Origin of the sequence: Nonomuraea sp. NPDC052116, assembly GCF_040680035.1 — a bacterium.
Lineage (GTDB): Bacteria > Actinomycetota > Actinomycetes > Streptosporangiales > Streptosporangiaceae > Nonomuraea > Nonomuraea angiospora_A.
The window spans coordinates 105,856-161,031 of record NZ_JBFAWA010000010.1 but is presented as its reverse complement, the minus strand read 5'-3'; the positions used below and the strand labels follow the sequence as shown (position 1 = coordinate 161,031).

51 protein-coding genes and 1 tRNA gene (1 of these 52 only partly in view) are annotated in these 55,176 nt (G+C 71.4%); 27 read left to right on the top strand and 25 right to left on the bottom strand.

Going from position 1 to position 55,176, the window contains the following annotated elements:
- Window positions 1-43 precede the first annotated feature (43 nt).
- The gene (locus tag AB0L65_RS21335; protein WP_364247985.1) at window positions 44-544 is read left to right on the top strand and encodes a hypothetical protein; all 501 of its coding nucleotides are present in this window, start codon (window positions 44-46) and stop codon (window positions 542-544) included.
- Here AB0L65_RS21335 and AB0L65_RS21330 read toward each other — a convergent pair.
- The 3 genes from AB0L65_RS21330 to AB0L65_RS21320 form a co-directional block, all read right to left on the bottom strand.
- Window positions 513-3,908: a BTAD domain-containing putative transcriptional regulator gene (locus tag AB0L65_RS21330; RefSeq protein ID WP_364247983.1), complete on the bottom strand. Its 3,396-nt coding sequence runs from the start codon at window positions 3,906-3,908 to the stop codon at window positions 513-515. The two genes, AB0L65_RS21335 and AB0L65_RS21330, sit on opposite strands and share 32 nt — an antisense overlap.
- A gap of 66 nt (window positions 3,909-3,974) precedes the next feature.
- Window positions 3,975-5,033, bottom strand: coding sequence for a lysylphosphatidylglycerol synthase domain-containing protein (locus AB0L65_RS21325; RefSeq protein ID WP_364247981.1), 1,059 nt, complete (start codon window positions 5,031-5,033; stop codon window positions 3,975-3,977).
- Between the two features lie 49 nt (window positions 5,034-5,082).
- Window positions 5,083-5,901 carry a PIG-L family deacetylase gene (locus tag AB0L65_RS21320; protein WP_364247979.1) on the bottom strand — a complete coding sequence of 273 codons (819 nt, stop codon included), beginning with the start codon at window positions 5,899-5,901 and terminating at the stop codon, window positions 5,083-5,085.
- 23 nt (window positions 5,902-5,924) lie between these two features.
- Here AB0L65_RS21320 and AB0L65_RS21315 point away from each other — a divergent pair, with 23 nt between their 5' ends.
- Window positions 5,925-7,037, top strand: a complete 1,113-nt coding sequence (locus tag AB0L65_RS21315; RefSeq protein ID WP_364247977.1) for a glycosyltransferase — start codon at window positions 5,925-5,927, stop codon at window positions 7,035-7,037.
- Here the strand turns inward: AB0L65_RS21315 and AB0L65_RS21310 are convergent.
- The 3 genes from AB0L65_RS21310 to AB0L65_RS21300 all read right to left on the bottom strand — a co-directional run bounded on the left by AB0L65_RS21310 (window position 7,013) and on the right by AB0L65_RS21300 (window position 9,614).
- Window positions 7,013-8,482: a DUF2079 domain-containing protein gene (locus tag AB0L65_RS21310; protein ID WP_364247975.1), complete on the bottom strand. Its 1,470-nt coding sequence runs from the start codon at window positions 8,480-8,482 to the stop codon at window positions 7,013-7,015. The two genes, AB0L65_RS21315 and AB0L65_RS21310, sit on opposite strands and share 25 nt — an antisense overlap.
- 93 nt (window positions 8,483-8,575) lie before the next feature.
- Window positions 8,576-8,992 carry a hypothetical protein gene (locus AB0L65_RS21305; RefSeq protein ID WP_364247973.1) on the bottom strand — a complete coding sequence of 139 codons (417 nt, stop codon included), beginning with the start codon at window positions 8,990-8,992 and terminating at the stop codon, window positions 8,576-8,578.
- A 67-nt stretch (window positions 8,993-9,059) separates the two neighbouring features.
- Entirely contained in the window at window positions 9,060-9,614 is a 555-nt protein-coding gene (locus tag AB0L65_RS21300; RefSeq protein WP_364247971.1) for a DUF1707 domain-containing protein, read from the bottom strand.
- A gap of 182 nt (window positions 9,615-9,796) precedes the next feature.
- On the opposite strand from AB0L65_RS21300, the gene AB0L65_RS21295 reads away from it, so the two are divergent.
- Entirely contained in the window at window positions 9,797-10,729 is a 933-nt protein-coding gene (locus AB0L65_RS21295; protein WP_364247969.1) for an anti-sigma factor RsbA family regulatory protein, read from the top strand.
- 16 nt (window positions 10,730-10,745) lie between these two features.
- Here AB0L65_RS21295 and AB0L65_RS21290 read toward each other — a convergent pair whose 3' ends face one another.
- Window positions 10,746-11,720 carry an aldo/keto reductase gene (locus tag AB0L65_RS21290; RefSeq protein WP_364247967.1) on the bottom strand — a complete coding sequence of 325 codons (975 nt, stop codon included), beginning with the start codon at window positions 11,718-11,720 and terminating at the stop codon, window positions 10,746-10,748.
- Between the two features lie 214 nt (window positions 11,721-11,934).
- Here AB0L65_RS21290 and AB0L65_RS21285 point away from each other — a divergent pair, with 214 nt between their 5' ends.
- Window positions 11,935-12,564 (top strand): DUF998 domain-containing protein, encoded by a 630-nt coding sequence (locus AB0L65_RS21285; RefSeq protein WP_364247965.1) that lies wholly within the window; start codon window positions 11,935-11,937, stop codon window positions 12,562-12,564.
- On the opposite strand, the gene AB0L65_RS21280 is transcribed toward AB0L65_RS21285, so the two are convergent.
- The gene (locus AB0L65_RS21280) at window positions 12,525-12,890 is read right to left on the bottom strand and encodes a hypothetical protein (RefSeq protein WP_364247963.1); all 366 of its coding nucleotides are present in this window, start codon (window positions 12,888-12,890) and stop codon (window positions 12,525-12,527) included. The two genes, AB0L65_RS21285 and AB0L65_RS21280, sit on opposite strands and share 40 nt — an antisense overlap.
- Window positions 12,891-12,974: 84 nt before the next feature.
- Here AB0L65_RS21280 and AB0L65_RS21275 point away from each other — a divergent pair, with 84 nt between their 5' ends.
- The 5 genes from AB0L65_RS21275 (at window position 12,975) to AB0L65_RS21255 (ending at window position 16,738) form a co-directional block, all read left to right on the top strand.
- Window positions 12,975-13,454 (top strand): universal stress protein, encoded by a 480-nt coding sequence (locus AB0L65_RS21275; RefSeq protein WP_364247961.1) that lies wholly within the window; start codon window positions 12,975-12,977, stop codon window positions 13,452-13,454.
- Between the two features lie 170 nt (window positions 13,455-13,624).
- A complete protein-coding gene (locus tag AB0L65_RS21270) occupies window positions 13,625-15,037 on the top strand; it encodes a methionine--tRNA ligase (RefSeq protein WP_364247959.1) in 1,413 nt (470 codons plus the stop codon).
- A 58-nt stretch (window positions 15,038-15,095) separates the two neighbouring features.
- Window positions 15,096-16,073, top strand: a complete 978-nt coding sequence (locus AB0L65_RS21265) for a phosphotriesterase-related protein (RefSeq protein ID WP_364247957.1) — start codon at window positions 15,096-15,098, stop codon at window positions 16,071-16,073.
- 41 nt (window positions 16,074-16,114) lie between these two features.
- Window positions 16,115-16,492, top strand: a complete 378-nt coding sequence (locus AB0L65_RS21260; RefSeq protein ID WP_363981944.1) for an STAS domain-containing protein — start codon at window positions 16,115-16,117, stop codon at window positions 16,490-16,492.
- Window positions 16,493-16,567: 75 nt separating this feature from the next.
- The gene (locus AB0L65_RS21255) at window positions 16,568-16,738 is read left to right on the top strand and encodes a hypothetical protein (protein WP_364247955.1); all 171 of its coding nucleotides are present in this window, start codon (window positions 16,568-16,570) and stop codon (window positions 16,736-16,738) included.
- Between the two features lie 205 nt (window positions 16,739-16,943).
- Here the strand turns inward: AB0L65_RS21255 and ilvD are convergent, their stop codons facing one another.
- On the bottom strand, window positions 16,944-18,593 hold the full coding sequence (gene ilvD, locus AB0L65_RS21250; protein WP_364247953.1) for a dihydroxy-acid dehydratase: 1,650 nt from the start codon (window positions 18,591-18,593) through the stop codon (window positions 16,944-16,946).
- Window positions 18,594-18,641: 48 nt separating this feature from the next.
- Window positions 18,642-19,862, bottom strand: coding sequence for a saccharopine dehydrogenase C-terminal domain-containing protein (locus tag AB0L65_RS21245; protein WP_364247951.1), 1,221 nt, complete (start codon window positions 19,860-19,862; stop codon window positions 18,642-18,644).
- A 102-nt stretch (window positions 19,863-19,964) separates the two neighbouring features.
- Between AB0L65_RS21245 and AB0L65_RS21240 the strand changes: the two genes are divergently transcribed.
- On the top strand, window positions 19,965-20,660 hold the full coding sequence (locus tag AB0L65_RS21240; RefSeq protein ID WP_364247949.1) for a TetR/AcrR family transcriptional regulator: 696 nt from the start codon (window positions 19,965-19,967) through the stop codon (window positions 20,658-20,660).
- Here AB0L65_RS21240 and AB0L65_RS21235 read toward each other — a convergent pair.
- Window positions 20,653-21,525, bottom strand: coding sequence for an NmrA/HSCARG family protein (locus AB0L65_RS21235; RefSeq protein WP_364247947.1), 873 nt, complete (start codon window positions 21,523-21,525; stop codon window positions 20,653-20,655). The genes AB0L65_RS21240 and AB0L65_RS21235 overlap by 8 nt on opposite strands.
- 79 nt (window positions 21,526-21,604) lie before the next feature.
- Between AB0L65_RS21235 and AB0L65_RS21230 the strand changes: the two genes are divergently transcribed.
- Window positions 21,605-22,189: a TetR/AcrR family transcriptional regulator gene (locus tag AB0L65_RS21230; RefSeq protein ID WP_364247945.1), complete on the top strand. Its 585-nt coding sequence runs from the start codon at window positions 21,605-21,607 to the stop codon at window positions 22,187-22,189.
- A gap of 83 nt (window positions 22,190-22,272) precedes the next feature.
- On the opposite strand, the gene AB0L65_RS21225 is transcribed toward AB0L65_RS21230, so the two are convergent.
- From AB0L65_RS21225 to AB0L65_RS21205, 5 genes are all read right to left on the bottom strand, one after another.
- Entirely contained in the window at window positions 22,273-23,478 is a 1,206-nt protein-coding gene (locus AB0L65_RS21225; RefSeq protein WP_364247942.1) for a hypothetical protein, read from the bottom strand.
- Between the two features lie 458 nt (window positions 23,479-23,936).
- Window positions 23,937-26,444 carry a Tex family protein gene (locus AB0L65_RS21220; RefSeq protein ID WP_364247939.1) on the bottom strand — a complete coding sequence of 836 codons (2,508 nt, stop codon included), beginning with the start codon at window positions 26,442-26,444 and terminating at the stop codon, window positions 23,937-23,939.
- Window positions 26,445-26,471: 27 nt separating this feature from the next.
- Window positions 26,472-27,635 carry an amidohydrolase gene (locus AB0L65_RS21215; protein ID WP_364247936.1) on the bottom strand — a complete coding sequence of 388 codons (1,164 nt, stop codon included), beginning with the start codon at window positions 27,633-27,635 and terminating at the stop codon, window positions 26,472-26,474.
- A 190-nt stretch (window positions 27,636-27,825) separates the two neighbouring features.
- Complete coding sequence (locus AB0L65_RS21210) at window positions 27,826-28,050, bottom strand: hypothetical protein (RefSeq protein WP_350728090.1); 225 nt, start codon at window positions 28,048-28,050, stop codon at window positions 27,826-27,828.
- Between the two features lie 15 nt (window positions 28,051-28,065).
- Window positions 28,066-28,500 (bottom strand): RpiB/LacA/LacB family sugar-phosphate isomerase, encoded by a 435-nt coding sequence (locus tag AB0L65_RS21205; RefSeq protein ID WP_355199435.1) that lies wholly within the window; start codon window positions 28,498-28,500, stop codon window positions 28,066-28,068.
- A 79-nt stretch (window positions 28,501-28,579) separates the two neighbouring features.
- Between AB0L65_RS21205 and AB0L65_RS21200 the strand changes: the two genes are divergently transcribed.
- The 7 genes from AB0L65_RS21200 to AB0L65_RS21170 are packed head-to-tail and all read left to right on the top strand — an operon-like array spanning window position 28,580 to window position 36,504.
- Entirely contained in the window at window positions 28,580-29,677 is a 1,098-nt protein-coding gene (locus tag AB0L65_RS21200; protein ID WP_364247933.1) for a DUF917 domain-containing protein, read from the top strand.
- Window positions 29,670-31,250, top strand: a complete 1,581-nt coding sequence (locus AB0L65_RS21195; RefSeq protein WP_364247930.1) for a hydantoinase/oxoprolinase family protein — start codon at window positions 29,670-29,672, stop codon at window positions 31,248-31,250. The genes AB0L65_RS21200 and AB0L65_RS21195 overlap by 8 nt, the downstream gene beginning before the upstream one ends.
- 23 nt (window positions 31,251-31,273) lie before the next feature.
- Window positions 31,274-32,899 (top strand): ABC transporter substrate-binding protein, encoded by a 1,626-nt coding sequence (locus tag AB0L65_RS21190; protein ID WP_364247927.1) that lies wholly within the window; start codon window positions 31,274-31,276, stop codon window positions 32,897-32,899.
- A gap of 2 nt (window positions 32,900-32,901) precedes the next feature.
- Window positions 32,902-33,918: an ABC transporter permease gene (locus AB0L65_RS21185; RefSeq protein WP_364247925.1), complete on the top strand. Its 1,017-nt coding sequence runs from the start codon at window positions 32,902-32,904 to the stop codon at window positions 33,916-33,918.
- Window positions 33,915-34,835 carry an ABC transporter permease gene (locus AB0L65_RS21180; RefSeq protein ID WP_364247922.1) on the top strand — a complete coding sequence of 307 codons (921 nt, stop codon included), beginning with the start codon at window positions 33,915-33,917 and terminating at the stop codon, window positions 34,833-34,835. The genes AB0L65_RS21185 and AB0L65_RS21180 overlap by 4 nt, the downstream gene beginning before the upstream one ends.
- Window positions 34,832-35,635 carry an ABC transporter ATP-binding protein gene (locus AB0L65_RS21175; RefSeq protein ID WP_364247920.1) on the top strand — a complete coding sequence of 268 codons (804 nt, stop codon included), beginning with the start codon at window positions 34,832-34,834 and terminating at the stop codon, window positions 35,633-35,635. The genes AB0L65_RS21180 and AB0L65_RS21175 overlap by 4 nt, the downstream gene beginning before the upstream one ends.
- Before the next feature lie 2 nt (window positions 35,636-35,637).
- Window positions 35,638-36,504, top strand: a complete 867-nt coding sequence (locus AB0L65_RS21170) for an ABC transporter ATP-binding protein (RefSeq protein WP_364248272.1) — start codon at window positions 35,638-35,640, stop codon at window positions 36,502-36,504.
- Here the strand turns inward: AB0L65_RS21170 and AB0L65_RS21165 are convergent.
- On the bottom strand, window positions 36,497-36,958 hold the full coding sequence (locus AB0L65_RS21165) for a MarR family transcriptional regulator (protein ID WP_364247917.1): 462 nt from the start codon (window positions 36,956-36,958) through the stop codon (window positions 36,497-36,499). The genes AB0L65_RS21170 and AB0L65_RS21165 overlap by 8 nt on opposite strands.
- A gap of 75 nt (window positions 36,959-37,033) precedes the next feature.
- Between AB0L65_RS21165 and AB0L65_RS21160 the strand changes: the two genes are divergently transcribed.
- Window positions 37,034-38,443 carry an MFS transporter gene (locus tag AB0L65_RS21160; RefSeq protein ID WP_364247914.1) on the top strand — a complete coding sequence of 470 codons (1,410 nt, stop codon included), beginning with the start codon at window positions 37,034-37,036 and terminating at the stop codon, window positions 38,441-38,443.
- Here AB0L65_RS21160 and AB0L65_RS21155 read toward each other — a convergent pair.
- Window positions 38,421-38,777, bottom strand: coding sequence for a DUF742 domain-containing protein (locus tag AB0L65_RS21155; RefSeq protein WP_185067699.1), 357 nt, complete (start codon window positions 38,775-38,777; stop codon window positions 38,421-38,423). The genes AB0L65_RS21160 and AB0L65_RS21155 overlap by 23 nt on opposite strands.
- Window positions 38,770-40,656, bottom strand: coding sequence for a nitrate- and nitrite sensing domain-containing protein (locus AB0L65_RS21150; RefSeq protein ID WP_350728080.1), 1,887 nt, complete (start codon window positions 40,654-40,656; stop codon window positions 38,770-38,772). Before AB0L65_RS21150 ends, AB0L65_RS21155 begins: the two co-directional genes overlap by 8 nt.
- A 172-nt stretch (window positions 40,657-40,828) precedes the next feature.
- On the opposite strand from AB0L65_RS21150, the gene AB0L65_RS21145 reads away from it, so the two are divergent.
- A complete protein-coding gene (locus AB0L65_RS21145; protein WP_364247911.1) occupies window positions 40,829-42,388 on the top strand; it encodes an ABC transporter substrate-binding protein in 1,560 nt (519 codons plus the stop codon).
- A gap of 17 nt (window positions 42,389-42,405) precedes the next feature.
- On the opposite strand, the gene AB0L65_RS21140 is transcribed toward AB0L65_RS21145, so the two are convergent.
- Window positions 42,406-42,573: a hypothetical protein gene (locus AB0L65_RS21140; RefSeq protein ID WP_364247909.1), complete on the bottom strand. Its 168-nt coding sequence runs from the start codon at window positions 42,571-42,573 to the stop codon at window positions 42,406-42,408.
- Between the two features lie 20 nt (window positions 42,574-42,593).
- Here AB0L65_RS21140 and AB0L65_RS21135 point away from each other — a divergent pair, with 20 nt between their 5' ends.
- Window positions 42,594-43,211, top strand: a complete 618-nt coding sequence (locus AB0L65_RS21135) for a hypothetical protein (RefSeq protein WP_364248270.1) — start codon at window positions 42,594-42,596, stop codon at window positions 43,209-43,211.
- A 66-nt stretch (window positions 43,212-43,277) separates the two neighbouring features.
- Here the strand turns inward: AB0L65_RS21135 and AB0L65_RS21130 are convergent, their stop codons facing one another.
- Together AB0L65_RS21130 and AB0L65_RS21125 are read right to left on the bottom strand one after the other, a co-directional pair.
- On the bottom strand, window positions 43,278-43,598 hold the full coding sequence (locus AB0L65_RS21130; RefSeq protein WP_350728077.1) for a hypothetical protein: 321 nt from the start codon (window positions 43,596-43,598) through the stop codon (window positions 43,278-43,280).
- Between the two features lie 8 nt (window positions 43,599-43,606).
- Window positions 43,607-44,710, bottom strand: a complete 1,104-nt coding sequence (locus AB0L65_RS21125) for a zinc metalloprotease (protein WP_364247907.1) — start codon at window positions 44,708-44,710, stop codon at window positions 43,607-43,609.
- 212 nt (window positions 44,711-44,922) lie between these two features.
- On the opposite strand from AB0L65_RS21125, the gene AB0L65_RS21120 reads away from it, so the two are divergent.
- Window positions 44,923-47,925 carry a BTAD domain-containing putative transcriptional regulator gene (locus AB0L65_RS21120; RefSeq protein WP_364247904.1) on the top strand — a complete coding sequence of 1,001 codons (3,003 nt, stop codon included), beginning with the start codon at window positions 44,923-44,925 and terminating at the stop codon, window positions 47,923-47,925.
- 51 nt (window positions 47,926-47,976) lie between these two features.
- On the opposite strand, the gene AB0L65_RS21115 is transcribed toward AB0L65_RS21120, so the two are convergent.
- A complete protein-coding gene (locus tag AB0L65_RS21115; protein ID WP_364247901.1) occupies window positions 47,977-48,705 on the bottom strand; it encodes an AfsR/SARP family transcriptional regulator in 729 nt (242 codons plus the stop codon).
- 135 nt (window positions 48,706-48,840) lie between these two features.
- Between AB0L65_RS21115 and AB0L65_RS21110 the strand changes: the two genes are divergently transcribed.
- The 3 genes from AB0L65_RS21110 to AB0L65_RS21100 all read left to right on the top strand — a co-directional run bounded on the left by AB0L65_RS21110 (window position 48,841) and on the right by AB0L65_RS21100 (window position 51,040).
- Entirely contained in the window at window positions 48,841-49,623 is a 783-nt protein-coding gene (locus AB0L65_RS21110; protein ID WP_364247899.1) for a hypothetical protein, read from the top strand.
- Window positions 49,624-49,934: 311 nt separating this feature from the next.
- Window positions 49,935-50,714, top strand: coding sequence for an exodeoxyribonuclease III (locus AB0L65_RS21105; protein ID WP_364247896.1), 780 nt, complete (start codon window positions 49,935-49,937; stop codon window positions 50,712-50,714).
- Between the two features lie 92 nt (window positions 50,715-50,806).
- Window positions 50,807-51,040: a hypothetical protein gene (locus AB0L65_RS21100; protein WP_364247894.1), complete on the top strand. Its 234-nt coding sequence runs from the start codon at window positions 50,807-50,809 to the stop codon at window positions 51,038-51,040.
- 60 nt (window positions 51,041-51,100) lie between these two features.
- On the opposite strand, the gene AB0L65_RS21095 is transcribed toward AB0L65_RS21100, so the two are convergent.
- Together AB0L65_RS21095 and AB0L65_RS21090 are read right to left on the bottom strand one after the other, a co-directional pair.
- Window positions 51,101-52,027, bottom strand: coding sequence for a cobalamin biosynthesis protein (locus AB0L65_RS21095; protein WP_364247891.1), 927 nt, complete (start codon window positions 52,025-52,027; stop codon window positions 51,101-51,103).
- Window positions 52,011-52,793: a phosphotransferase gene (locus AB0L65_RS21090; protein ID WP_364247889.1), complete on the bottom strand. Its 783-nt coding sequence runs from the start codon at window positions 52,791-52,793 to the stop codon at window positions 52,011-52,013. The genes AB0L65_RS21095 and AB0L65_RS21090 overlap by 17 nt, the downstream gene beginning before the upstream one ends.
- Window positions 52,794-53,898: 1,105 nt before the next feature.
- Between AB0L65_RS21090 and AB0L65_RS21085 the strand changes: the two genes are divergently transcribed.
- Together AB0L65_RS21085 and AB0L65_RS21080 are read left to right on the top strand one after the other, a co-directional pair.
- A tRNA-Arg gene (locus tag AB0L65_RS21085) sits at window positions 53,899-53,972 on the top strand.
- 187 nt (window positions 53,973-54,159) lie between these two features.
- On the top strand, window positions 54,160-55,176 hold the 5' portion of the coding sequence (locus AB0L65_RS21080; RefSeq protein WP_364247886.1) for a helix-turn-helix domain-containing protein. 129 nt of this gene lie beyond the right edge of the window; 1,017 of the gene's 1,146 nt are visible here — the first part of the coding sequence; its start codon is at window positions 54,160-54,162; the stop codon falls past the right edge of the window.

The following is a 55,176-nucleotide window of genomic DNA, read 5'->3' as shown; positions in this document are numbered from 1 at the left end:
CACCCGAGCTCACTCTATGGGTGAGGCAAAAGGGGTGTTGAAGATGGCGTCGAGAAGCGCGGCCGTCCTGGCGAGTGGCACGACGAACGCGGCCAAGCTCATCGTGGCCGCCCTGGCGTTCACCAGCGCGTACATCGGCTTCTCCGCCTACAGCGCCGCCGACGGCGCGCCGGCCGCCGTGACGACCATCACCCTGTCGGCCCGCGAGGTGCCCGTCGCCGAAGAGCTGGCCCCGGCCGCCCAGCCCGGCCAGGTCACCCTCGGCGATCTGGCCGGCGCCTGCTCGGGGCCGCTCGTCGCGCGCAGCGTGCTCGTCAGCCCCGAGCCCGGCCGGAGCGTGCACTACGGCTGGAAGCTCGCGCGCTGGAGCCCTTCCACCAAGTCGTGGCGCACGTACCTGGTCGACTACGACGGCTTCGTGGGCGCCGCGCAGACCGTCGAGTGGCGGCCCGAGCTCTCCGGCGACCCCGGCTGGTATCGCGTCGAGCTGTCGGCCAAGGGCGTCAAGACCGTCACGAGCGACCGTTTCCAGGTGAGCTGCTGACCGACCGCCGCGCCGCCTCCACCCAGCGCGGCACGCCGACCCGCTCGGCCACCTCCAGTGCCTTCTCGTAGTGGGCGCGGGCGGCGTCCGGCTGGCCCAGGCGCACGGCGAGGTCGCCCAGCGTCAGCGCCACCGGCCACAGCGCCACCACGCCGGTGCCCGCGCCCGCCACCCGGTCGGCGAACGGCTTGAGCTTGTCGTAGCAGTCGACCATCCGCTCCCGGTCGTCGAGCAGCATGCCGGCCAGCGCCCGCCAGGTCATCGCCAGCTCGTAGAGGAAGTCGGGCCGCACCGGCGGGCGGGTGGCGGCCACGGCCTTGGCGTCCTGGAGGTGCCCGGACGAGGCCAGGGCCAGCGCGTACGCGTCGAGCGTCCACTTGGCGCCCCGCCGGTGGGCGTCGGCGAGCAGGTCGACCATCTCGGCCGCCCGGCCGTCCACCAGGTGCAGGCAGAACGTCGTGATCAGCGGGAGGTCCTGGCGGCCCTCCAGCATGCCCGCCCGCGCCGTCATCCTGGTCGCGTCGCGATAGGCCCGCTCCGCGCCCGTGTAGTCGCCGGCGATCATCAGCCGCTGGCCCGCGTACCAGACCACGACCGCGGCCGGCGCCGACAGGTCGTACTGCCTGGCCAGGGCGTCGGCAGCGGCCGCGTGCTGGTCGGCGACCGCGAACTCGCCCCTGGCCGCCGCGCACTCCAGCAGCACCAGATGGGCCAGCGCCTGCGTGGCCATCTGCCCCGAGCGCTGCGCGACCTCCAGCAGCTCCCTGCCGATGCTCTCCCGCGTGTCCACGGCGGGGATGTCGTACGACTGCCGCAGCCGCCCGCTCAGCGCCGCCGCGATCAGCGTCGGGTCGCCGCTCTGCCGGGCCAGCTCCAGCGCCTCCAGCGACGCCTGACGCCCGCGCTCGGGGGAGGAGGAGCCCTCCAGCTCCAGCGCCAGCGTGGTCAGCAGGCTGGCCCGCAGCCGCTGCTCACCCTCGGGCAGCTCCATGAGCGCCTTCTCGGTGATGTCGACGATCTCCCACGCGGTGCGGGTGAAGTCGCGCGCGATGCCCTTGTGCGGCACCGCCAGCGACGCCGCCACCTTGGCGGTGATCTCGAGGTCGCCCAGCGGCAGCGCGGCGTCCATGGCCTGGCGGCGCAGCAGCCGGGCCGCCGTCATGTCGCCGCACAGCGCCAGCGCCCTGATCTGGCGCAGCATGAGCCGCAGCCGCTCCTTGCTGCGCTCGGGCGTCTGCGCGCCGCTCTGCTCGTCGCGCGAACGGTCGAACGCCGCGATGGCCTGCTCCCACAGGGTGGCCGCCTCGCGGTGGGCGAAGCGCCGCTCGGCCTGCTCGGCCGCCAGCCCCGCGTAGTGGACCGCCTTCCCGGCCGCGTCGGCCAGGAAGTAGTGGTGGGCCAGCGCCGCCACGTCGGACGGCGTGTGCTGCTCGATGACCGCCGCCACGGCCGCGTGCAGCCGTGTGCGCCGCAGCCTGGAGGCGTCGGAGTAGATCGTGTCGCGCACCAGGTCGTGGTCGAACCTGAGCAGCCCGGGCCCCGGCTCGGTCACCAGCCCGGCCAGCAACGCCGCCTCCACGGCCTCGATCACCGCGTCCTCGTCGCCCGACACGGCGATCAGCACGTCGAGATCGACGTCACGCCCGATCACGGCGGCCTGGAGCAGGATCTGCTGGGCGCCCGACGGCAGCCGCGAGATGCGCCGCCGCAGCACGTCGCGCACGCCGGACGGCACCTGCGAGAGCACCTCGGTGGCGCTGGCCCGGTCGGCCGCGCCCTCGGAGTCGAGCAGGCGCACGGTCTCACGGACGAAGAACGGGTTGCCGCCCGTGCGCTCGACGATCGACTCGACCGCGTCCTCGTCGATGTCGCGTACGCACGTCGCCTTGACCAGCTCGGCCACGGCCTTCGGGTCGAGCCCCGACAGGCCCACGCGGACCGGGCCCAGCCTGGCCAGCGCCGCCAGCACGTCGGACTGGCGGTCGTCGAGCTCGCTCTCCCTGCACGTCACCACGAGCAGCACCCGGCTGGTCGCCAGCAGGCTCGGCAGCGCGCGCAACAGGGCGAGCGTCTGGTCGTCGGCCCAGTGGAGGTCCTCCAGGGTCAGCAGCACCGGCGCGCGGCGCGCGACCCCGGCCAGGTAGCCGCCGACCGCGCGGTGCAGCCGGAAGCCGCCGGACGCCTCGTCCTCGTCGGGGTCGGGGGCGGCGTCGTCGAGCAGCGGCGCGAGCAGCTGCGCGTATTCGCCGGCGCCGGTCGCGACGGTGAGCGTGCGCAGGATCTCCACCCAGGCCCAGCCCGGCGGGGTGGCGCTGGAGTCGGGGCACGCGCCGGACGCGGTGATCCAGCCGTCGCCGGCGAGCCTGCTCTCCAGCTGGCGCAGCAGCGTGGTCTTGCCCGCGCCCGCGACCCCGGCCACGATCGCGACCTGGAACCGGCCCGTGCGCGAGGCCGCCGTGGTCAGCCTGGCCAGCTCGGCGTCGCGGCCGACGAACGGCTCGGGCTCCAGCGGCGGCGGCTCGACGGCCGCGGCCGGCCTGGGCGGCCAGGTGTCGGTGACCGGCGCGGCGGGCCGCGCGGGGCGCGCGGTGACGGCCAGGTCCAGCTCCGGGGACTGCGCCAGGATGTCGGACTCCAGCTTGCGCAGCGCGGGCCCCGGGTCGATGCCCAGCTCGTCGGCCAGGATGTTCCTGGCCCGGCGCAGCGCGGCCAGCGCGTCGCCCTGCCGGCCGCAGCGGTAGAGGCCCAGCGCCAGCAGCCGCCAGCCCTCCTCGCGCAGCGGGTTTTCGGTGGTGAGCGCCTCCAGGTCGGGAACGGTCTCGGCGTGCAGGCCGAGCCGCAGCCCGGTGTCGGCGTGCCGCTCGCGGGTCACGAGGCGCAGCTCCGCCAGCCGGTTGACCTCGGCCTCCGCCCACGACTGGTCGGCGAAGTCGGAATAGGGAGTGCCGCGCCACAGGCCCAGCGCCTTCTCCAGGCGGCCTCGGGCGGACTGCGGATCGCCCTCTTCGAGGTGCTCGCCCGCCGCGCGGACGAGCTGCTCGAACTTGAGCGCGTCGACCTGGTCGGAGGCCACCCGCAACGCGTAGCCGGACGCGACCGTCACCAGCAGCCGGTTGGGCCCCCCGCGCGGGCGGCCGGGCTCCAGCACCCGGCGCAGGCGCGAGATGTAGACCTGCAGGCCCGACTGCGCGCCCTTGGCCCCGTCGTCATCCCACAGATCGTAAAGAAGCGTGTCAACGGGCACGACCTGACCTCTGGCCACGAGAAGCCGGGCGAGGACGGCCCGCTGCCGCAACCCGCCGAGGTCGAGTTCGTCGTCGTGTTCGTACGCCTCGACTGGCCCCAGAACTCGGAACGCCACCATGTCAGCCGCCACGCTATGCGGGCCTAGGAATCACGCACAAGGTCTTTGATGGGTTTGGGATTGTCACTACTGGGCCTTCGAGATCGCGGACGGGGGCTCCGCCCCGGCGTTCCGGCCGTTGCGCCTGCGCAGGAGCGCCCATGCGCCCAGAGCCAGGCCGCCGAACGGGATCTCGATAGTGTAAGTCCAGAAGCCGAAAAGCAGTGCGGTCGCGGTGGCCGGAGCGACTCCGACACCGAACCCTTCGGTGAGCAGGAGCACCACGCCGCCCTCCATGATCCCGGCCCCGCTGGGCGTGATCAGGACGGCGGTGAGCACGCGGGAGAGGGCGAAGACGGCGATCGACTGGGCGAACCCCGGCCAGGCCCCCGTCACCTGGAGGCAGACCGCCATGATCGACCACTGGAACCCCAGGAAGAACACCATCGCCAGCGACAGCCCGGGCCATCTCGACCTGACGACGCCGGCGGTGTCGGCACGCAGCTTGTGGAACGCGTCCGAGGCGTGGATCTTCAGCCGCAGCAGCCGGGTGACGCCGTCGAGCGCGCGGCCGAGCGCGACGGCGGCGCGGTCCCAGTAAAGAGCGACCGCAACGATCACGCAGAGCACGAGGATCGAGATCGCGCCCGTCCACCCGGCCTTGGCGACGGTGGGGTTGGGCGCCTCGCCGGCCGCCAGCAGCGCGATGATCCCGACCGCCGGCAGGATGAACCTGAACATCGTGTTCCAGATGCCGCTGACCAGCGTCATGACCACGATCGACCGGCTGGAGAAGCCCCAGCCCCTGGTCATCGCGAACGACACCGCCACGCCGACCGCCCCGCCGAACGGCAGCAGGTTGCTGACCGCGCTCCCGGCCGCGTTGAGCGTGAGGCCCTGGAGGTTGTTGAGGCCGGGCAGGGAGTTGGTCAGCACGAACGTGTACGCCAGCAGGCTCAGCAGCCACAGCGCGGTCATCAGCGCGATCTCGCCGGCGCCGAGCATGCCGAAGACCTTGCCGATCTCGTGCCAGGAGACGGGCTTGCCGGTGAGCGTGCGCACGATCTGCGGAAGGTAGACCACGAGCAGCACGGCCAGCCCGAGCGACAGCACGGACAGCGCGATCTGGAGCCACTTGTTCTTCATCGGGGTCCAGTCTGACGGGTCGCCGGACGAGGATCCTCCTTCGGAGGAATCATTTCGGCCACTGGTCGAAGGGATGAGTGAGCCGGGTGCCCGGTGGCAGGTCGCGGCGGACGTACCACTCGGTGCCGAAGACGAGGCGGTAGATCGGGCGCGGGACCTTCAGCATGACGGCGAGCGTGCGGTCGCTGTCGCCGCCGCTGGCCTGGGAGGCGTGCGCGGCCATGGAGGCCCGTTTCTGGCGGGTGTATTTCCTGACGTTGACCCGGTGGGTGATCGTCTCGCTCGACGAGTACGCGCTCTCGAACGTCCGTACGTCGAACTCCGGCGGGAACTTGTAGAACCGGCCCGCCAACCGCAGCAGCCTGACCAGCGGATCGCGGTTGACGGTCGCCTCCAGGACGATCTCCGTCCCGGCGATCTTCGCCGCTCGTTTGCCCACCCGGTGCACCTGCACGTGGTCGGGGTGCCCGTAGCCGCCCGCCGGATCGTAGATCGCCAGCAGGTCGGCCTCCTCCTCCTGCAGGATCGCGGCCAGCGCCTTGGCCGCCGCCTCGGTGTCGGCGTCGATGAAGGCGTTGTCGGGCCGCTCCTCGGCGATGCCGCCCTTGGGGCTCAGCCCCGAGTCGCCGTAGCCGAGACACTCCACGCGGGCGCAGCCGAGCAGCGCGGCCGACTCGTAGAGCTCCTTGAGCCTGGTCTCGCCGAGCGCCTCGCCGGGCTCCATCTCGGCCAGGCCGCGCTCGCCCGCGGTGGCCACCACGAGCACCACGCGGTGTCCCTCGGCCGCGAGCATCGCCATGGTGCCCGCCGTCAGCAGGGCCTCGTCGTCAGGGTGAGCGTGAAAGAACACTGCGGTACGTGGAGGCACACGCCCAGATTAGTCTGGGAGGGGTGCGGATCTTTCACGTGAGCGACTGTTACCTGCCGCGACTCGGGGGGATCGAGGTCCAGGTGGCCGATCTCGTGCGGATGCAGCGGGAGGCGGGACACGACGTCTCCGTGGCCACGGCGACGAGGGGCGAGCCGCTGCCCGGGGTCCACCGGATCGTCGCCAGAATGCCGTTCGACCTGCCCGTTCACCCGTTCGGAGTGGGGCATCTCACGCGCCGGCTCACGTCCCTGCGCCCCGACGTGGTGCACGTGCACACGGGGGCGGTCTCGCCGTTCGCCTGGATGGGCGTGCGGGCCGCCGCGCGGGCCGGGCTGCCGTGCGTGGTGACCGTGCACAGCATGTGGGACCCGGTCACGCGGGCGCTCTACCGGCTGCTGCGGCTGGCGTTCGGCTGGCAGCGGTGGCGGCTGGTGGCGACCACGGTCAGCAACGCCGCCGCGGTCCCGATCCGCGCCGTGGCCGGGCCCGAGGTGCCGGTCCGGGTGGTCTCCAACGGCCTCGACCTGTCGGGCTGGGCTCCGCCGCCCGGCACGCCCGACCGGCGGGAAGAGGTGCACATCGTCGCTGTGGGCCGGTTGGCGCCGCGCAAGCAGCCCGTACGCCTGCTGAGGCTGCTCCAGGCGGCCAGACGGCGGGTGCCCGCCAGTATCCCCATGCGCGCCACCATCGTCGGCGACGGGCCGGCTCGCGGCCAGATGGAACGTTTTCTCGCCCGGCACGGCATGGCCGGCTGGGTCTCCCTGCCGGGCCGCTACACGCGGGAGCAGATCGCGAAGGTGCTGGAGGCGGCGGACGTGTTCGTGGCGCCCGCGCCGCGCGAGTCGTTCGGCATCGCGGCGCTGGAGGCGCGGGCCGCGGGGCTGCCGGTGGTGGCCAGGGCGCAGAGCGGGGTGGCCGACTTCGTCGCGGACGGCACGGAGGGGCTGCTCGGCCACACGCTCGGCGATCTGGCCCGCGCGGTGGCCCGGCTCTGCACGGACGCGGCGCTGCGCGAGTCGATCGCCGCGCACAACCGGGCGACCCCTCCGGCGGCGGGCTCGTGGCCGTCGGTCCTCGACGGGTTCGACCGGGCCTACGCGGAGGCGCTTCAGCCGCGCCGGAGCACCACGTAACCGTCGCGCTCGAACACCTTCGCGTACCCCTGGCCCTGCAGCGCGTCGACCGCGGCGCGCTGCTCGTCCGCCGAGCCGAAGGGGAACTCCCAGCGGGAGGTGTCGGCCACCACCCACGGCGCGCCGTGCGACTGGGCCGTCCACAGCAGGACGGTGGTCCTGGAGGTCAGGGCGGGGCCGACGGAGTTGACCGCCTCGACGGTGACCCCGGAGGGCACCTTGCTCACGGCCTCGGCGGCGGCGGCCGCCTTGGGCTCCTGGTAGAAGGGCGGATGGTAGAGCTGGTCCAGCGCGAATCTGGGCACCAGGGTGATCGCGACCACGCAGACCGCCGTCGCCCAGGCGAGCTTGAGCGAGGTGTCGTCGGAGCGCTTCAGCCAGCGCAGCAGCCTGGCCAGCCCGTCCACGCCCGCGCAGAAGAGGATGACCACGGTGAACGCGCTGTACTGGAAGTCGGCCTGCCACCACTGGGAGCGGTCGGACAGCATGCGCTCCAGCACGTGCGGCAGCGCCACCAGCGACAGCGGCGAGAGCAGGCACAGCAGCAGCGTCGGCCACACCAGCAGGAACAGCGTGTCGACCTTGGCCTCCTCGCTGAACGGCAGCAGCACGGCCGCGATCGGGTCGCGCAGCAGCGCCAGGATCGCGCTCGGCACGTCGGGGCCGAGATGGTTGTAGGCCCAGAAGTCCTTGGAGTCGCCGCCGAAGGCCGTGATCGCCAGCCCGCGTACGAGCAGGACGGCTCCCATCCCGAGCGCCATGCACAGCAGCCCCCGCAGCCGGTCGCCCAGGACGAGCAGGCACAGCCCCGCCCCGATTACCATCAGCCCCATGTCCTCCTTGACCAGCAGGAGGTCGAGCATCGCGATGAGGGCGGGCAGCCGGTGGCCGGCGTGGTAGCGCTCGATCATGATCGCGGTGAGCACGGGGACGAACATGACCTCGTGCGCGTCGAACGCCACGGCCTGCGCGACGGGCCACGACAGCGCGTACGCCACGGAGACCAGGTAGGCGGGCGCCACGCCGAGCACGCGCCGGGTGAACAGCCAGATGAACGGGATCGCGGCGGCGAACAGCAGCGCCTGCGCGACGATCAGCGTCTCGGGCCCGTCGTGGATCCAGTAGAAGGGCGCGAGCATCGCGTAGACGGGCGAGAAGTGGTCGGCGAGCTGCACGTAGTCCATGCCCCGCCCGTGGAACATGCCCAGCACGGGGATGTGCGGCGGCCGCAGCGCCGCGTAGTTGCGCACCGCCTGGTCCACGATCACCAGGTCGAACGACGTGGCCCGGAACGTGGCCAGCTTGACCAGGCCGAGCACGGCGTAGGCCACCGCGGCGGCGAGCGCGATGGCGCCCACGCGTACGCGGTGGCCGGACAGCCGGATCCTCCAGAGGGAGGCGGCGGCGGACGCCCCCTGTCGCGCCGCCAGAGTGTCACCCGTCACGGGCAGCAAGGGTAGAACGAATCCACCCGAACGTGGCGCGGCCGCCGCGCCGTCCTGCCCCCCACAGGCGGAACGGCGACCGCGGGCTCAGCGTCAGCTGCAGGCAGAGGTGATCTTGGTCGAGAAGCCCTGCATCTTGCCCGTGAACGAGGACACTTCGGCCAGGTCGCCCTTCTCCAGGGTCTCGAAACCGGCGGCGAGGTCGTTCAGTGCGGCGGCGACTTCGCCGTCGTACTTGCCCGCGAGCTCCTTGGTCTTGCTCGCCGCGTCCTTCGAGGCCGTGCCGATGGCCTTCGTGTCGGTGGCGTCCTTGGTGATCGTGGTCGTCCACTCATTCATGATCTTGGTGGCCTCATTGGCGGCGGTGTTGCAGTCAACCGCCTGGCCCAGGGCACCACAGCCGGTGCTCGTGAGGACAGCAAGGGTCAGCGTCGCGGCCGCGACGGCCAGGCGACGACGAGGGGGAGTCATTTCTTGCCCTTCGGTGGTTTCTACGAACGAAGGGAACATTATGGATCAGCCCTTGACTGTCGCTTGCACCCCACTAACACCACGGGTATCAAGCCGGCGTAAAGCCTCAGCGGGCGAGCCAGCGTTTGCGGGGGTAGCGGACGGTCAGGCTGCCGTACTTCGTGGCGCCGCTGATCACCACGTGGACGGCGCCGGGGCGGGGCCTGCCGGGCACGTCGGAGGTGTGGACCTGGCCCCAGTCGCTGCGGAAGGCGTCCACGTTCGCGACGCCGCCGTCCGGAAGGATGATCTTGGCGGAGCCGTACGCGAGGTCGAGTTCGATGTCCACCACCGGGTGGGTGATGACGGCCTCGGAGAGGTCCAGCTCGACGCCGCCGTACTTGGAGGCCGCCCGCAGCCGCCGGGGGACGGCCCAGTCGCCGGCGCGCTTGATGTGGCCGTTCTTGGACTCCAGCTCGATCACGTCGTCGACCTGCGGCTGGTCGGTGGGGAGATCCTCGATCAGGCCCAGCAGTTCGCCGTAGGTCCTCGCGGTGAGGGCGATCTCAAGGCGGTCTTCGAGCTCCAGCTGGGTGAGCCGGCCTTCGGCGAAGGCGTGCTGGAGCTGCTGCGCGGTGCGCTCTCGGTCCTCGTCGGACACTCGCATCTGCAATTGCGACATATCTTGAGCATACGGGGTGGCGGCGCTCAGAACGGGAGTTGTCTGCCGGAAGGGGTGCGGAGATCAAGGGGGAGCGGCCCCCGGACGAGGCGGGGGCGGCGAACGACCCGGATTCGCTTCACGCCAATTACGTACCCACCGGATTGCGGTGAAGTCATCTTCCTTGGGTAGCGTGAATTCTGATGTTGGCGGAATCGTTCACGCACCCGGCGCTCCTCTATCGGGGTGACCGGGAATATGTGGCTGCCACCAGCGCATTCGTCCGCGCGGGGCTGGCCCTGGACGAGCCTGTCGCGATCGCGGTGCCGGCCCGTAATCTGGCCCTGATCGAGGCCGAGCTCGGCGACGACGCCAAGTCCGTGCACCTGCTCGACATGCAGGAGGCCGGGCGCAATCCGGGGCGGATCATCCCCGCCGTGCTGCGCGACTTCGCCGACCGGCATACCGGCGGGCACGTGCGGATCATCGGCGAGCCGATGTGGCCGGGGCGCACCAGGACGGAATACGGGGCCGCCGCGCAGCACGAGGCGCTGATCAACCTGTCGTTCGCGGGTCGGCGGGTCACGATCCTGTGCCCGTACGACGCCGACCGGCTCGCTCCCGAGGTCCTCCAGGAGGCGGAGCGCACCCACCCCGTGCTGTGCGACCTCTCGGGGGAGTGGGCCAGCGCCGAATACGCGCCCGAGCTGGTGGTCTCCGCGCACAACCGGCCGCTCGACGAGCCCGCCGACTTCGTCTCGCTGCGCTTCGACCACACCGGCCTGTCGGCGGCCCGCGGCCTGGCCGCGCGGCGGGCGGCGGAGATGGGGTTCTCCGGCGACCGGCTCGACGACATCCAGCTGACGGTGGCCGAGCTGGGCGCCAACAGCCTCGACCACGGCGGCGGCTCGGGCACGATCCGGGCCTGGGCCGAGGATGGGCGGCTGGTGTGCGAGGTCAGCGACGCCGGGCACATCACCGACCCGCTGGTGGGCCGCCGCCCGGTCGACCCGCGCCACGCGGGGTCGCGCGGGCTGCTGATCGTCAACCTCCTGAGCGACCTCGTACGCGTGCACACCCGCCCGGGGGCGACCGCCATCCGCGTCTACTTCGACGCGCCCGGCCCCGTCGCCTGAGCCCGGCCTGCCGCGGCTACCCCTCGATCTCCGACATATCCGGATAACGGGTGCCGACGACGGCGTCCGCCGGGACGGCGCGGGCCAGGGCGGCGAGCTGGTCGGCGGTCAGCGTGATGCCGGCCGCCGCCGCGTTCTCCTCCAGGTACGTCAGCCGTTTCGTCCCCGGGATCGGCACGACGTCGTCCCCCTGGGCCAGCACCCAGGCCAGCGCGAGCTGCGCGGCGGTGATCCCGGCGGCGTCGGCGATCTTCCGTACCTCCGCGACCAGCCCGGCGTTGCGCTCGGCGTTCTCGCCCGCGAGGCGCGGCATCCACCGGCGGACGTCGTCCTCGGACAGCTCCTCCACGGGCGGCAGCGCGCCGGACAGGAAGCCGCGGCTGATCGGCGAGTACGCCACCAGCGCCACGCCCAGTTCCCTGGCCGTGGGCAGGATCTCCGCCTCCAGGCCCCGGGTGAACAGCGAGTACTCGCTCTGCAGGGCCGCGATCGGGTGGACGGCCGAGGCCCTGCGCAGGGTGTCCGCGCTCACCTCCGACAGCCCGATATGGCCTACCTTGCCCTGCTCGACCAGCTCGGCCATCGCGCCGACCGACTCCTCGACGGGGACGTTCCTGGTGCGGCGGTGCATGTAGTACAGGTCGATGTGGTCCACGCCGAGGCGCCGGAGCGAGGCGTCGCAGGCGGCCCTGATGTACTCCGGGCTGTTCTCGACGGAGCGGGTGCCGCCGCCGCGCTTGACGCCGAACTTGGTGGCCAGCACCACTTCGTCCCGCCGGTCCTTGACGGCCCGGCCGACGAGCTCCTCGTTGGCCCCGAGCCCGTACGTGTCGGCCGTGTCCAGAAAATTCATGTCCAGGTCGAGTGCGCGGTGGATGACGGCGATCGACTCCTTCTCGTCGCCCGGACCGTAGAAGTCGGACATGCCCATGCAGCCGAGGCCCAGCGCCGAGACCTGAGGCCCGCCGTTCCCGAGAGTGCGCTTCTTCATGTTTCCAGGTTCACCCCTGGAGTGCGTTCCAGGTCAAACCGGGTCAGGCATCCGGGACCCACCCTGAGGGGGGAGTCCCTACTCAGGGTCACGTCCGCGCAGGTGGCCGGGTGTTCTCAGGGTTGTTTCCGACCGAGGTATTAAGGGATCGTTCAGGTCACTTCAGGGTCGATCTCCGATATTCCGCGAGGCCGTGTTCCACGAGCTTTGAGGCATGAAGGCATTGCTTGTCAGCGGATTCGCGGCCATCGGCACCGGAAGCGGCGCCATGCTCACCCTCCACGCGGAATCCGACCTCGACCCGTTGCACAGCGTCATCAGCGAGTACGCCTTCCAGGCGTCCGGCTGGTTGCTGCCCGCCTCGCTGACGTTGTTCGCGGTGGGCTCCGCGTTGATCGCCGAGGCGATGCGCCGGGCCGGGATGAGCCGCTGGGTCGTCGCGCTGCTGCTGGCGTGGGGGGCGAGCATGTTCCTGATCGGCGCTTTCCCCACCGACCGGCCGGGCGTGCCGCTGTCGTTGTCGGGTGGCATCCACCGGTACGCCGCCTTCGCCGCGTTCCTGGTGATGCCCGCGGCGGGGATGCTGCTGGCCAAGGCCAGGATCCGGTACGCCAAGGCGGTGCGGATCCTCAGCGGGGTGGCGCTCGGAGCCCTGCTGCTGGTCGTGGTCCCGTACGTGGTGCGGATGTTCGGCATCCCGCTGACCAACGACGAGATCCCGGCCGGGCTGACCCAGCGGGCCGTGGTGGTCACCGAAATCGGCGTGCTGGCGCTGGCCGGGCTGTCGATGCTCAAGCCGCTGGCTCAGCGCTCCCAGGGCGGCTCCTCGCCCAGCTTGGCGTAGTAGTGCGCCAGGTGCTCCTTGACGCGTTCGATGTCCTTCTTCGGCAGATCCACCCCGCCCCTGGCGCCCTCCATGACCGCGGCCGCCGCGAACACGGCCCGGGGCACCGCCTTCGGCTCCCCGTTCACGACGTCGGCGATCGGCAGCTTGTACGCCCCGAACTCGTCGGCGTCGTCGGCGTCGAACCAGCTGAAGGCCTCGCGGTATGTCGCGTTCGGCTTGTCCTCGGCGTCCGCCCACTTGCGCACCCGCTTGTCCGCCGCGGCGGCGTCCCACTCGCGATCGCGCTGGGCGAGGGGCAGGTCGTGGAATCGCGTGACGGTCATATGAGGCGGCTACCCCTGACGTAGGCGTGAAACGGCTCGCCCGGGATAGGGGTACGGGCCCGATCACGATGTGGGAGTGCCGAGATGACGATTTTGATTGCGTATGACGGTTCCGACGACGCCAAGGCCGCGATCGCCTTCGCGGGTGAGCTCCTGAAGGGTGAGTCCGCCGTCGTGCTGACGGTGTGGGAGCGGGCGGCGATGGCCTCGGCCAGGGCCTCCGCCGGGCTCATGATGGCGATCGACCAGCTGGGCACGGAGGACGCGGCGATCGAGGGGGCGATGCGGGAGCTCGCCGAGCACGGCGCGGACCTCGCCCGCAAGGCCGGCCTGGACGCGACCCCGCGGTGCGATCCGGACTCGGTGGCGGTGTGGTCGACGATCGTGGACGTGGCCGACGAGATCGACGCCAGGCTCGTCGTGACGGGGACGCGGGGGTTCGGCGGGGTGCGTTCGCTGCTGCTCGGCAGCACGTCCGACCGAGTGCTGCACAACGCGGGCCGGCCGGTGCTGGTCGTGCCCGCCCCCGACCCCGCCGCCGGCACTGACGACGCCGACACCTGACGGCCGCGCCGGGCGTTAACGGATGGCCGGGGCGGGTGGACGTCGTTAGCATGGGCGGCATGACGATCTCGCCGAAGATGATGGCCCCTTAGGGGTTTCGTCGGCGACGTCTTGTCGAGGCCCTGCGAGCGGGGCCTCTCGTCGTGTTCGGGGCCCCTTGGAGGCACCTGATGTATCTCACGACGACCATCCCGTACGTCAACGCCCGTCCCCACCTCGGGCACGCCCTGGAGCTCGTGCAGGCCGACGTGCTGGCCAGGCACCACCGGCGGCGCGGCGAGCCGGTGCGGTTCCAGACCGGGACCGACGACAACTCGCTGAAGAACGTGCTGGCCGCCGAGGCGGCGGGCGTGCCGGTGCGGGAGCTGGTGGACCGGAACGCGGCCGCGTTCGAGGGGCTGCGGGGGCCGCTGGACCTGTCGTTCGACTCGTTCATCCGGACGAGCGTCCACCCCGGGCACCGGGCCGGGGTGGAGCGGATCTGGGAGGCGACCGGGCACGACCTCTACCAGCGGCACTACGAGGGGCTCTACTGCGTGGGCTGCGAGCAGTTCTACCCGGAAGGCCCCTGTCCCGACGGGCACGAGGCGCCGCTGCAGCGCGTGTCCGAGCACAACTGGTTCTTCCGGCTCTCCCGCTACCAGGAGGCCCTGAGCGAGCTCATCCGCGGCGGGCGGCTCAGGATCGAGCCGGTCGCGCGGCGGAACGAGGTGCTGGCGTTCATCGAGGCCGGGCTGGACGACATCAGCGTCTCGCGCTCCGCCGCCCGCGCCCGCGGGTGGGGGATCCCCGTGCCCGGCGACCCGGACCAGGTGGTGTACGTGTGGTGGGACGCGCTGGCCAACTACGTCACCGCGCTCGAAGGCGACGACTACGACCGCTGGTGGGTCTCCGAGCGGCGCAAGGCGCACCTGATGGGCAAGGGCGTGATCCGGTTTCACGCGGTGTACTGGCCGGCGATGCTCCTGTCCGCGGGCGAGCCGCTGCCCACGGAGATCTTCGTGCACGACTACCTCACGGTGGGCGGCCGCAAGATCAGCAAGTCGTCGGGCGGCGCGGCCGATCCGGTGGCGCTCGTGGACGCGTACGGGGTCGATGCCGTGCGGTGGTGGCTGCTGCGCGAGGTGCCGCGCGTGGGCGACGCCGACTTCACCGAGGAACGGCTGGTCGCCCGGGCGGACGAGGACCTGGCCAACGGGCTGGGGAACCTGGTCAACCGCGTCGCCACCATGGTCCACCGCTTCCTGGACGGCCACGTGCCCCCGGCCGGGGAGGAGCTGGCCGCGGTGCCGGTGGACGAGGCGCTGGAGGCATTCGATTTCCGGCGGGCGGCGACGGCCGTCTGGACGCTCGTCGAGGAGGCCAACAGGTACGTCGAGCGGACCCAGCCGTGGCGGCAGCCCCGGGCCGGGCAGGAGGCCGCGCTGGGGACGCTGGTGCACGCGTGCCGGACGCTGGCCGTACAGCTGGAGCCCTTCCTGCCGACGGCGGCGGCGCGGGTGGCGGCGGCGGTCGCCGGCGAGCGGCTGCCCCGGCCCGAGCCGCTGTTCCGCCGCCTCGCCGCGGCCGGAGTGGCTGGTTGACGGAGGTCCGGAGGGAGCCTACGGTGGCGCACACCGACCAGCCGGTATGGAGGCGCCCATGGCCACCGTCCCCACCATTCGCGGCCCCGTAGACGTCGAGGAGCTCGGGCAGACGCTCATGCACGAGCACGTGTTCGTCCTCGCCACCGAGCACCTCGACAACTACGGCAGAGGCGCCTGGTGGGACGAGGAGGCCCGGGTGGCGGACGCGGTCGCCAAGCTGAACGCGGTGGCCGCGAAGGGCGTGCGGACGATCGTCGACCCGACGGTGTGGGGCCTCGGCCGCTACATCCCGCGCATCCAGCGCGTCGCCGAGCAGGTGCCCGGCCTGAACATCGTGGTCGCCACCGGCATCTACTCCTTCGAGGAGCTGCCCCACCAGTACGAGCACCGCGGCCCCGGCCTGTTCATCGACATGCCGGACCCGATGATCGACGACTTCGTCCGCGACCTCACCGAGGGCATCGCCGACACCGGCGTGAAGGCGGCGTTCCTCAAGTGCGTGGTCGAGCAGAAGGGCCTGACGCCCGGCGTCGAGCGCATCTGCCGGGCCGTCGCGCAGGCGCACCTGCGCACCGGCGCGCCGATCACCATCCACACGAACTCCTTCACGCAGAGCGGGCTGATCGCGCTCGACCTGTTCGCCAAGGAGGGCGTCGACCTGGCGAAGGTGGTCGTCGGGCACGCGGGCGACAGCAACGACCTCGACTACCTCATGCGCCTGGCCGACACGGGCGCGACGCTGGGGATGGATCGGTTCGGGCTGGATCCGTACAATCCGACCGCGCAGCGGGTGGCCACGGTCGCGGAGCTCTGCCGGCGCGGATACGCCGATCGCATGGTCCTCAGCCACGACACGGCGTGCTTCATGGACTACTTCGGCGGCGCCTGGGACGAGGCCCGCTCAACGCTTGCGCCGAACTGGCGCTACGATCACATCCACGATGACGTCTTGGCCGCACTGCTGGACTCGGGTGTGACCGACGACCAGATTGAGCAGATGCTGGTGTTCAACCCGAAGCGCTACTTCTCGTAAAGTAGGTGGATCGGGCGAGCAATGCAGGTAGGTGGAGCTGGGTGACTTCGGAGCAGGCCTTGTCGATAAGCCTCGGGCTCCAGGGACCCTGTGTCATCGCGCGACTGACGGGGGACTTCGACTTCGGGTCTGCCGCCGAGGTCCGTGACCGTGTCACCAAGGCCCTCGATCTCACCCAGCCCCCGATGCTCGTCATCGACATGCAGGCGGTCAGCGTCTGTGACTCCTCCGGCCTGTCCGTGCTGGTCTACCTGCACAAGGCCGTCACCGCCTCGGGCGGCCGGCTGCTGCTGGCGGGGCTGAACGGCCGGTGCAAGCACCTGTTCGCGATCACCGCGCTCGACAAGTTCTTCGACATCCGCACCACGGCCGAGCTGGCCATCGCCGAGCTCAACGAGCCCGGGAGCTTCACCGCGTAGGCCGCTGGCCTTGTGGGAGAACGGATAACCGTTTCGTATCGGATCTTCTTTACCGCCGCCGCCACCACCACACTCATGGCGGCGCCCGCCGGCGCGTCCGCGTCCACGGAGACGACGACCGCCAGCGCCCAGCTCATCCGCTGGGCCGCCTGCACCGTGCGGACGCGGGCCCTGTCCCAGTCTTACAACAACTGGCTGGACGGCTTCAGCAGCTTCAACCGCTACGCCAACAGGTACTACCGCTGAGCGGCCGCCAGGGGCCGAGCCGACCCCCGGCTGAGCCCCTGGCTCACGCGGTGACGAGGAGTGCCACCCCGATCAGCACCGCGACCGGAACGAGCCACATCACGGCCTCGACAGCGAACTCCTTGTACATCGCGCAAATCTCCTAACAACGGCTCGAGTACGTCACTGCGCAGCATAGCGGCCCGGGCCGCCTGCTCGATCCGGATCAGGCCGTGACGGCGCCGTCCGAGGCGGAGGCCACCGTCGCCATGTACTTGGACAGCACCCCCCGCTCGACCTCTCTCTCGGGCCGCTTCCACGAGGCGCGGCGCAGCTCCAGCTCCTCCTCCGGCACCACCAGCTCGATCGTCCCCGCCGCGCTGTCGATGACCACCGTGTCACCGTCACGCACCAGCGCGATCGGCCCGCCGTGGTACGCCTCCGGCGCCACGTGCCCGACGACGCGCCCGTGCGAGACCCCGCTGAAGCGCCCGTCGGTGACCAGCGCCACCGAGGCGCCGAGGCCGCGGCCGACGAGCGGGCCCGTGATCGAGAGCATCTCCTGCATGCCGGGACCGCCCGCGGGGCCCTCGTAACGCAGGACGATGACGTCGCCCGGCACGATGTGACCCTCCTGGATGGCGACGTAGCAGTCGTGCTCCGAGTCGAACACCTTGGCCGGGCCCTCGTGGCGGAAGTCGTCCTTGCCGCCCAGCTTGAGCACGCAGCCGTCGGGCGCGAGCGAGCCCCGCAGGATGGCCAGCGCGCCACGCGGCTTGAACGGCTCGGCCACGCTCGCCACCACCTCCTGCCCCGGCGTCTCCTCGGCGTCGGCCGCGACCTCCGCCAGCGTGCGGCCGTCCACCAGCGTGGCGTTCTCGCGCAGCAGCCCGGCCTCCAGCAGGCGGCGCACCACCAGCGAGGTGCCGCCGGCCCGCCACAGGTCCAGGGCCGTGTGGTCGCCGCCGCTCGGCTTGAGCCCCGTGATGATCGGGACCCGCCGGCAGACCTCGCCGATCTCGTCGATGCGCAGCGGCAGCCCCGCCTCGCGGGCGATGGCCAGCAGGTGCAGGACGGCGTTGGTGGAGCCGCCCATGGCGGCGACCGAGACGATCGCGTTGTGCAGGGCGTCCGCGGTCAGCACCCGCGAGGGGCGGGCGTCGCGGGCCAGCGCCTCCATGGCGATCTCGCCGACGCGCCGGGCCGCGGCGTTCTTCTCCTCCGCCACCGCCGGGATGTCACCCACCCCGAACGGCGCCAGGCCGAGGAAGTCGGCGACGCTGCCCATGGTGTTGGCGGTGTACTGGGCGGCGCAGGTGCCGGCGCCCGGGCAGGCGTGCTTGGCCAGGTCGTCCAGCTCCGCCTGGTCGAGGCGGCCGACGGCGCGCTCGCCGAGGGCCTCCCACATGTCCTGGATCGTGACGTCGCGCCCGCGCCACCTGCCGGGCATCATCGTGCCGCTGTAGAGGACGACGGCGGGCACGTCCAGGCGGGCGAGCGCCATGATCCCGGCCGGCACGGTCTTGTCGCAGCCCACGATGACCACCAGCGCGTCGAAGCCGTGCGCGCGACCCATGAGCTCGATCGAGTCGGCGATGACCTCGCGGCTGACCAGCGACGTGCGCATGCCGGGGGTGTGCATCGTGAGGTTGTCGGAGACCGCGATGGTGTTGAACTCCATCGGCGTGCCGCCCGCCGCGCGCACCCCCTCGGCCACGTGGGCGGCCAGCTCACGGTGGGTGAGGTTGCACGGCATCGTGCCGGTCCAGGTGGAGGCGATGCCGACCACCGGGCGGCGCATGTCCTCCTCCGACCAGCCCATGGCGTACAAGTGGGAGCGGGCCGGTGCGCGGTCGGGGTCGTCGGCGATGCTCAAGGCGCTGCCCTTCGTCGTGCGGGTCGTTACGCCTCCATGATCTCGCGCTCACTGTTCGCGCATGCGCCAGGGTGACCCGTACTCCACCAGGAGGTCCAGGAACGGGCCCGGCTCGAACGCCTCGGGCCCCAGCACGCCCGCGCCCTTCCAGACCCCGTTCGCCATCAGTTCCAGGGCGACGACGGGGTTCACGGCGGTCTGCCAGACCACGGCCTGGGAGCCGTACTCGCGCATCGACCACTGGTTGTCCACCACGTGGTAGAGGTACACCTCGCGGGGCCGGCCGTCCTTGACGCCCTTCACCCAGGTCCCGGCGCAGGTCTTGCCCCGCATGCGGTCGCCGAGGCCCGCCGGGTCGGGCAGCACGGCGGCCACCACGTCGCGCGGCGACACCCTGGCGGTGCCGTCGTCGGTCCGGACCGCGACCGGTTCGGTGCGGTCCACGCCGAGTGCGTGCAGGGTCTTGAGCTTGCCGATGAAGTCCTCGCCGAGCCCGTACTTGAAGGTCACCCGCTGCGCCGGGATCCACCGGGGGACCAGCATGACCTCCTCGTGCTCGACGTTGACGCACTCCACGGGGCCGATCCCGTCGGGGAAGTCGAAGATCTCGGGCTCGCTGAACGGCTCGGTGGTGTACCAGCCGCGGTCCTTCTCGTAGATGACCGGCGGGTTGAGGCACTCCTCGATGGTGGTCCAGATGCTGAACGACGGGGCGAACTCGTAGCCGTCGACGGTCAGGTTGGCGCCGTCCCTGATGCCGATCTCCTCGATCTCGTCGAAGAGCTCGTCGGCGGCGTAGCGGGCGAACACGTCGGCCAGGCCGGGCTCCACGCCCATGCCGACCAGCGCCAGCCGGCCCTGCGCGGCCCACTCGGCGGCGCGGGCGAACTGGTCGTCGCCCAGCTTGACCCCCACCTCCTCGTACGGGCGGTCGGGGTGCGGCCTGGACATCGACATGGCCATGTCGAGGTAGTCGGCGTCGGCCGCGAGGGCCGCGTCGAACAGCGGCAACACGAATCGGGGGTCGGTGGCGTTCAGGAGGACGTCGCACCGGTGCTCTTTCAGCAGCGCGGTGACCGCGGCCCGGTCGGCCGCGTCGATCTTGACAGGGGTGAACCGGTCCGCCTGCTCGCCCAGCGCGGCGACGGCGGCCTTGGCGCGGGGGAGATCGTAGTCGGCGACCACCATGTGCTCGAGAAAAGGGCGGCGGGCGGCGATCCGGGTGATGGCGGTTCCCACGCCGCCGGCTCCAACGAGAAGGATACGCATGACGATAAGTCCCCTTTTAATGCTGTGTTGGGGGGTGTGTCGAGAATTTAACTTGGGTAGGCTCGTCAACGTCAATGGCGTTGGCATAAGGAGGCCGTACTCGTGGCCAAGCGAGTGGTGCCGGAGGCGGCGCGCAGGCGGCGCCGTCCCACCAAACACGGGCAGGTCCTCACCCATCAGCTCATCGTGGAGACCTCCCTCCGCATGCTCCGCGAGCACGGGGCCGCGGGGCTGTCCGCCCGCCGCCTGGGCCTGGCCCTGGGCGCGGACGCCAGCACGGTCTACCGCTATTTCCGCGGCATGGACGACCTGGTGCTGGCGATCGCGGACGAGCTGTTCGGCACGGCGATGGCCGACTGGCGGCCCACCGGCGACTGGCGCGCCGACCTGCGTGATCTGGGCCTGCGCATCCACCACGCGTACCTGGCGCACCCGCAGGCCGCGGTGCTGACCGCCAGCCGGGTCACCGGCCGGCCGAACGAGGTGGCCGGGGACGAGACCATCATCGGCATCCTGCGCGGTGCCGGGTTCGCGGACGGGGACGCGGTGCGGATCTATCACGCGTTCATCGACCAGAGCCTGGCCTTCGCCATCCTCGACGCCGCCACGCTGGCCCTGCCGAAGGCGGCGCGGGAGGCGGACGAGGAGGTGTGGCAGGCCACGTACGCGCGGCTGCCCGCCCGTACGCACCCGAACATCGCCGCGACGGCGCCGCTGCTGGTGGCCGAGATGAACGACAGCGCCTACCCCACGGCCCTCGACATGCTCCTGTCGAGCGCGTCCGCGCAGCTCAGGTGAGCAGGGCCCGGATCCGCTCGGTGCCGCCGTCCCGGAGCCAGGTGCGGAAGTCCAGGAGGCCGGGGTGGCGTTCGCGCAACGCCGCGATGTCGGCGCGCCACAGTCCGCGCTCGTCCGCGAAGGCACTCTCGGCGTCCGGGCCGAGCCCGAGAGAGCCGATGGGCAACTGCCGGTAGATGATCTCGCGCCCGAGGCTCCGGCTGATCAGCTCCACCGTCCGTCTGGGGGTCAGCTCGTCCCCGGCGATCTCGATCGCCTGCCCGAGGTAGTCCCGCGGGTGGGAGAAGGCGAGGCGGGCGAAGACGCCGATGTCGGCGGCGGCGATGAGCTGCACCGGCGTGTCCGGGCCGAAGAGGTGCCTGAGCTCGCCGCCGGCGATCCCGCCGACGGGCAGGCCGGGAATGGTGTGGTTCTCCATGAACCGGACCGGCCGCAGGATCGTCGCGGGCAGGCCGGCCGCGCGTATGTGCTGCTCGATCCGCCACTTGCTGTCCCAGTAGGGCAGGCCGGAACCTCGGTCGGCGCCGCCGACCGAGGTGAACACGAAGTGAGAGGTTCCGGCCGCGGCGGCGGCGTCGACGAGGCCGCGGCCGCGGCGGATCTCCCGGTCGAGGTCGTCGTCGTCGGGCGTGACGCCGAAGACGCCGTACGCGCCGGCCGCCGCTTCCGCGAGCGAGCCGGTGTCGTCGAGGTCTCCAACGCGGAGCTCGGCGCCCTTCGCCTTCAGCGCCTGGGCCGCCGGGGCGTCCGGGTCGCGAACGAGGGCGCGGACCGGCCAGCCGGAGGCCAGCAGCTGGGCGGCGGTGGCGCCGCCTTGGCGTCCGGTGGCGCCGGTCACCAGGACGGGCTTGTCGACGAGGTTCACCAGGGCTCCTAACGGTAAGCTGAGACTGTCTCAAGAAATATATTGAGATAGTCTCAAGTTAAGCAACCTGGGAGCGTCCATGACGACCACCGGCCCAGCGCCCCGGCGCCGGATGCGCGCCGACGCGCGCCGCAACTACGAACGGCTGCTCGCCGAAGCGGCGGCGGCGTTCGCCGAGCACGGGGTGGAGTCCTCGCTGGAGGACGTCGCGCGGCGCGCGGGGGTGGCGAACGGCACGCTCTACAGCCACTTCCCCACCCGGCAGGCGCTGCTCGAGGCCCTGATGCGCGACCGCATGGAGGCTCTGGCCAGCACGGCCCGCGACCTCCTCGACCACCCGGACGCCCACGAGGCGCTGATCGCCTGGGCGCGCGCGGGGATCGCGCACGCGGCGATGTATCGGGGGCTGGCCACCTCGCTCATGCGCAGCATCGAGGACGAGACCTCGGAACTGCACGCCGCCTGCCAGGCCGTGCTGACCGCCGGCGAACGGCTGCTCGAACGCGCGCAGGCGGCCGGCGCCGTGCGCTCCGACGCGACCGCCCCGGACTTCTACACCTTGATCAACGCGCTTGCGTGGGCGGGCGAGCAGACGACGCCCGAGCAGGGGGAACGGCTGCTGACCTTCGCCATCGACGGGCTACGGCCCTCAGCGCGGCCGTAGCGGCGGCCGCATCCGGATATGGCGGCGCACTCGTGGGCGTACCAGGACGCCGGCGTGCCTCTGGGGGCATCGGGACGCCGGCGTCAGAGGCGGTTCTTGGCGATGCGCTTGCCGAGGCTCGCCAAGGACTCGTCGGCCATGAGGGCAGGCAGCCGGGGCGCGTCCGCCTCGACCTGGGCGAGCACCGCGGGATGCGCTCCGCAGAACCGGCTCCAGGCCCGCACCACCTCCGGCATCGCCGCGATCCCCGCCTCCGACAGGATGGCCTCCCTGGGCAACCAGGACGTCAGGAACTGGGTGACCCGCGCCGGGCTCCACCACAGAGGACGATCACCCACGAACTCGGCAAGCTTCTCAAACGCCTCCCGCGCCCCGGGCAGGTCCGGCAACTCGCGGAACCGGCTCACGGTGTCGTCGGGCGCCGGACGTACGAGATCGGGCACCGCGCGGGCCCTGGACAGCGCGACCGGCCGCACGGCGGGCAGCGTGTCGGCGACCAGCGCCCCCATGATCCGGTCACCCAGCTCGAACGCGTCCAGCACCCGCCCCGCGACCGCCCCCGGATCCTCGGCCCGCAGGCCCAGGTCGTCGAGGAACTTCACCTCCTCGACCACCGCGTCCACCGCCAGGCCGCCGTTCACCTGGTCGATGGCGACGACGAGGAGGTGTGGCTCCTTGCCGTTCTCGTACCGGAACGACAGGGCCGCGAGGGCCTGCTCGCCGTACGGGTCCGCCTTGCCGTACCAGCCGCCCTCACACGCCACCCGCCCCATCCGCCGCACCCACCCGGGCAGCGTCTCCACGACGCCGTCAGCGGCCCTCACGTACACGCTCGCCGCCGCCTGGCCCTGAGAGCCCGCCCCGCCCCGAGCATCTGCTCCGGACTCCGGGCCCACATCGGCCACAGGACTTTCGCCGGACGCGGGCCGTGCATCGGACGTGGGACCCGCGTCCCCTATGGGCCGCGAATCCGCTGCCTGCGTCGCGTCGGGTGTGGGACCCGTGTCGGCTATGGGCCGCGACTCGGTTGCATGCGGCGCGTCGGACGTGGGTCCTGCGTCGGGCGCCGGGCGTGCGTCGGCGGCCGGGTCGACCGCCGCCAGGGCCGCAAGCGCGAGCCGCGCCTCCGTGCTGCCGTCCTCGGACAGTTGCCGCAGGAAGGGCTCCACCTGGTCCGGCTCGAGATCGGCGGCGAGCCGCGCCGCCCACAGCTCGGTCCTCAGCGGCGAGCACCATCGGAGGAGGTCGCGGGCCTGGGCGATCGCTGTGGTGAAGGCTGTCGTGCTCACTCTTCGACCGTATCGCCCCGGCCGGCCCGCGACGCGCGTCGGCACACTGCCCGGCCGCCCGGCCCAGGTCATCGACGCAAGCCGTACACGGCACCTCCACGCGAACGACCCCAGGTGACCGCATCAACGGTCCGCGTGCGGGTGCGGCGCGCTCCGCCCGGGAGGCAGAAGCGACGCCTCCTTCGCGCCGGCGGCTCCGGTTGGCCGCATTCAGCGGTCCGTGTGCGGGTGCGTCCCGCGCGGGCGGTATCCGGCGGGTGTGCGCGAGGCGGCGAGTCAGGTGCGCCGACGGGTGGGCGGTGGGGTGGCGCGCCCGTGATCCCTTGCGCGGGCGGTGTCGGGTGGTGGGTGTATGTGCGGTGCTGTATCGGCTGCGTCGGAGGGAGGGCGGTGGGGTGGGACGCGATGGCCCCTCCGCGGAGTGGTTCCGCGGAGGGGCCATGTGGGTTGGTGGTGGGTCAGTCGGTGAGGCCTGCCTTGCGGAGGGCTTCGGCCATGGCGCCGGAGGGGGCCGGGCGGTCCTGGCGGCGCTGGCCGCCGCGCTGGCCGTCTCCGCGACCGCGCTGGTCGCCTCCGCCGCCTCCGCCGCGACGGCCGCCGTCCCCACGGCCGCTGTCTTTCTGGCCGCGCTGGTCGTCGCCGCGGCCCTGGGTGCGGTCGCGCTGGCCGCCGTTGCCCTTCCCGTCGCCGCGCCCGCCGTCGCCGCGTGCACCGTCACCACGCGCACCGTCTCTGCGGCCGCCGTCGCCGCGACCCCCGTCACCGCGGTTGCCCTCTCCGCGGCCGCCGCCTCGGCGGGAGCCGTCGCCCTGCGACTGGGCGGGGGTCTCGTCGTCCAGGCGCAGGGTCAGGGAGATGCGCTTGCGGGGGATGTCGACGTCGAGGACCTTGACGCGGACGATGTCGCCGGGCTTGGCCACGTCACGCGGGTCCTTGACGAAGGTTCGCGACATGGCCGAGACGTGGACCAGGCCGTCCTGGTGGACGCCGATGTCCACGAAGGCGCCGAAGGCGGCGACGTTGGTGACCACGCCCTCCAGGATCATCCCCGAGGACAGGTCGGAGAGCTTCTCGACGCCCTCCTTGAAGACGGCGGTCTTGAAGGCGGGACGCGGGTCGCGGCCGGGCTTCTCCAGCTCGCGCAGGATGTCGGTGACCGTCGGCAGGCCGAACGTCTCGTCGGTGAAGGTCTCCGGCTTCATCGAGCGCAGGGCCGCGGTGTTGCCGATCAGCGTCTTGAGGTCGGTCTTGGCCGAGGTGAGGATCCGGCGGACCACCGGGTAGGCCTCCGGGTGCACGCTCGACACGTCGAGCGGGTCGTCGCCCTCGCGGATGCGCAGGAAGCCCGCGCACTGCTCGAACGCCTTGGGCCCGAGCCGGGGCACCTGCTTGAGCGCGGCGCGCGTACGGAAGGGGCCGTTGGAGTCGCGGTGGCGGACGATGCTCTCGGCCAGCGTGGAGCCGATGCCGGACACGCGCGTCAGCAGGGGCGCCGAGGCGGTGTTGACGTCGACCCCGACGGCGTTGACGCAGTCTTCGACCACCGCGTCGAGCGAGCGGGAGAGCTTGGACTCGGCCAGGTCGTGCTGATATTGGCCGACGCCGATGGACTTGGGGTCGATCTTGACCAGCTCGGCCAGCGGGTCCTGGAGCCGGCGGGCGATCGAGACCGCGCCGCGCAGGGACACGTCGAGCTCGGGCAGCTCCTGCGACGCGTACGGCGAGGCCGAGTAGACCGAGGCCCCGGCCTCGGAGACGACGATCTTGGTGATCGACGGCATGTGCTTGACCAGGTCACCGGCCAGCTTGTCGGTCTCGCGGGAGGCGGTGCCGTTGCCGATGGCGATCAGCTCGACCCCGTGGCGCTGCGCGAGCGCGCCCAGGACGGCCAGCGACTGGTCCCACTGCCGCTTGGGCTCGTGGGGGTAGATGGTCGCGGTCTCGACGACCTTGCCCGTGGCGTCGACCACGGCGACCTTGACCCCCGTACGCAGACCGGGGTCGAGGCCCATGGTCGCCCGGCTCCCGGCGGGGGCGGCGAGCAGCAGGTCGCGCAGGTTGGTCGCGAAGACCCGCACCGCCTCGTCCTCGGCCGTCTGCCACAGCCGCATCCGCAGGTCGATGCCGAGGTGCACGAGGATGCGGGTGCGCCAGGCCCAGCGCACGGTCTCGCCCAGCCACTTGTCGGCCGGCCGACCCTGGTCGGAGACGCCGAACCGGGACGCGATGCGCATCTCGTATTCGGGGCTGTCGTCCGGCTCCAGCGCGACCGACAGCACCTCCTCCTTCTCGCCCCTGAACATCGCCAGGATCCGGTGCGAGGGCAGCTTCGTGAACGGCTCGCCGAACTCGAAGTAGTCGGAGAACTTGGCCCCCGCCTCCTCCTTGCCCTCGCGGACCTTGGACACGAGCTGCCCGCGGCTCCAGAGCTGCTCGCGCAGGCCGCCGATCAGGTCGGCGTCCTCGGCGAACCGCTCGATCAGGATCGCCCTGGCCCCCTCCAGCGCCGCGCCCGCGTCGGCCACGCCCTCGGCGACGAAGCCCTCGGCCGTGGCGGCGGGGTCGAGCGTCGGGTCGCCGAGCAGCTGGTCGGCCAGCGGCTCCAGGCCGAGCTCGCGCGCGATCTGCGCCTTGGTGCGCCGCTTGGGTTTGTACGGCAGATAGATGTCCTCGAGCCGGGCCTTGGTCTCGGCCGCCATGATCTGCTCGCGCAGCTCGTCGTCGAGCTTGCCCTGAGACTCGATCGACTCAAGGATCGCCGCCCGCCGCTCCTCCAGCTCGCGCAGGTAGCGCAGGCGCTCTTCGAGCGTGCGCAGCTGCGCGTCGTCGAGGGTGCCGGTGACCTCCTTGCGGTATCGCGCGATGAACGGCACGGTGGCGCCGCCGTCGAGCAGCTCGACGGCCGCCTGCACCTGGCCGTCGCGTACGCCCAGCTCTGCCGCGATCCGCTGGTGAATAGAGAGCACTTGCCTGCCTTTCGATGGTCCCGCCGGTCAATTGTGCAGGACGACGCCGTCTTTCATGACCAGAGTGCGCGCAGGGTGAACGACCACGGCCTCCGCCGCGCCCCCGCACGGCACCACGACCAGGTCGGCCCGGTCGCCCGGGGACAGGCCGTACGACTCCAGCCCGAGCGCGCGGGCGCCGCCGTAGGTGGCGGCCTCCAGCGCCAGCTCGATGTCCTCGTCCCTGCGGAACGTGCTGCGGTAGGCGACGTGCATCGCCCGCTCCAGCATGTCGCCGCTACCGTAGGGCCCCCACAGGTCGCGGATGCCGTCGTGGCCGCAGGCGACGGTGACGCCCGCGGCCCGCAGCTTCTTGATCGGCGGCACGGGGAAGCTGTAGACGGCCGCGGTCGCGATGGCGACGCCCGCCTCGGCGAACCCCTGGACCAGGCGGTCCTGGTAGGCGTCGTCGAGCTGGCCGAGCGCGTAAGCGTGGCTGACCGTCACCCGGCCGCCCAGCCCCAGCGCCCGGGTGCGCTCGGTGATGAGCTCGAGCTCCCACCCGCCGAGCGACCCGCCGTCGTGCAGATGGAGGTCGAGGTGGGCGCCGTAGCGCTCGGCCAGGCCGAAGACCAGGTCGAGGTGGCGTACGGGGTCGCGGTCGATGCCCGCCGGGTCGAGCCCGCCGACCGCCTCCACGCCGCTCTTCAGCGCCTCTTCGAGCAGCTCGGCCGTGCCGGGGTTGATCAGCACGCCGTGCTGGGGGAAGGCCACCTGCCGAACGTCGACGGGGGAGGAGGCGGCCGCCTCGAGCACGGCCTCCACACCCCGCAGCCCCACCTGGGGGTCGATGTCGGTGTGGGTGCGGACGTGGGCCGTGCCCGCCGCGCTCATGCGCGCCAGCAGCGCGCCGATCCGCTCGGCGCTCGGCACGCCCAGCTCCGTGCGGCGGCCGAGGTCGTTTCCGATGCGCCCGGCCAGCGTGTCGTCGGCCGAGTGGGGGACCCACGGGCCGCCGTAGAGGGTCTTGTCGAGGTGACAGTGCGCCTCGACGAGACCGGGCAGCACGAGCTGCCCGGCGATGTCCACGATCCGGGCGCCCGGCGCCTCGACGCCCGGGGCGACGAGGTGGATCCGGCCGTCACGGACGAGGATGTCGGCGGGGGCGTCGCGCCCCCAGGGGTGCCCGCCGCGGAGCAGCACGTCGGTCATGGCAAGCACCCTAAACGGCGGCGCCGACGATTTCCGCCTCCCGGCCGGGATCGGTCACGACTGTTCACGTTCTCGGGCGGCGACCCGCGAAAGACCTCACCGCTTCTCGGCCGCGGACGGTCGCGCTCAGTCGCGGCGGGCCGCGAAAAGCGCCGCGCTCAGTCCCTGCGGGCCGCGAAAAGCGCCGCGCTCAGTCCCTGCGGGCCGCGAAAAGCTCCACGTGGTAGCAGTATCGGCAGCGGTAGGCGTCGATCTCCCACTTCGGCCGGCCCATCAGCTTGGCACCGCCGAAGATCCCGCGCTCCAGCGCGCCCTCGACCCATCTGGCGAAGCCCGGAGAGTTCTCGCCCGAGTCTCGGATGAACCCGGCCTCGAGCCCCTCCTCACCGCAGTGCGTACAGTGTAAGTTCGGCATGCCTATACAGATTAGTCAGATCTCGTCCAGGTGGGAGATGTTCGCCACGTCGGCGGACTCGGCGCTCGGCCGCCCCGCCAGCCAGGCGTCGAGTATCTCGTCGAGCACCACCTCGGACGTGAGCCGCAGGCTGAGCGCCAGCACGTTGGCGTCGTTCCACTTCCTGGCCCCGTCGGCCGTGTAGGCGTCCACGCACAGCGCCGCGCGGATCCCGGGCACCTTGTTCGCCGCGATCGAGGCGCCCGTGCCGGTCCAGCAGCAGACCACCGCCTGGTCGGCCCGCCCCTCGCGCACGTCGCGGGCGGCCAGCTCGGAGGCCCACGCCCAGTCGTCGCGCTCCTCCTCGCTGAGCGCGCCGTGGGTGACCACCTCGTGCCCCCGCCTGCGCAGCTCCGACACGACCCGCTCGGCCACCCCGTCCTTGCTGTCGGCGGCCACCGAAATCCGCATGTGCCCTCCCGTTCCGACCTCAGGTGTATCAAGGGCCGCGGCGTAGACGCCAGCACATGCCCTGGACTGGCTAAATGAGATGAAGTGTGCTTGGTTGTGTCGCCATATGAATATTGACGAGAGCGATATTCCGGCGCTCGCCCGTGGGTGCGCCGTCCTGGGTACCGGCGGCGGTGGTGACGTGCGTACCGGATCGCTGGCGGCGATCGGGGCCGTCCGCGAGTACGGCGAGGTCCCGCTGATCGGCCTGGACGAGCTGGACGACGACGCGTTGATCGTGCCGCTGTCCGGCATCGGGGCTCCGACCGTGAGCCACGAGATGATCCACAGCGCGGACGAGCCCAAGCGCATCGCCGAGGAGATCGAACGCCTCTTCGGCCGTTCGCCGAGCGCGATCATGTCCTCCGAGATCGGCGGCTCCAACGGGGTCGCGCCCGTCGCCTGGGCCGCCCGGCTCGGCCTGCCGCTGCTCGACGCCGACGGCATGGGGCGGGCGTTCCCCGAGGTCCAGATGGTGTCGATGTACGTGGCGGGGCTGCCGGCCGACCTGGTGATCATGTCTGACATCGTCGGCAACGTGGTGACCATCCGCCCGGTCGACGGCCTCTGGTCGGAACGGCTGGCCAGGGCGGTCTGCGTGGCCGCGGGCTCGTCCGCGCTGATGGCCGACTACGTGCTCACCACCGTACGGGCCAGAGGCGCGGTGATCGAGGGCACGGTGACCCGCGCCATCGAGATCGGCAGGGCCACGGAGGGCGCGGCGGACCCGCTCGGCGCGCTCCAGGGGAGCCTGGGCGCCGCCCGGCTGATCACCGGCAAGCTGACGGACGTGGAGCGGCGCACCACGGGCGGGTTCGTGCGGGGGACGGCCACGATCGAGGGCACCGGCGAGGACCGGGGCCGCCGCCTCACCCTGGAGCTGCAGAACGAGAACCTGGTCGCCCTGGAGGACGGCCGGGTGCGGGCCATCGTGCCCGACCTCATCACCGTCGTGGACACCGAGACGGCCGCCGCCGTCCAGACCGAGGGGCTCAGGTACGGCCAGCGCGTCACGGTGCTCGCCTGGCCGTGCGACCCGCTCTGGCGCACCCCCAAGGGCCTGGAGACGGCCGGGCCGCGGGCGTTCGGATACGACCTGGACTACGTTCCCGTCGAGGAGCTGACGGCGCATGGCTGACCTGCGGGTGGGGATCGACGTCGGCGGCACGAACACGGACGCGGTGGTGCTCGACGCCGACGGCCGCGTGATCGCCAAGGCCAAGCGCCCGACCACCCCCGACGTGACGGAAGGGCTGCGGGCCGCCCTGGACGCGGTCCTCGGCGAGCTCGGCGAGGACGAGGGCCGAACGCGGATCGGCCGGGTCATGCTCGGCACCACGCACGCGACCAACGCCCTCCTCGAGCGGCGCAACCTCGGCCGCGTCGCCGTGCTGCGGCTCGGCGCGCCCGCCACCACCTCCGTCCCGCCGCTGTCCGGCTGGCCCGGCGATCTGCGCGCGGCCGTCTCGGCGGGGGAGGCCATCGTGCCCGGCGGCCACTACGTGGACGGCCGCGAGATCGGCCCGCCGGGGCTCGACGCCGTGCGCCGCTTCCTGGACGGCCTGGAGGCCGATGCCGTGGCGGTCACCGGCGTGTTCAGCCCGGCCAGCGGCGATCACGAGCGCGTCGTCGAGGAGCTGATCAAGGCCGAGTACGGCCTGCCGGTCTCGGTGAGCCACGAGATCGGCTCGCTCGGGCTGCTGGAGCGCGAGAACGCCACCGTGCTCAACGCCGCCCTGTACGGCGTCGCCGCCCACGTGACCGAGGCCCTGGTCACCGCGCTGGCCGAACGGGGCCTGGGCGCGAAGCCCTACCTGGCGCAGAACGACGGCACGCTCATGACGCTGGAGCACGCCGCCCGGCTGCCGGTCTCCACGATCGGCTCGGGTCCGGCGAACTCCCTGCGCGGCGCCGCGTACCTGTCGGGGGTGGCGGACGCGATCGTGGTGGACGTCGGCGGCACCTCCACGGATCTCGGCGTGCTGGCCGGCGGCTTCCCGAGGGAGTCCGCGGCGGCGGTCGAGATCGGCGGGGTGCTGACCAACTTCCGCATGCCCGACATCCTGGCCATCGCGCTCGGCGGTGGCACGGTCGTCCGCAATCCGGGCATCGGCCCCGACTCGGTGGGTTACCGGATCGTCGAGGAGGCGCTTGTGTTCGGCGGCTTCACGGTGACGATGACCGACGCGGCCGTGGCGGCGGGCCGGACCCCGGACGAGGCGGCCGGGTGGCGCGAGCGCCTCGAGTCCGCCGTCCGGGCGCGCGACTCGGGTGACATGTCGGAAAGAATGGCAGACACCCTGCAAAGAGCGGTGGCCATCGCGGACGAGATGATCATCGACGCGGTGGACCGCATGGCGCTCGGCAAAACGGACAGACCCCTGGTCGCGGTGGGTGGCGGGGCCTTCCTGCTGCCCGACGCCATCCCCGGCGCGAGCCGGGTCGTCCGCCCCGAGCACGCCGAAGTGGCCAACGCCGTGGGCGCCGCCATCGCACTCGCGAGTGGCAGAGTGGATACGATCTTGCCTGCGGGAGATAGCCGGTCAAAAGCGATCGAAAGGGCCAAAGAGGAGGCGGCGGCGCGAGCCGTCGCGGCGGGGGCGGATCCCTCCGGCGTAGAGATCGTGGACCTCCTCGAGGTGCCGCTGAGCTACCTCTCCGAGCCCGCCGTGCGGGTACACGTCAAAGCAGCCGGACCACTCGCCCGGTGACAGACCGAAAGGATCCCCCCTTCATGAGCTGGCACAAGCGTCTGCTCGTCGCCGGGGTCACCGGTGTCCTGGCCTTGACCGCATCCGCGTGCGCGGGCGGTCAGGTGCGCGGGGCCGGCGGAACCCCCAAGCCGGCCGAGAGCAGCGGCAGCAGCCAACCGGCGGCCTCCCCGGCCGCGCAGGCCAACGACAGCACGTTCGTGTACGTGCCGAACCTCGACGTGGTCACCGACTGGGACCCCGCGACCTCGTACTCCAACGAGATCGTCGCCATGCAGAACATCTACGAGGGCCTGACCAGGTACAACTCCCAGGAGAAGAAGGCCGAGCCGCGCCTGGCCACCGAGTGGACCTCGGCGAACGAGGGCAAGGAGTGGACGTTCAAGCTGCGGCAGGGCGTCAAGTTCCACTCCGGCGCCGCGCTCGACGCCGAGGCCGCCAAGAAGGCCATCGAGCGGACGATCGAGAAGAAGGGCGGCGCCGCCTACATCTGGGACGCGGTCAAGACGATCGACGCGGTGGACGCGTCCACGCTGAAGTTCACGCTCAAGTACGCCACCCCGCTCGACCTCGTGGCCTCCTCCGGCTACGCGGCCTACATCTACGACGTGAACGCCGTGGACAAGGACGGCAAGTCGGACGCCGGCACCGGCCCGTACACGATCGACTCCTGGCAGAAGGGCAAGGAGACCGAGCTCACGCTGAAGGCGTACGAGGGCTACTGGGGCGGCTGGAAGCCGGAGCAGTACAAGAAGGTCGCCTACCGCGTCACCCCCGAGATCACCACGGCCTGGCAGCTGCTGCAGAAGGGCGAGGTCAACTTCGTCCAGCGGCTGAACCCGCAGCTCTTCCAGCAGGCCGGGACGACCCCGAACGTGCAGACCTCCGCCTCGCCGTCGTTCCAGAACCTGCTGGTGCTGTTCAACACCGCGAGCGGGCCGGCGAAGGACGTCAAGATCCGGCAGGCCCTGCAGTACGCGATCGACTACGACGGCCTGGTGGCGGCGCTGAAGGGCTCCGGCCAGAAGGCCAACGGCCTGGTGCCGCAGGGGCTGCTCGGCCACGCCAACGACATGGAGCCCAAGCAGGACCTCGCCAAGGCGCAGGCGCTGCTCGCCGAGGCCGGCTACGGCCCGGACAACCCCGAGCTCAAGCTCACCATGACCTACGCGCAGGGCGACGACGACCAGAAGCTGCTGGTCACGCTGCTCAGCTCGGCGCTGAAGGGCATGAACGTGACGCTGCAGGCCAAGCCGATGACCTGGAGCGCGCAGTGGGACCTGGGCAAGAAGCAGGGCCAGGACATCTTCGTCATGTACTGGTACCCGGACTATCCGGACGCCTACTCCTGGTACGTCAACGTGTTCAAGAGCGCCGACAAGCCGCAGTTCAACCTGTCGTACCTGAAGGACTCCGCCATCGACACGGCGATCGACGCGCTGCCGCAGCTCACGGCCACTGACCAGCTCAAGGCCGACCAGGCGTACAAGGACCTGCAGAAGAAGATCATCCAGGACCAGGCGGCGGTGGCCGTGCCGTACGTGCAGACCTACCAGCGCGCGCTGACGTCCGATGTCGAGGGATACGTGGACAACCCCGCTTATCCGAACGTGGTCTTCTTCTACGACCTCAAGAAGCGCGCAAGCTGACGATGTCGCGTTATCTGACCCGCCGGCTCGGCCAGGCCCTCCTGGTCGTGTCCGGCGTGGTCGTGCTCACGTTCGTCGTGATGCGGCTGGTGCCGGGGGATCCGGCGGTCGCGTTCGCCGGGCCGAAGGCCACGCCCGAGGAGCTCGCGGCGGCGCGCACGCGGTTCGGGCTCGACGACCCGATCCCCGTGCAGCTCCTCAACTACGTGCGCGACCTGCTCACCGGTGACTGGGGCGTCAGCCTGCGCACCCGGCAACCGGTGCTCGACGACCTCTACGTGGCGTTCCCCGCCTCGCTGGAGCTGGTCGGCACGGCCCTGCTCGTCGCGGTCGTCGTGGGCATTCCGGTCGGAGTGCTTGCCGCCCGCTACAAGGCGAAATTTCCGGACCTGGGGGTGCGGGTCGGCAGCATGCTGGCCGTCTCCGTCCCCGTCTTCTGGCTGGCCCTGGCCCTCCAGACGGTCTTCGCCAGCAACCTCGGCTGGTTCCCGATCGCGGGCGAGTACGACTCCTCGCTCGACACCACCAGCCCGCTCACCCTCTGGACGAACATCACGATCGTCGACGCCCTCATCACCGGCAACTGGCCCATCTTCACCAGCACGCTCCAGCACCTCGTGCTGCCCGCGCTGGTCGTGGCCGCCTACCCCACGGGCGTGATCGCCCAGATGACCAGGGCGGCGCTCATCGAGGAGTCCGGCCAGGACCACACCAAGCTGGAGCGCGCGCTCGGTTTCGGCGAGACGTCCATCCTGACCAGGTTCGCCCTCCGGCCCGCCCTGAACCCGGTCCTGTCGCTGATCGCCCTGGTCTTCGCGTACGCGATCGTCAACGGCTTCCTCGTCGAGGCGGTTTTCAACTGGCCCGGCCTGGGCCGCTACGCCGCCGAGTCGATCAAGTCGCTGGACACCCCGGCCATCGCGGGCGTCACGCTCCTGGTGGCTCTGGTGTACGTGCTGGCCAACCTGGTCGTGGACATCCTCCAGGGCTTCGTCGACCCGCGAGCGAGGGCCCGATGACGAGCGTCGAGGCGCCGCTGCGGTGCACCTTCCTGCCCAGGATCCCCGGCCGGTTCGCCGTGTTCGGGGCGGTGCTCATCGTGCTGGTCGTCCTGGCCGCGATCCTGGCGCCGTGGCTCGCGCCGTACCCGGTGGACCAGGTCAAACCGCTGGAGAACCTGCAGCCGCCGAGCGCCGCGCACTGGTTCGGGACCGACCAGGTCGGCCGGGACGTGCTCACCAGAGTCCTGTACGGCGGCCGCACCTCCCTGTTCATCGCCGTGGCCGTGCTGGCCGTGTCGGCGGTGATCGGGGTCACGCTCGGCGTGGTCGCCGGGTACGCGGGCGGCTGGATCAGGGACGTGATCATGCGGATCACGGACATCTTCCTGGCCTTCCCCGCGCTGCTGCTCTCCCTGGCCCTGGCCGTGGTGCTCCAGCCCAGCGTGAACACGGTCATCCTGGCCATCGCCGTGACCTGGTGGCCCTGGTACACCCGGCTGGCGGCCTCCGTGGCGGCCTCGATCGCCACCCGCGGCTACGTGGACGCCGCCCGGTGCCTCGGCGTGCCCGCGCCGCTGATCATCCTCAGGCACGTCCTCCCGAACTCGCTCACGCCCGTCCTGGTCCAGCTCTCGCTCGACGCGGGCGGCGTGATCCTGACCTCGGCGGCGCTGTCGTACCTGGGGCTGGGCGCGCAGGAGCCGACGGCGGAGTGGGGGCTCATGGTGCAGCAGGGGCAGACGCTCTTCACCACGAACTGGTGGGTGGTCACGTTCCCCGGCCTGGCGATCCTGGTGACGGCGTTCGCGTTCAACGTCCTGGGTGAGGGGCTGCGCAACGCGCTTGACCCCCGGAGCGGAGGAGCTCGGCAGGAGAGAGCGAAGCCAACGAGTGCCGAAGCGGCCGCGACCATAGACACGAGGGCGGTCAGATGATCGAGGTGCGCGACCTCCGGGTGCGCTACGGCGGGCGCGTCGTGGCCGACGTGCCGGAGCTGGACGTGCGCGAGGGCGAGTGCGTCGCGATCGTGGGGGAGAGCGGCTCGGGCAAGTCGACCACGCTGATGTCGCTGCTGGGCCTCACCCCAGATGCCGAAATTTCAGGTCATGTACGGGTGTGCGGCGTCGACGTGCTCACGGCGCCACCCCGCAGGCTCCGCGAGATCCGGGGCGCCAGGGTGGCCCTCGTGATGCAGTCGCCGCAGGCGGCCCTCAGCCCGGCCACCCGCCTCGGCGTCCTGATGCGCCGCGCCCTCAAGCTCCACGGCGTCGGCAAGCCCGCGGGCCCCCGCCCCCGCCCGAAGGACGGCACCCCTCCACAACCCGCAGCCGGGAAGGGACGGCTGGAGGAGATCATGGGGGAGGCCGTGGAGGCGGTCATGCTCGACCGCGAGATCCTGCGCCGCTACCCCCACGAGATCTCCGGCGGCCAGGCCCAGCGCTTCGCCATCGCGCTGGCCATCGCCCTGGGCGCCGAGGTGATCCTCGCCGACGAGCCCACGAGCGCGCTGGACGTGACCGTGCAGGCCGAGGTGGTCGGCGTCCTGCGCAGGCTGCGGGAGGAGCGCGGGCTGGCGCTCCTGCTCGTCTCCCACGACCTGGCCCTCGTCTCGACGATCGCCGACCGGGTGCTGGTCATGAAGGACGGCGCGGTGGTGGAGTCGGGGCCGGCCGCGCGGGTGCTGGCCGAGCCGTCCCATCCGTACACGCGCGAGCTGCTGGAGGCGCTGCCGTGACCATGCTCAGGGCCGAGCGGGTGACGCTCGGCTACGGCCGCACCCCGGTCGTGCACGACGTGACCCTGGACATCACCGAGGGCGGCGTCGGGCTGATCGGGGAGAGCGGCTCGGGCAAGACGACCCTGGCGCGCGCGTTCCTGGGCCTCCTCACCCCCATGTCCGGAAATATCTGGTACGGCGACCAAACGCTGAAAAAAGCGGACATGCGGAAGTTCCGGAAAGACGTCCAGCCCGTGTTCCAGGCCGAGGCCCTCGACCCCAGGATGCGCATCGGCACCTCCGTCGCCGAGGCCCTGCCGCGCGCCGCGCGAGGCCGGGTCAACGACCTCCTCGAACAGGTCGGCCTGGACCCCGACCTGGCCACCCGCCGCCCCCACCAGCTCTCCGGCGGCCAGCGCCAGCGCGTGGTGATCGCCAGAGCCCTGGCGGTGGACCCCCGCCTGCTCATCCTGGACGAGCCCACCAGCGCGCTCGACGTCACCGTCCAGGCCAGGATCCTCGACCTGCTGGCCTCCCTCGACACCGAGCGCCTGCTCATCACCCACAACCTCGCCGTCGTGGACCGGCTGTGCCGCACCGCGCACGTGCTCTTCGCGGGCCGCGTCGTCGAGTCGGGGCCGACGGCCGACCTCCTCGCGAAGCCGGCCCACCCCTACACGCGGGCCTTGCGCGACGCCGTGCCGAAGCTGGGCGGCGCCCCGCCCGTGGCCAAGGGCAGGACGGAGGCCGTGCCCGCCCCGACCGGCTGCCCGTTCCGGCTGCGCTGCCCGCTGGCCGCGCCGGAGTGCGAGCAGCCGCCCGCGCTCAGGGACCTGGGAGGCCGCCAGGTCGCCTGTCATCGAGCCGAGGACGTGCTGCTCAGCTGACGAGGTTCTTGAGGTGGGCGCAGAGGTCGCCCGAGAGCTTGCCCATCAGCCGGGACAGCTCCGCCCGGTCCTCCGCCGACCAGTCCGCGAGCGCACCTTCGAACAAGTCGGTGGTCACCCGGCGGCACCTGCTCGCCACCTCGGCCCCCTCCTCGGTCAGCGCGATACGCCAGGCCCTGCCGTCGTCGGGGTCGCGTACCCGCTCGACCAGCTTGCGCTGCTCCAGCGAGGCGACGTGCCTCGTCACGTGAGGGCTCTCCACCTGCAGTGCCTCGGCGATCGCGCCGATCCTGCGCGGCTCGGGCGCGTCCAGCAGGTGGACGAGGATCTTCACGTCGGGCCGGTCGAGCCGGACGCCGGCGGCCTCGGTCAGGCGCTCGTGCGTCTTGGCGCGGTTCAGCGCGTCCACCACTGAGCGGAACGCCGACACCGTCCTGTTGAGATCTTCGTCCATAACCGATTTGCTTACCTAACTTACGTATGTATTATCTTGCCCTGTTACTTACCTAACTTAGCTAAAGGAGCCGACATGGCGACAGTCGTCGCGTCCGCGGCACGTACGACGTCCACCAGAAGTCCGTGGCCCGGGGTGGTCGCGCTGGCTTTCGCGGCCTCCATCGCCGCACTTCAGAACACCGCCGTGGTCCCGTTGCTTCCCGTGCTGCAGCGGGAGCTGAACGCCCCGCTCTCCTCCGTGACCTGGACGCTCACGCTGAGCCTCCTGGTCGCGGCGGTGGCCACGCCGCTGTTGTCGCGCTTCGGCGACATGTACGGCAGGCGCCCCATGATCCTCGGCGCCCTGGGCCTCCTGGTGGTCGGCTCGGTCATGGCCGCGCTGGCGCCCTCGCTGGCCTGGTTGATGGTGGCGAGGGTGTTCCAGGGAGCCGTGGCCGCGCTGGTGCCGTTGTCGATCGGGGTGGCGCGCGACGTGCTGCCCAGGGAGCAACTGGCCACCGGCATCGGGGTGATCAGCGCGACGATGGGGTTCGGGAGCGGCGGCGGGATGATCCTGGCCGGGCTCGCGTCCGGCGACTTCCACCTGGTCTTCTGGATCACGGCCGGCATCTCGCTGGTGGCCGTCGTGATCGTGGCCCTGCTCGTGAAGGACAGCGCTCCGGCGGGCCCCAAGGGCCGTCCCGACCTGGCCGGCGCGGCGCTGCTGACCGCCTGGCTGGTCGCGCTCCTGCTGGGCATCAGCGAGGGCGGCTCGTGGGGCTGGACCTCGCCGGGCGTGCTCGGGCTGTTCGCCGCTGCGGCGGCGCTGGCAGCGGTCTGGGTCGTGGTCGAGCGCCGGGTGGCCGAGCCGCTGGTGGAGATGGCGATGCTGGTCCACCGGGGCACGGTCGGCGCGACGGTGGCCTCGATGCTGCTCGGGTTCTCGTTCTTCACCCTCATGACGGGTACGTCCAGCTTCGCCCAGGTGCCGGTGGAGACCGGTTACGGCTTCGGCGCCTCCACCCTCCAGGTGGGCTTCTTCCTGCTGCCGAGCACGATCTTCATGCTGGTCATCTCGCTGTTCGCGGGCCGGATCATGCGCCGCTTCCAGGCCTCGTCCATGGTGGCGGCGGGGTCGGCGGTCACGGCGCTGGCGGGGCTGTGGCTCGTGGTCGCGCACACCAGCCCGGCCCACCTGTACGTGGCGACCTCACTGATGGGCATCGGCCTCGGCATCGGCTACGCGGCGCTGGGCACCATGGCCGTGGAGCACGTGGACCCGGGCAAGACGGCCCTCGCGGCAGGCGTGAACGCGCTCGTACGCATCGTCGGCGGCAGCACGGCCGGCGCTGCCATCGCCGCCATCCTGGCCGCACAGCCGGGCGTGGGCGGCTACCAGTGGGTCTTCGGGACGGCGGCCGTCGCCGGGGCCACGGCCGCGCTCTTCGCGGCCGTGTACGGGCGGCTCAACCGCGCGACGGTCACAGCGCCTTCAGGCCGCTGATCACCTCGAGCAGCACCTTCGCGTCGGGCGCGGGAGGCGGGTGCTCGACCTGCACGAGCTGCTGCGCGTGCAGGTCACCGACCAGCACCCGTACCACGCCGATGGGCAGGTTCAGCTCGGCCGCGACGTCCACGAGCCGGGTCGGTTTGGTGCACTTCTGCATGATGATCAGGTGCTCGGGGCCCAGGCCCATCGGCGGCGCCAGGCCACCGGCCGTGATGATCACCGCGATGAGGTCGATGGCCTCGCTCGCGGGGACCGTACGGCCCCGGGTCAGTAGGTAGGCCGGGACGATAGGACCGGCGTCCTCGTCCAGCCAGCGTTCGTCACTCACTTCGCACCACCCGCATGGGTCGAGCGGGTTCCTTCACGTGGGCCTCCGGTTCGGGCTCTGCCACGTGCTCTTCCGGGATCAACACGATCGCGGTGGTCCCTCCATATGGTGAACCGCGTAACGTCACGCGGATGTCGTGCCTGGCGGCCAGGCGGGAGACGACGAAAAGGCCGAGCCGGTCGCTGTCGGCCAGGTCGAACTCCGGTGGGCTGGCCAGCCGCTCGTTGAGTTCGGCCAGCTCCTCTGCGCTCATCCCGAGCCCGCGGTCCTCGACCTCGAAGGTGAAGCCGCGGGCGGCCACCTCGCCGCGCACGATGACCGGAGTGTGCTTCGGCGAGTAGACGGTGGCGTTCTCGATGAGCTCGGCGATCAGGTGGATCACGTCGCCGACCACGGGTCCGGCCAGGCGCTGGCCGGACATCGGCTCGACGGTGACCCGCTGGTAGTCCTCCACCTCGGCCGACGCGCCGCGGGCCACGTCGAGCAGCGGCACCGGCCGGCTCCAGCCGCGGCCGGGGGTGGCGCCCGACAGGATGATCAGGCCCTCGGCGTGGCGGCGCATGCGGGTGGTCAGGTGGTCGAGCTTGAACAGGTCGTCCAGCGCGTCGGGATCGGTGGCCCGGTGCTGCATGTCCTGCAGTTGGATGCGCTGGCGGTGCAGCAGGGTCTGGCTGCGCCTGGCCAGGTTGCGGAACACGTGCCCGACGCCCTCGCTGAGCTGCGCCTGGCCGACCGCGGCCTCGACGGCCGTCTGCTGCACGGTGGAGAACGCCTGGCCCACGTCGTCGATCTCGACCGTGGTGCTCGCCACGGACAGCTCCGGCATCTCGACCTTCTCGCCCTTGCGGAGCTTGGCGACCACGTGGGGGAGCCGTTCCTGGGCCACCTCCAGCGCGGCCAGCCGGAGCGCGCCCAGCTCCTTCGACAGCCGGTTGCCCATGCGCAGCGAGAACGCGATCGACACGACCACCAGCCCCAGCGTCGCGCCCGCCAGCAGGAGCGCCCGGGACAGCACCTGGTCGGCGATCGGCTCGGTCCGCGTGTTCAGCACCGCGCTGGCCCGCATCAGCGCTTCCTGGAACGACTTGGACAGCCCCTCCGTGAGGGTGAGCCAGCTCCGCGGCGCCTTCCCGGCGATGATCTGGTCCTCCATGATCCGCAGCCGTTGGTAGGCGGGGGAGGTGATCAGCGCCACCTGCTGGTCGCGCAGGCTCGGGTCGAGCTCGTTGAGCGACTGGTCGACCAGGAAGCGCCGGTTGCCGACGAGCTCCGTGAACAGCCGGCGTTCGGCGGGCTGGGTCGGCCCGAACGCGACGGCCTGTTCCCTGGTCAGCAGCTCCTTGGCGTACCCGAGGTCGATGACGATGCGCGACTGCTCGTAGATCGGGATGTCGTCGATCAGCGCGACCCGCTTGTGCAGGCCGAAGAGCGTGTCGTTGATCGCGCTGTAGGCCTCCACGGTGTGCAGACGGTCGGACAGGCCCGTGTCGATCTCGCCTCGGATCGCATCGAGCCTGTCGAGTTGCGTGTACACCGCGTCCACCTGTGTGCGGATCTCTTCCGATCGGTCCTTGGATGTGCTGGAGAGCTGCCTGAACGCGTCACTGGCGGCATCGGTGCGGGTGCGCTGCGCGGCGACGGCGGACTTGTCCCCCGAGTTACGCAGGAGCCTGGCCGAGACTAGACGTTCTCGCTGGATCTCGCTGATCAGTTTGTACGCGGGAAGACGGAGGTTCGTCCAGAGTGTCTTGTATTGACGCAGCTCCAAGCTCTCGGTGGCGGTGACGGCGGTAATGACCCCCCACAAGACCACCATGGAGGCCAGGGGCACGAGTAGTAGTCCGATGATCTTCATGCGGATCGTTCGGCTACGACCCATGACACCTCATTCCGGTCGGTCCCCTGCTGGCAACCCCGGACGGGACAAGCCCAGAGAATAGCAATTGGATCATCAAAATGCCCAATTTTTCGGGACTTTTGGACACCTGGGCCTTGATCCCATCGATCTTGGAGTAGGTTTCCCGAGTACATCGCCGACAGAGGGAGATGCGTTGCGCCGTCGTCTCGCAGCGGCCGCCGCGCTCTTACTCCTCGCGGCCTGCTCGCCGCCTCCGGAGCCCCCGCAGGCGCCGTCCGGGCAGTCCCCGTTCGTCTATGTCGAGAACCTGGACATCGTCACCGAGTGGGACCCCTCCAAGTCCTACTCCAACGAGATCGTCGCCCTCCAGAACATCTACGAGACGCTCACCTTCTGGAACCCGGTCACCAAGAAGTCCAGCCCCAGGCTGGCCACGTCGTGGCGCTCGTCGCCCGACGGCCGGACATGGACGTTCAACCTCCGCCCGGGGGTGACCTTCCACACCGGCAGGCCCCTGGACGCCGCGGCGGTCAAGTCGTCGGTCGAGCGCACGATGAGCGCCAAGGCGGGCGCCTCCTACATCTGGGACGCCGTCTCGTCCATCAGGGTCGACGGGCCCACGACGGTGACGTTCGCGCTGAAGTACCCCGTCCCGCTGGACCTGGTGGCCTCCTCCACGTACGCGGCCTACATCTACGACACGCAGGCGGCGCCCGACCTCGGGAAGTTCTTCGCGGCGGGCAGGGACGCGGGCTCGGGGCCGTACACGGTGACGAAGTGGCAGAAGGGCAAGGAGGACGAGCTCACGCTCAGCGCGTACGACAAGTACTGGGGAGGGTGGGGCCGGCCGCACTACAACACGGTGAAGTTCCGCGTCGTGCCCGATCCCGACAGGGCGTGGCGGCTGCTGCAGCGCGGAGAGGTGAGCTTCGTGGCGCGGCTGAACCCGCGCCTGTTCGCCGCCGCCTCGACCGCGCCGGGCGTGCGCACCTCCGAGCGGGCGTCGTTCCAGACGGCGATGCTGCTGTTCAACACCGCGAACGGCCCCATGAGGGACATCCGCGTGCGCCGCGCGGTGCAGAAGGCCGTCGACTACCAGGGCCTGGTCGAGGACCTGAAGGGCGCGGTCTCACCGGCCAGCGGCATCATCCCCGAAGGGCTCATGGGGTACGTGCCGGGCCGCGTCCCCCGGCAGGACCTGGCGGGCGCGGCGCAGCTGCTGAACAGGGCGGGGTACGGCCCCGGCGGCCGGCCGCTCCGGCTGCGGCTGACGTACGGGGAGGGCGACACCGACTGGCATCTGCTCGCCACGAAGCTCACCGCGGCCCTCAAGCCGCTCAACGTGACGGTCGACGCCCGGGCGATGCCCTGGACCGCCCAGTGGGAGCAGGGCAAGAAGCGCGGCCAGGACATCTTCGTCATGTACTGGTGGCCCGACTACGCCGACGGCTACTCCTACTTCGGCAACGTCTTCCACAGCGGAAACCCGCCCGTGTTCAACCTGGCCTACCTGCGCGACCAGGGCCTGGACGCGCTGCTCGACACCGTGCCGGAGCTGACCGTGACCGACCGGCCGGCGGCGCAGCGGGTGTACGAGCAGGCCACGAAGCGGGTGCTCGACCAGCGGGCGGCCGCGGCGATGCCGTGGGTGGTCAACTACCAGCGGGCCTACCAGGGCGCGGTGCAGGGCTACAACGACAACCCGGCCTACCCGGACGTGGTCTTCGTCTACGACCTACGCCCCTCGGGCTGATTGCTGTGTTCATGGCCTCACTTCGTGAGGCGGTCTCGGTCGCCCTCGACGATCCTTTCGCGCAGCCGGACCTTGATCTCCTCGGGCGTGTAGGCCCGGCGGCGGCGCTCGGCGCGCGCGATCACCACTCCCGTGGCCGCCACGCCCATGATTCCCGCCAGACCGAGCATCTTCCACCAGCGCATGTGCCTAGGCTAACGGTGTGCTGACTCTCGACGAGGCCGTAAGGGTGACGAGGACCGGCGATCTGTGGATTTTCCGCGGGCGCTCGGTCCCCGACCGCGCCATCCAGACGATGACCAACAGCCCGGTCAACCACGTGGGCATGGCGATCGTGGTCGAGGACCTGCCGCCGATGATGTGGCACGCCGAGCTGGGCAAGTCGCTGATCGACCTGTGGTCGGGCACGCACCAGCGCGGGGTGCAGCTGCACGACCTGCGCGAAGCGGTGACCACGTGGGTCGGCCGCTACGGCCAGCGGCCCTGGCTGCGCCAGCTCGAGCCGGAGGCGACGCCCGAGATGGAGGACGCGGCCCTGCGCACGGTGGCCCGGCTCGACGGCACCCCGTTCCCCTCCACCGCCCGCCTGGCCGCCCGCTGGGCCAGGGGACGGCTGCCGCGCCGGCGCCGCCGCCAGGAGACGCTGGAGAGCGCGTACTGCGCCGAGGTGGTGGCGGTCACGTACGAGGAGATGGGCCTGCTGCCCGGCGGTCGCCGGCCCAACTGGTACGACCCGGGGAAGTTCTGGAGCGGCGACGACCTGGAGCTGCTGATGGGGCGCCGGCTCGGCAACGAGATCACCGTGGGCGTCGAACGTCCGTGAGCCACGGCTCCGCACCGGCCACGACGACCGGCAGGGCGTCCGCGTGGCACTCCTGACTCCAGCGGCTCATTTCGCGAAGGCCAGCTGGTCGTTCTCGCGGGACACGACGGTCAGGACGAACGGTTGCCCCGGACCCCCGGGAAAGGTGATCCGGATCCGGTCGGCTCCCTGACGCTCCCAGTGGCCGACGATCTTCCTGGGCCGGTCGTCCGGCCCGGGAAGCCACTCGACGAACGTGCCGTCGGAGTGGAACTCCATCCCGCGACGGGGCCGCCGCGAAGGCCGGAACGCGAAATCGTCCGGCCGGTACACCGCCATCGCGTCGGTGTCCTCCTCGTAGGAGTGCGTCCAGGCTCCGACGACGTCCGGCGCTTCCTCGTTCATCATGATGACGCTCATCGGACCTGGCGGTTCCCGGCCACCACGTTCAGTGCCGCGCGGGTGTCCTTCAGCACCTCCTGGAGCAGCTGCTCCAGGTCGCGCTGCGAACCGTTGCCGGTGAGCCGCGTCTCGGCGGGGGAGGCGACGCCCGCGGGGATCCGCTCCTCGGCGCGCGTGGCCAGCTGCGGGACCAGGAAGGACGCCCGCGGGCCCTCCAGGCAGGCGTTCATCCGCGTCGACTGACCGCTGGTGAACATCATCATGCCGGCGTCGTCGGTGTAGTCCATGTAGTTCACGAACATGTCGCCATTGGGACCGTTGTTGCACGAAATATGGGGAAATGTCGGCATTCCGGTGTTGTTGCCGGCCTGGTTCGGGGTGTCGGCCACCTTGTCGTCGCCGCTGCACCCCTCGCCGTCGTCCCCCCAGATGTGGAAGAGGTTCAGCCAGTGGCCGATCTCGTGCGTCGTGGTCCGGCCCAGGTGGAACGGCGGCGCCGCGGTGCCCGCGCTGCCGAAGGCGGAGTGGCGGATGACGACGCCGTCCGTGTCCGGCGGCCCGCCGGGGAACTGCGCGTAGCCGAGCAACCCGCCCGTCAGCTGGCACACCCAGATGTTGAGGTACTGGTCGCTGGGCCACGGGGCGGCGCCGCCGGTGGCGCTCGACTTCACCAGGTCGTCGAAGGTGAAACCCATCCGCTGGGTCTCCACGCGGACGATCCCGTCCGTCGGCTCCCCGTTCGGCCCGCGGGTCGCGAGGTGGAACTCGACCATCGTGTCCGCCACCAGCGACCTCCAGACGGGCGGCACCTTCGTCACGTCGGGGTTGGCGGCCCGGAAGTCCTGGTTGAGGATCTCGATCTGGCTGTGGATCTGGTCGGCGCCGATGTTCTGCTCGGGGCGGGCCGGGTTGTGGACGACGTGCACGACGACGGGGATGCTGATCACGCCGACGCGGCTGACCATGCGGGTGCCGAGCCTGTACTGCGTGGCCTGGTTCTCGATGGACGCCCGCCGCGCGCGGTAGGACATGCTCTCGTTGAGCAGCCGGCGGTGCACGGGCATGGTGCCGCACAGGTCTCGCGTGAGCGGTGCGGACAACTCTGACTCGTCCATCATGATTCCCCCCAGAAGTGAAGCGAGAGAGGCCGCCCGGCCGGATCGAAGAAGAAGGGCAGACCGCGATCCGGCCGGTCGGACGCTGATGCACTCGTACCGCGAACCGCCCGGTCGAAAGCCCAAAGGAGGGCAAGGCTTCCGGCTCGGATCCACGCGCACGCCGCTCTCCGTCCTGATCGGGAGCGGCCGGACCGCCGTTATGCTCGGGCCCGATGGACATCCGCGTGCTGGGCCCGGTCGAGGTCTACGACGGCGACGTCGAGATCCCGATCGACGGAGCGCAGCAGCAGTGCGTGCTCGGCCTGCTCGCCGCGCACCTCGGCGCGTACGTGCCGGTGGACCGGCTGATCGAGGCGCTGTGGGAGCGCGACCCGCCCAAGACCGCCAGGACCATCGTCCAGCTCAAGGTGTCGCAGCTGCGCAAGACCCTGGGCGGGCGCATCGCGAGCACCACGGCGGGCTACGCGCTCGCCGTACCGGAGGAAGAGGTCGATCTCGGGCGGTTCCGCGCGCTCGTCGCACAAGGGCGGGCAGGACGGCCGCGGGACGCGGCCGGCGCGTGGGAGCGGGCGCTGGGGCTGTGGCGCGGGCAGCCGCTGCAGGGGCTCGGCACCGACTGGGTCGAGCGGCGGGTGCGCCGCCCGCTGCTGCGCGAGCGCTGGGACCTGCTGGAGGAGCACGCCGCCGCGCTGATCGAGCTGGGCCGGCACCGCGAGGTCCCCGCGCTGCTGCAGGAACTCAGGGACGAGGAGCCGCTCAGGGAGACGCCGCACACGCTGGCCATGACAGCGCTGTGGCACGACGGGCGGCCGGCGGAGGCGCTGGAGCTGTTCCACGACGTGCAGCGGCTGCTGGCGGGGGAGCTGGGCGTCGATCCCGGGCCGCGGCTGCGGGACCTGCACCAGCGCATCGTCGAGGGCCACCGGCCCGTGGTGCCGCGCCAGCTCCCCAGGGACGTCCCCTGCTTCGTCGGCAGGCAGGCCGAGGCCGAGCGCCTGAGGCGCCTGCTGCACGGCGGCCGCGTGGCCGTGGTGACCGGCGCGGCCGGCATCGGGAAGTCGGCGCTGGCCGTGCACGTCGGCCACCAGGTGGCCGCCGAGTACCCCGACGGCCAGCTCCACGTCGACCTCAACGGCTACGGCCAGGGCGAGCCGCTGCCGCCCGAACGGGTGCTGCCCCGCCTGCTCGGCGCCCTCGGCGTGCCCGCCCCCAGCGGCGCCGCCGAGCAGCTCGACCTCTACCGCTCGACGACGGCCACCAGGCGGGTGCTGGTCGTGCTCGACAACGCCGCCCACGCCGAGCACGTACGCCCGCTGCTGCCCGGCGGCTCCTCCAGCGCGGTCATCGTCACCAGCCGCGACACGCTGCGCGGCCTGGCCCTGCAGGGAGCGCAGACCGTACGGCTGGGCACGCTCACCCCCGGCGAGTCCCGCGACCTGCTGGCCGACCTCGTCGGCCCGGACCTGATCCAGGCCGACCCGGCGGCCGCCGCCGAGCTGGCCGAGCTCTGCGGCCACCTGCCGCTGGCGCTGGCCATCGCGGGTGCGAACCTCATCGGCCGGGTCGGCCTGCGCGAATACGTCGCGGAGCTCCTCGACGACCGCCTGAACACGCTGGCCGTCGAAGGCGACGCGCAGGCGACCGTGGCCACGGCCTTCGCCGGCTCGTACGCGGCGCTGACGCCGGACGCCCAGGTGCTGTTCCGGCGATTCGGGCTGGTCCCCGGCTGCGACTTCACCGCAGGTTCGGCGGCCAGGCTCGCCGGTACGGACCCCGGCACGGCCAAGCGGCTCCTGGCCAGGCTCGCCTCGGCCCACCTGGTCGAGGAGCACGCGCCGGGCCGCTATCGCCTGCACGACCTGGTCCGCCTCTACGCCCGCGAACACTGCACGGACGCCGCCGACGACCCGGCCCCGTTGCACGCGTACTACCTGCACACCGCGCGGGCCGTCGCGCCGCTGCTGGCGCCCTCCATCGAGCTGCTCCCGCTGACGGGCGAGGACCCGCCGCGCGACGCGGAGGAGTTCGCCGACGCCGACGCGGCGCGCGCCTGGTTCCAGGCCGAGCAGCACAACCTGCTCACCGTGATCGACCACGCCCGCGGCCGGCTGCTCTGGCGGCTGGCCGAGACCCTGCGCGCCTTCATGTACGGCACCTACCAGCCCGACGTGATCATCACCGCGGCCCGCCGCGGCCTGGCCGCCGCCGAGCGGGCGGACGATCACGCCGGCCAGGCCAGCATGCACCACACGCTGGCCAACGCCATGTTCGCGCTGAACGAGCCGCGGCCGGCCGTCCGGCACTACGAGATCGCCTCCGACCTCTATGAGGAGGCCGGCTGGGGTACCGGCACGCTGCTCACGCTGACCAACCTCGCGGTGGCACGCTCCAGCCTCGGGGATCTCCAGCAGAGCCTGGAGAGTCAGGAGCGGATCATCCGGCTGTGGGAGAAGTTCGAGCCGTCCACGAAGCTGGCCGTGACCCTGGAGAACTACGCCATCAAGCTCCTGTGGGCCGGGCGTCCCCGCGAGGCGCTGGACCGGCAGCTCCGGGCCGTCCGGATCAGGGAGGAGCTCGGCGGGCAGCCGCCCTGGCAGGCCAGGGCGTACACCATCCTCGGCGACATCCGCGTGGCGCTGGGCGAGCTCGGGCCGGCCGTCGAGGACTTCGAGCGGGCGCTGGCCGTCGCCAACGACCTCCAGCTCGCCGCGACGCTGTCCAGCGTGGCCTTCGCGCACCACCTGCGTGGCGACGGCGCCCGTGCCGCCGAACTGGCGCGGCGGGCCGTGGACATAACCCGGGTGCGCCCGCCGGCCCACGAGCACGAGGAGGCACGCAGCACGCTCGCCCGCGTGGACGAGTCGCTCGACCTCGGCGAGCGCGTCGGCATGCTCAACGAGGTGCTGGCCGTCTACCGCGACCGTACCTACCCCTACCTGGAGTCCCGGGCCCGGGTGTGGCTGGCCGAGGTGCTGGTGGACGGCGGCCGGTGGGACCAGGCCGCCGCCGTGGCCGGGCAGGCGCGCGAGGCGGCCGTGCGGTACGGGCTGCGGCTGCTCGAAGGCCAGGCGCTCACGCTGCTCGCCCGGCTCCACGTACGGGACGGCTCGGCGGGCGAGGGGCGTGACTGCGCCAGGAGGGCCCTGGAGGTGCACCGGGAGTTCGGCCACCGCCTCGACGAGGCCGCGGCCCTGGCGGTGCTCGACCAGACCTGACCCGGCTCACCGGCGGGGTGGCCCGCAGCTCCGTGCCGGGTCTGACCCGGTTCAGGGTGGGGCGGCCAGTAGGGACTCGAACGTGGCCTGAAGCTCCGCCCCCGGGTCCACGCCGAGCTGGTCGGCCAGCAGCCGGCGGGTGCGTTCGTACAGCTCAAGTGCCTCGGCCTGTCTCCCGAGCCGGTAGAAGGCCGTCATCAGCAGCGACACCAGCCGTTCCCGCTGCGGATCGGCCGTCACGCTCGCGCGCAGCGGCGTCACCGCGAGCTCCGGCCGGCCCGTCCTGAGCCGCCTGCGGGCCAGCTCCTCGACGGCGGCCAGCCGTGCCTCGTCCAGCTCGACCGCCGCCACCTCCAGCGCCTTGCCGCCTCCCGAGTCGCCCAGCGCCGGGCCGCGCCACAGCGCGAGCGCCTCGTCCAGCAGATCGGCCCCCGCCTCGTCGCCGAGGCCCGCCGCCTCGGCGACCAGGCGGCGAAAGCGCAGCGCGTCGACGCGTTCGGGGTCGGCACGCAGCACGTACCCCGAGGCGTCCCGTTCCAGGCGCACGCCCGGCAACGTCCGGCGCAGCCGGTAAACGTGTCCCTGCACGGTCATCCGCGCGCTGTCCGGGGGAGTTCCCTCCCATACGGCGTCGATCAGCCGCTCCACCGGGACCGGACGGTTCAGGTCCAGCAGCAGCGCGGCCAGTGCGTAACGACGCTTACGCGGCCCGATCTCCAGGCGGCGTCCCCCGACACAGGCGTCGATGGACCCGAGCAGGCAGTACTCCAAGTGATCCATCTGTCCCAGGATGCCCGGAGCCGCTAAAACCCCGCTAAAGACGGCGACAGCGCCGAACCCGCACCAACAGAACGCCAACGGGCTCTGCCAGGGTCTTTCATTCACGATCCACGCCTACACAGGAAGAGACCCAAGTTGATCACGAAGAAGGCCGCGATCGCCGTGCTGGCCGGCTCGCTCCTGGCGGGCCCGGTGGCCGCCGTCGCTCTGACGCAGCCGGGCGCCGCCGCCATCACCAGCGCCCACACCGCAGCCGCGAAGGACCGGCTCGGGCCCGGCGAGTGGCTTCTGCCCGGGCAGTCGCTGACCTCGGAGGGCGGCCGGTTCAAGCTCGTCCAGCAGGCGGAGGGGAACCTGGTGTTCTACGAGGGCACCAAGGCGCTGTGGACCTCGCCCACCTCGGGCAAGCCCGGCGCCCGCGCGACCATGCAGAAGGAGGGCAACCTCGTCATCTACGGCGCCGACAACAAGCCGCTGTGGTCCACGCCCACCGCCGGCAACCCCGGCGCGTACCTGCTGCTGCCCAAGGAGAGCGGCAACCTGGTGATCTACAGCCGGGACAACCGGCCACTGTGGTCGTCCAAGGCGTACATCGGCAAGCTGCCCTCGGGGCACGTCCTGCGGCCGGGCCAGGCGGTGCAGTCCGGCAACGGCCGCTACCGGCTGATCCAGCAGGACGAGGGCAACGCGGTGCTGTACGACGGGCAGCGCAGCCTGTTCACCACGCCGACGGCCGGTCACCCCGGCGCCCGGTCGATCATGCAGGCGGAGGGCAACTGGGTGGTGGTGGACAGCGGCAGCAAGGCCCTGTGGACCACCAAGACGGCCGGCAACCCGGGGGCGTGGCTGGCGGTCAGCGATGACGGGCGGATCATCATCTACTCCCGTGACAACAAGCCCCTCTGGACCAGTCGCTGACCTGATCCCGGTTCCGCCGCCTTTTGGGGGTTCTGTCCGGCGGTCATGGGTTTTCCCATCCGATGGCCCAGAAGGCGGCGTAACGGCGCCCGGCCCCGCACACCTCGTGACCGTCTCCCTGGACAGGGCCCGGCCACGTGCGGGGGGTGGGTTGCCCGCCGTAAGCGTAAAAGCTGGAAGAGAGCACCACGTGCGGCGGGTGGACGGGCCGCCGTGAGCGGAAAGGCTGGAAGAGAGCGCCACGTGCGGCGGGTTGGTGGCCCGCCGTGCGTGGAAAAGATGGATCTCCGGAAGAGTGGCAGGCTGGAAGGATGCGCCTAGCCACGTGGAACGTGAACTCCGCCAAGGCCCGGCTGCCCCGCCTGCTCGAATGGCTCGCCGAGGCGAAACCCGACATCCTCTGCCTCCAGGAGACCAAATGCTCCGCGCAGGCGTTCCCCACGGCGGAGGTAGGGGAGTTGGGGTACGCCGCCGCGGCCCACGGCGACGGCCGGTGGAACGGCGTGGCCCTCCTCTCCAGGGTCGGCCTCGACGACGTGACCCTCGGCTTCCCCGGTGAGCTGAACGGCGTGGAAGCCGTGGCCCCGGAGGCCCGCGCCATCGCCGCCACCTGCGCGGGAATGCGCGTCTGGTCCCTGTACGCGCCGAACGGCCGCACCGTGGACTCCCCGCACTACGCGTACAAGCTCGCCTGGTTCGCGGCGCTCCGGGACGCGCTGGCGGCCGAGACTGCCATACCGCTGGCGGTGTGCGGCGACTACAACGTCGCCCCCACGGACGCCGACGTATGGGACCCCGCGCTGTTCGTCGGCGCCACCCACGTCACCCCCGCCGAACGCCGGGCCCTCGCCGACCTGCAAGCCCTGGGACTGCACGATGTGGTGCCGACGCCGATGAAGGGCCCGCACCCGTTCACGTACTGGGATTACCGGGCCGGGATGTTCCACCAGAACAAGGGCATGCGCATCGACCTGGTCTACGCGAGCGCGGACGTCGCCGGGCGGGTGCGGTCGGCGTACGTCGATCGCGAGGCCCGCAAGGGCAAGGGCCCTTCCGACCACGCCCCGATCGTCGTTGATCTCGGACCATAATTCAAATCACAAACCGCGTCCGTCCGAGTATCCTGTTTTCTCAAATGTCTCGGGGGATTGAGTAGCTTCACGGCCCACAGGGGGGGATCTCCGTGGAACCTGCAGACGGTCGCGTCATTCTATTCATCATCATCGCTCTCGCCGTGTTCGCCCTCGGTCGCCGCTTCCAGACGATGATCATCATGCGTCAGGTGTGGAAGCAGAGCGCCAAGCAGGTCACAGCCAGGAAGGCGGTCGCGAACAACGCTGCGAAGGCGATGATCGGCATCACTTTGCTCGCGATATTCGTGGTCTGGCTGGTGCTCAACCTCAACCGCGTAATGTGAAAAGCAATCAATAGCTGATTACCGCGCAATTGCGCGGCCGTCCGCAATCCTCCCGATGGCCTATTTGTGGCGATTTCGCAGGGCCCAAGCCGTCAGCACGGCCGCTCCGGCGGCGGCCAGGCCGACGGCGCGCGTAAGACGTACCGCGCGGCGGATGTCCTTGACGTCGGGCTCGGGCCCGTCGCCCATGGTGGGCCGGTGCTCGGTCCTGCCCTGGTAGACGTTCGTGCCGCCCAGGGTGACGCCGAGCGCCCCGGCGAAGGCGGCCTCGCACCTGCCGGCGTTCGGGCTGGGGTGCCGGTGGCCGTCCCGCCTGAGCACCGCCAGCGCGCGGCCGGGGTCCGGCCCGGTCAGGACCGTGAGCAGCCCCGTCACCCTGGCCGGTACGTAGTTCGCCACGTCGTCGAGCCTGGCCGCCGCCCAGCCGAACCGTTCGTAGCGGGGGGAGTGGTGACCGATCATGGCGTCCAGCGTGTTGATCGCCCGGTACGCCAGCAGCCCCGGCACGCCCGCCACCGCGCCCCAGAAGAGCGGGGCCACGACGGCGTCGGAGGTGTTCTCGGCCAGCGACTCGACCGTGGCCCTGGCGAGTTCCTTGGCCTCGAGGTGGGAGGGGTCGCGGCCACAGAGATGGGGGAGCCGGGCCCTGGCCCGTTCCAGGTCGCCGCCTTCGAGGGCGTCCGCCATGTACTCACCCTCGCGGGCGAGCGTGGTGCCGCCGAGCACGGCCCAGGTGGCGACGGCGGTGACGGCCGTACGGGCGTGGGGGATCCGCTGGGCGAGTACTCCGAGCGCGGTCGCGCCGCCGACGCAGATGGCGACATGTGCCACTCCGTGCGCCTTCTTGTTCGCGTACAGGGACTTCTCCACCCTCGCGGCGACACGCCCGAAGACCGCGACCGGATGGGCGGCGCTCCGCGGGTCGGCGATCAGCCGGTCGAGGGCCACCCCGAGGGCGAGCCCCAGCGGGTCACACCAGGTGGGCATGGAGCTCGTCTTCGTGTACGTCCAGCCAGGCCGCCGCGCGGCGGATGCGCTCGCCGGCGCCGCCCGCCCACATCTTCGCCCAGTTGCCGCCCGCCGAGGCGCGGGTGCGCATGACGTCGTAGGAGCGGTGGAAGCGGAGCCTGGCCAGTTCGAGGAGGCGGCGGCGGTCGCGGGGCGGCACGCCGTACGCGTCGCAGAACAGCCTCAGCCGCTCGCCCACGTCGAGGTTGCGAAGGAGCGGGGACCGGTCCACAGGATCGGCGATGGGGGCCCAATGGCGGAGCGTGGTGACGATGTCGAAGAGCCGCGTGGTGGGGCGGGCCAGATCGAAGTCGATCAGCGCGTGGGGCTGGCCTCCGCGAAATATCACGTTTTCTGGCGTTAAATCACAATGTCCGATGATTTCTGGCGCTTTGTCATCATTTGACCCGCCTTCCCACCCCTCCAGGGACAGCGAGAACCCGACGGTCGCATCATGAAATTCCCGAAGCAACACCGCAAGCCCGGCCAGCGCCTCATCACTCACGCTCTCCAGCCGCAACCCGGTCGTACCCGGCAGATACGTCAGGATCTCCCGCCCGAGCCCGTCCATCCCCACCACCCGCGGCGCCCCTCCGAACCCACGGACCTCGAGGTGCCGGAGCAGGGCATGCACGGCGGGTGTCGACGTACTGGCCGGTCTACGCACGGTGTCACCGACCCGCACCACCCCGTCAGTCACGTCCCCGCCCTGCAACGGAATCTCATGCAGGAGCGTCGCGACCATGCCACGAGAGCTTAGACCCTTTTGCCCCACCCCCGCCCAGCCTTTTCCCCAGCTCCACCTCCCACCCACCCATCCCCGCCACCCATCCCCGCCCTGGCACCCCTTTCCTGCCCTCCGCCCGCCGCACTCACCACCCGCCCCCACAGCCACCCGCCCCCACAGCCACCCGCCCCCACAGCCACCGGCTCCTGCGCCGCGGGCTCCTGCACAACGGCGTCCTGCGTCGCGAGCTCCTGCGCGGCCAGGTGTTGCGGCGCGGGGTGCTGTGTCGTGAGGCCCTGCGCGGCCAGGCGCTGTCGCGCGGGGTGCCGCACTGCGGGGTCCTGCGCGGGCGGGTGCTGGGCGCGAGGTGCCGCGTTACGGGGTCCTATGGTGCCAGGCGCTGTGCCGCGGGGCCTGCGCGACCGGACGCTGTGCTGTGGGGCGCAGCACCGCAGGGTCCTATGAGGCTGGGTCCTCAACGCCACCGCTGGAGGGATGCTCGGCGAGGCGCCCTTCGACCTCCTCCCCAAAACCTTGGCGGAGGCGTTCGGCGCACCCCCGCCGATGCTGATCTTCGCCCCGGCGTTCCCATATCGCCGAACGCTAGATGACCACGCCCGACCACCACGCCCGACCACCACGCCCGACCACCACGCCACCCACCACAGCGCCCGTCCCCACGCCGATGTCGGCCTCCCCACAGACGCTCCAATCGCCCCCCAGCCACCCGGACAGCCCTGCGCCCAGACGGACACCTCCCCGACCCTGGCCACCGCGACAGGATTAACCGCTCACGACTTCCCGAACGGTCACATCCCTCTACGACACGCCCGCCGCCGCATCCCGACCTTCCTACTCCTGGACGCGTCGCCCCCCGACCTCCCTCATCACCATCCCGGACAGCACCCGGAGCGCCTATCCGGGTCTTTTCGCCGGTTTCCTCCCCTATCTGGCCACCTCCGATATCCCCCTAGAGGCCCCCACACCCTGCTCGGCCACTGATTCGACCCTGACGCCTACCGCCTTGGGGACGCTGTTCATGGCAGGTGTGATCGGCCTGACAGACTGACACGAGGAAAACGTGTGCGTGACATGTCGCCGGATCATGCACAATAAGGCGGGAGCGCCCTTAGCTCAGCTGGATAGAGCACCGGACTTCTAATCCGACGGTCGCAGGTTCGAATCCTGCAGGGCGCGCTTCTCTGGCCAGGAAAAATCATGGCCTGACCTGCGGGAACGCCAACCGCTCAACTTCTGGCGTGTGCCACCGTGCGCCAGTCGTGGCCCCCCTGTGCCGCCGTTCACGGACTATACGCGGATTGGTTTTGCCGCCTGTTGCGGCCTCCTGGGCGGGGGCGTCGCAGTGACGGCGTCGGCTGCTGGCGTGTCGGACGCGCCTGTTCTGGCGGCGGCACCGTCGAAGGCGCTCATCCTGGCCTCCGTGCCGCGCAGCATGCGCCGCACCCCCGACCAGCAGGCGTTCCTGCGCGCTCTGCGTGAGGACCCTGAGGTCATCGGCCTCCGCTACGACGGATACGGCAACCTACTCCGCGTCGCCCAGGTGATCGCCTGGGCCGCTGACTGGAAGACGATGTGCTCCCGTCCGACGATCGCGGGCATCTGCGCGCGCACCGGCCTGTCCAAGGCGACCGTGAAGCGCTGGGTGCGCTGGCTCCGTGAGCATGGCTGGCTCGGCGTCGTCGAGGAGGGCTCCACCGTCCGCTTCCGGAAGGGCACCGCTGCGGGCCTGGACGACGACGGCATGGGCAACCGAGCGGCCCTCTGGGTGATCTGCATCCCTCGCGACATCACACCTATTCCGACCAGCGACACCAGCTCTGACCAGGTTAAAGACCTAAGTGAACCCCCCTCCTTCTCTCTCCCTGAGAGAGAAGGAACAGATCCCACGCGCACGCGCGAGGCACCCCGCCAAGCCCGCCGCAGCCCACGTATCTCGCCGGCCTGGGCATTGCACGAATCGCCGAGGACCAAACGGGATCGACTCGCAGCCTGCGAACGTCTCCGGCAGGAGTCGAACGTGCTCCGGCACATGACCCCCTGGTATCTGCGCTGGTTGCTGCGGCCCTTCCTCGTCGCTGGATGGACGCCCGCCGACGTGCTGTACGCGCTCGACGTCCGCGCGGACGGCATCATGTGGACGTACACGTGGCTGAGCGTGGACGAGCTGCGGCATATCCCGGGCTGGGTGCACCATCGGCTGTCTGCATGGGTGGAAGCGGACGGCCAGGTCCTTCCGTCGCGGTCGCTCCGTCTGGCGGCCGCCGCCGAAAAGCAGCGCGCTGAGCAGGAGGAGCGCAGGCGGGCACGCCTGGCGGCGGCGGCCGTGGCTGGCGTGGAGCTCGTGGAGGAGCCGAGGATGTCCCGCACGGAGGCGCTTGCT

What these genes read in the sequence shown, in the direction of transcription:
- AB0L65_RS21335 (WP_364247985.1), top strand. Translation starts at nt 44, where the DNA reads ATGGCGTCGAGAAGCGCGGCCGTCCTGGCGAGTGGCACGACGAACGCG.
- AB0L65_RS21330 (WP_364247983.1), bottom strand. Translation starts at nt 3,908, where the DNA reads ATGGTGGCGTTCCGAGTTCTGGGGCCAGTCGAGGCGTACGAACACGAC.
- AB0L65_RS21325 (WP_364247981.1), bottom strand. Translation starts at nt 5,033, where the DNA reads ATGAAGAACAAGTGGCTCCAGATCGCGCTGTCCGTGCTGTCGCTCGGG.
- AB0L65_RS21305 (WP_364247973.1), bottom strand. Translation starts at nt 8,992, where the DNA reads ATGTTCCCTTCGTTCGTAGAAACCACCGAAGGGCAAGAAATGACTCCC.
- AB0L65_RS21300 (WP_364247971.1), bottom strand. Translation starts at nt 9,614, where the DNA reads ATGTCGCAATTGCAGATGCGAGTGTCCGACGAGGACCGAGAGCGCACC.
- AB0L65_RS21295 (WP_364247969.1), top strand. Translation starts at nt 9,797, where the DNA reads ATGTTGGCGGAATCGTTCACGCACCCGGCGCTCCTCTATCGGGGTGAC.
- AB0L65_RS21290 (WP_364247967.1), bottom strand. Translation starts at nt 11,720, where the DNA reads ATGAAGAAGCGCACTCTCGGGAACGGCGGGCCTCAGGTCTCGGCGCTG.
- AB0L65_RS21285 (WP_364247965.1), top strand. Translation starts at nt 11,935, where the DNA reads ATGAAGGCATTGCTTGTCAGCGGATTCGCGGCCATCGGCACCGGAAGC.
- AB0L65_RS21280 (WP_364247963.1), bottom strand. Translation starts at nt 12,890, where the DNA reads ATGACCGTCACGCGATTCCACGACCTGCCCCTCGCCCAGCGCGATCGC.
- AB0L65_RS21275 (WP_364247961.1), top strand. Translation starts at nt 12,975, where the DNA reads ATGACGATTTTGATTGCGTATGACGGTTCCGACGACGCCAAGGCCGCG.
- AB0L65_RS21270 (WP_364247959.1), top strand. Translation starts at nt 13,625, where the DNA reads ATGTATCTCACGACGACCATCCCGTACGTCAACGCCCGTCCCCACCTC.
- AB0L65_RS21265 (WP_364247957.1), top strand. Translation starts at nt 15,096, where the DNA reads ATGGCCACCGTCCCCACCATTCGCGGCCCCGTAGACGTCGAGGAGCTC.
- AB0L65_RS21255 (WP_364247955.1), top strand. Translation starts at nt 16,568, where the DNA reads ATGGCGGCGCCCGCCGGCGCGTCCGCGTCCACGGAGACGACGACCGCC.
- AB0L65_RS21245 (WP_364247951.1), bottom strand. Translation starts at nt 19,862, where the DNA reads ATGCGTATCCTTCTCGTTGGAGCCGGCGGCGTGGGAACCGCCATCACC.
- AB0L65_RS21230 (WP_364247945.1), top strand. Translation starts at nt 21,605, where the DNA reads ATGACGACCACCGGCCCAGCGCCCCGGCGCCGGATGCGCGCCGACGCG.
- AB0L65_RS21215 (WP_364247936.1), bottom strand. Translation starts at nt 27,635, where the DNA reads ATGACCGACGTGCTGCTCCGCGGCGGGCACCCCTGGGGGCGCGACGCC.
- AB0L65_RS21210 (WP_350728090.1), bottom strand. Translation starts at nt 28,050, where the DNA reads ATGCCGAACTTACACTGTACGCACTGCGGTGAGGAGGGGCTCGAGGCC.
- AB0L65_RS21205 (WP_355199435.1), bottom strand. Translation starts at nt 28,500, where the DNA reads ATGCGGATTTCGGTGGCCGCCGACAGCAAGGACGGGGTGGCCGAGCGG.
- AB0L65_RS21200 (WP_364247933.1), top strand. Translation starts at nt 28,580, where the DNA reads ATGAAGTGTGCTTGGTTGTGTCGCCATATGAATATTGACGAGAGCGAT.
- AB0L65_RS21195 (WP_364247930.1), top strand. Translation starts at nt 29,670, where the DNA reads ATGGCTGACCTGCGGGTGGGGATCGACGTCGGCGGCACGAACACGGAC.
- AB0L65_RS21190 (WP_364247927.1), top strand. Translation starts at nt 31,274, where the DNA reads ATGAGCTGGCACAAGCGTCTGCTCGTCGCCGGGGTCACCGGTGTCCTG.
- AB0L65_RS21185 (WP_364247925.1), top strand. Translation starts at nt 32,902, where the DNA reads ATGTCGCGTTATCTGACCCGCCGGCTCGGCCAGGCCCTCCTGGTCGTG.
- AB0L65_RS21180 (WP_364247922.1), top strand. Translation starts at nt 33,915, where the DNA reads ATGACGAGCGTCGAGGCGCCGCTGCGGTGCACCTTCCTGCCCAGGATC.
- AB0L65_RS21175 (WP_364247920.1), top strand. Translation starts at nt 34,832, where the DNA reads ATGATCGAGGTGCGCGACCTCCGGGTGCGCTACGGCGGGCGCGTCGTG.
- AB0L65_RS21170 (WP_364248272.1), top strand. Translation starts at nt 35,638, where the DNA reads ATGCTCAGGGCCGAGCGGGTGACGCTCGGCTACGGCCGCACCCCGGTC.
- AB0L65_RS21165 (WP_364247917.1), bottom strand. Translation starts at nt 36,958, where the DNA reads ATGGACGAAGATCTCAACAGGACGGTGTCGGCGTTCCGCTCAGTGGTG.
- AB0L65_RS21160 (WP_364247914.1), top strand. Translation starts at nt 37,034, where the DNA reads ATGGCGACAGTCGTCGCGTCCGCGGCACGTACGACGTCCACCAGAAGT.
- AB0L65_RS21150 (WP_350728080.1), bottom strand. Translation starts at nt 40,656, where the DNA reads ATGGGTCGTAGCCGAACGATCCGCATGAAGATCATCGGACTACTACTC.
- AB0L65_RS21140 (WP_364247909.1), bottom strand. Translation starts at nt 42,573, where the DNA reads ATGCGCTGGTGGAAGATGCTCGGTCTGGCGGGAATCATGGGCGTGGCG.
- AB0L65_RS21130 (WP_350728077.1), bottom strand. Translation starts at nt 43,598, where the DNA reads ATGATGAACGAGGAAGCGCCGGACGTCGTCGGAGCCTGGACGCACTCC.
- AB0L65_RS21125 (WP_364247907.1), bottom strand. Translation starts at nt 44,710, where the DNA reads ATGATGGACGAGTCAGAGTTGTCCGCACCGCTCACGCGAGACCTGTGC.
- AB0L65_RS21120 (WP_364247904.1), top strand. Translation starts at nt 44,923, where the DNA reads ATGGACATCCGCGTGCTGGGCCCGGTCGAGGTCTACGACGGCGACGTC.
- AB0L65_RS21115 (WP_364247901.1), bottom strand. Translation starts at nt 48,705, where the DNA reads ATGGATCACTTGGAGTACTGCCTGCTCGGGTCCATCGACGCCTGTGTC.
- AB0L65_RS21105 (WP_364247896.1), top strand. Translation starts at nt 49,935, where the DNA reads ATGCGCCTAGCCACGTGGAACGTGAACTCCGCCAAGGCCCGGCTGCCC.
- AB0L65_RS21095 (WP_364247891.1), bottom strand. Translation starts at nt 52,027, where the DNA reads ATGCCCACCTGGTGTGACCCGCTGGGGCTCGCCCTCGGGGTGGCCCTC.
- AB0L65_RS21090 (WP_364247889.1), bottom strand. Translation starts at nt 52,793, where the DNA reads ATGGTCGCGACGCTCCTGCATGAGATTCCGTTGCAGGGCGGGGACGTG.